The 55,572-nt window shown below is 59.8% G+C and carries 56 protein-coding genes and 1 riboswitch; of the genes, 27 read left to right on the top strand and 29 right to left on the bottom strand.

The annotated features are described in order from the left end of the window. Positions 1-567: 567 nt before the first annotated feature. A complete protein-coding gene (locus IE127_RS19630) occupies positions 568-1,488 on the bottom strand; it encodes a putative bifunctional diguanylate cyclase/phosphodiesterase (RefSeq protein WP_210310483.1) in 921 nt (306 codons plus the stop codon). 39 nt (positions 1,489-1,527) lie between these two features. Next, positions 1,528-2,505 carry a diguanylate cyclase domain-containing protein gene (locus IE127_RS19635; RefSeq protein WP_210310485.1) on the bottom strand — a complete coding sequence of 326 codons (978 nt, stop codon included), beginning with the start codon at positions 2,503-2,505 and terminating at the stop codon, positions 1,528-1,530. Positions 2,506-3,535: 1,030 nt separating this feature from the next. Here IE127_RS19635 and IE127_RS12410 point away from each other — a divergent pair. Continuing rightward, positions 3,536-3,742, top strand: coding sequence for a cold-shock protein (locus tag IE127_RS12410; RefSeq protein ID WP_189425965.1), 207 nt, complete (start codon positions 3,536-3,538; stop codon positions 3,740-3,742). Positions 3,743-3,791: 49 nt separating this feature from the next. Beyond that, a complete protein-coding gene (locus IE127_RS12415; protein ID WP_189425966.1) occupies positions 3,792-4,046 on the top strand; it encodes a hypothetical protein in 255 nt (84 codons plus the stop codon). A gap of 538 nt (positions 4,047-4,584) precedes the next feature. On the opposite strand, the gene IE127_RS12420 is transcribed toward IE127_RS12415, so the two are convergent. Continuing rightward, on the bottom strand, positions 4,585-5,304 hold the full coding sequence (locus IE127_RS12420; RefSeq protein ID WP_189425967.1) for a helix-turn-helix transcriptional regulator: 720 nt from the start codon (positions 5,302-5,304) through the stop codon (positions 4,585-4,587). Positions 5,305-5,438: 134 nt separating this feature from the next. Between IE127_RS12420 and IE127_RS12425 the strand changes: the two genes are divergently transcribed. The 3 genes from IE127_RS12425 (at position 5,439) to IE127_RS12435 (ending at position 9,185) form a co-directional block, all read left to right on the top strand. Further along, a complete protein-coding gene (locus tag IE127_RS12425) occupies positions 5,439-6,383 on the top strand; it encodes an alpha/beta fold hydrolase (protein ID WP_189425968.1) in 945 nt (314 codons plus the stop codon). 289 nt (positions 6,384-6,672) lie between these two features. After that, positions 6,673-7,773: a carboxynorspermidine decarboxylase gene (locus IE127_RS12430; protein ID WP_189425969.1), complete on the top strand. Its 1,101-nt coding sequence runs from the start codon at positions 6,673-6,675 to the stop codon at positions 7,771-7,773. 125 nt (positions 7,774-7,898) lie between these two features. Then, a complete protein-coding gene (locus IE127_RS12435) occupies positions 7,899-9,185 on the top strand; it encodes a saccharopine dehydrogenase family protein (RefSeq protein ID WP_189425970.1) in 1,287 nt (428 codons plus the stop codon). 42 nt (positions 9,186-9,227) lie between these two features. On the opposite strand, the gene IE127_RS12440 is transcribed toward IE127_RS12435, so the two are convergent. The 3 genes from IE127_RS12440 to IE127_RS12450 form a co-directional block, all read right to left on the bottom strand. Continuing rightward, entirely contained in the window at positions 9,228-9,509 is a 282-nt protein-coding gene (locus IE127_RS12440; RefSeq protein ID WP_189425971.1) for a hypothetical protein, read from the bottom strand. Positions 9,510-9,539: 30 nt separating this feature from the next. After that, the gene (locus IE127_RS12445) at positions 9,540-10,298 is read right to left on the bottom strand and encodes a DeoR/GlpR family DNA-binding transcription regulator (protein WP_189425972.1); all 759 of its coding nucleotides are present in this window, start codon (positions 10,296-10,298) and stop codon (positions 9,540-9,542) included. 70 nt (positions 10,299-10,368) lie between these two features. Further along, positions 10,369-10,671, bottom strand: coding sequence for a hypothetical protein (locus IE127_RS12450; protein WP_189425973.1), 303 nt, complete (start codon positions 10,669-10,671; stop codon positions 10,369-10,371). A gap of 36 nt (positions 10,672-10,707) precedes the next feature. Between IE127_RS12450 and IE127_RS12455 the strand changes: the two genes are divergently transcribed. After that, on the top strand, positions 10,708-11,280 hold the full coding sequence (locus IE127_RS12455) for a helix-turn-helix domain-containing protein (RefSeq protein WP_189425974.1): 573 nt from the start codon (positions 10,708-10,710) through the stop codon (positions 11,278-11,280). 3 nt (positions 11,281-11,283) lie between these two features. On the opposite strand, the gene IE127_RS12460 is transcribed toward IE127_RS12455, so the two are convergent. The 3 genes from IE127_RS12460 to IE127_RS12470 are packed head-to-tail and all read right to left on the bottom strand — an operon-like array spanning position 11,284 to position 14,575. Further along, complete coding sequence (locus tag IE127_RS12460; RefSeq protein ID WP_189425975.1) at positions 11,284-12,678, bottom strand: L-serine ammonia-lyase; 1,395 nt, start codon at positions 12,676-12,678, stop codon at positions 11,284-11,286. Between the two features lie 53 nt (positions 12,679-12,731). Further along, on the bottom strand, positions 12,732-13,007 hold the full coding sequence (locus tag IE127_RS12465; protein WP_189425976.1) for an acylphosphatase: 276 nt from the start codon (positions 13,005-13,007) through the stop codon (positions 12,732-12,734). A 17-nt stretch (positions 13,008-13,024) separates the two neighbouring features. Then, the gene (locus tag IE127_RS12470) at positions 13,025-14,575 is read right to left on the bottom strand and encodes a UxaA family hydrolase (protein WP_189426122.1); all 1,551 of its coding nucleotides are present in this window, start codon (positions 14,573-14,575) and stop codon (positions 13,025-13,027) included. Positions 14,576-14,690: 115 nt separating this feature from the next. Here IE127_RS12470 and IE127_RS12475 point away from each other — a divergent pair, with 115 nt between their 5' ends. The 4 genes from IE127_RS12475 to IE127_RS12490 all read left to right on the top strand — a co-directional run bounded on the left by IE127_RS12475 (position 14,691) and on the right by IE127_RS12490 (position 17,243). Continuing rightward, positions 14,691-15,446 carry a GntR family transcriptional regulator gene (locus IE127_RS12475; RefSeq protein WP_189425977.1) on the top strand — a complete coding sequence of 252 codons (756 nt, stop codon included), beginning with the start codon at positions 14,691-14,693 and terminating at the stop codon, positions 15,444-15,446. 23 nt (positions 15,447-15,469) lie between these two features. After that, positions 15,470-15,907, top strand: a complete 438-nt coding sequence (locus IE127_RS12480) for an RbsD/FucU family protein (RefSeq protein WP_189425978.1) — start codon at positions 15,470-15,472, stop codon at positions 15,905-15,907. Between the two features lie 103 nt (positions 15,908-16,010). Next, positions 16,011-16,865: a fumarylacetoacetate hydrolase family protein gene (locus IE127_RS12485; RefSeq protein WP_189425979.1), complete on the top strand. Its 855-nt coding sequence runs from the start codon at positions 16,011-16,013 to the stop codon at positions 16,863-16,865. A 78-nt stretch (positions 16,866-16,943) separates the two neighbouring features. Further along, positions 16,944-17,243 carry a GNAT family N-acetyltransferase gene (locus tag IE127_RS12490; protein WP_189425980.1) on the top strand — a complete coding sequence of 100 codons (300 nt, stop codon included), beginning with the start codon at positions 16,944-16,946 and terminating at the stop codon, positions 17,241-17,243. A 3-nt stretch (positions 17,244-17,246) separates the two neighbouring features. Here IE127_RS12490 and IE127_RS12495 read toward each other — a convergent pair whose 3' ends face one another. The 3 genes from IE127_RS12495 to IE127_RS12505 all read right to left on the bottom strand — a co-directional run bounded on the left by IE127_RS12495 (position 17,247) and on the right by IE127_RS12505 (position 20,126). Further along, a complete protein-coding gene (locus IE127_RS12495; protein ID WP_189425981.1) occupies positions 17,247-18,242 on the bottom strand; it encodes a DUF3298 domain-containing protein in 996 nt (331 codons plus the stop codon). Positions 18,243-18,337: 95 nt separating this feature from the next. After that, positions 18,338-19,357 carry a TerC family protein gene (locus tag IE127_RS12500; protein WP_189425982.1) on the bottom strand — a complete coding sequence of 340 codons (1,020 nt, stop codon included), beginning with the start codon at positions 19,355-19,357 and terminating at the stop codon, positions 18,338-18,340. A gap of 148 nt (positions 19,358-19,505) precedes the next feature. Continuing rightward, a complete protein-coding gene (locus tag IE127_RS12505) occupies positions 19,506-20,126 on the bottom strand; it encodes an alpha/beta hydrolase (RefSeq protein ID WP_189425983.1) in 621 nt (206 codons plus the stop codon). 120 nt (positions 20,127-20,246) lie between these two features. Between IE127_RS12505 and IE127_RS12510 the strand changes: the two genes are divergently transcribed. Next, positions 20,247-20,963, top strand: a complete 717-nt coding sequence (locus IE127_RS12510) for an SDR family NAD(P)-dependent oxidoreductase (RefSeq protein ID WP_189425984.1) — start codon at positions 20,247-20,249, stop codon at positions 20,961-20,963. A gap of 2 nt (positions 20,964-20,965) precedes the next feature. On the opposite strand, the gene IE127_RS12515 is transcribed toward IE127_RS12510, so the two are convergent. Beyond that, a complete protein-coding gene (locus IE127_RS12515) occupies positions 20,966-21,880 on the bottom strand; it encodes an SMP-30/gluconolactonase/LRE family protein (RefSeq protein WP_189425985.1) in 915 nt (304 codons plus the stop codon). Positions 21,881-22,017: 137 nt separating this feature from the next. Between IE127_RS12515 and IE127_RS12520 the strand changes: the two genes are divergently transcribed. Then, a complete protein-coding gene (locus IE127_RS12520; protein WP_189425986.1) occupies positions 22,018-23,232 on the top strand; it encodes an alpha-hydroxy acid oxidase in 1,215 nt (404 codons plus the stop codon). 2 nt (positions 23,233-23,234) lie between these two features. Here IE127_RS12520 and IE127_RS12525 read toward each other — a convergent pair whose 3' ends face one another. Beyond that, complete coding sequence (locus IE127_RS12525; protein WP_189425987.1) at positions 23,235-23,651, bottom strand: DUF4168 domain-containing protein; 417 nt, start codon at positions 23,649-23,651, stop codon at positions 23,235-23,237. Positions 23,652-23,946: 295 nt separating this feature from the next. Between IE127_RS12525 and IE127_RS12530 the strand changes: the two genes are divergently transcribed. Further along, complete coding sequence (locus tag IE127_RS12530; protein WP_189425988.1) at positions 23,947-24,717, top strand: outer membrane protein; 771 nt, start codon at positions 23,947-23,949, stop codon at positions 24,715-24,717. A 102-nt stretch (positions 24,718-24,819) separates the two neighbouring features. After that, positions 24,820-25,794: a D-erythronate dehydrogenase gene (gene denD / locus IE127_RS12535; protein ID WP_189425989.1), complete on the top strand. Its 975-nt coding sequence runs from the start codon at positions 24,820-24,822 to the stop codon at positions 25,792-25,794. Positions 25,795-25,798: 4 nt separating this feature from the next. On the opposite strand, the gene IE127_RS12540 is transcribed toward denD, so the two are convergent. The 3 genes from IE127_RS12540 to IE127_RS12550 all read right to left on the bottom strand — a co-directional run bounded on the left by IE127_RS12540 (position 25,799) and on the right by IE127_RS12550 (position 29,238). Then, a complete protein-coding gene (locus IE127_RS12540; protein WP_210310506.1) occupies positions 25,799-26,416 on the bottom strand; it encodes a flavin reductase family protein in 618 nt (205 codons plus the stop codon). Next, positions 26,413-27,366 (bottom strand): glycoside hydrolase family protein, encoded by a 954-nt coding sequence (locus tag IE127_RS12545; protein WP_189425991.1) that lies wholly within the window; start codon positions 27,364-27,366, stop codon positions 26,413-26,415. Before IE127_RS12545 ends, IE127_RS12540 begins: the two co-directional genes overlap by 4 nt. A 267-nt stretch (positions 27,367-27,633) precedes the next feature. Beyond that, a complete protein-coding gene (locus IE127_RS12550) occupies positions 27,634-29,238 on the bottom strand; it encodes a catalase (protein WP_189425992.1) in 1,605 nt (534 codons plus the stop codon). A gap of 167 nt (positions 29,239-29,405) precedes the next feature. On the opposite strand from IE127_RS12550, the gene IE127_RS12555 reads away from it, so the two are divergent. From IE127_RS12555 to serA, 4 genes are all read left to right on the top strand, one after another. Next, complete coding sequence (locus tag IE127_RS12555; RefSeq protein WP_189425993.1) at positions 29,406-30,401, top strand: phosphotransferase family protein; 996 nt, start codon at positions 29,406-29,408, stop codon at positions 30,399-30,401. Further along, entirely contained in the window at positions 30,402-30,764 is a 363-nt protein-coding gene (locus IE127_RS12560) for a hypothetical protein (RefSeq protein WP_189425994.1), read from the top strand. A gap of 244 nt (positions 30,765-31,008) precedes the next feature. Then, positions 31,009-32,193, top strand: coding sequence for a phosphoserine transaminase (locus IE127_RS12565; protein WP_189425995.1), 1,185 nt, complete (start codon positions 31,009-31,011; stop codon positions 32,191-32,193). 100 nt (positions 32,194-32,293) lie between these two features. Then, positions 32,294-33,883, top strand: a complete 1,590-nt coding sequence (gene serA, locus IE127_RS12570) for a phosphoglycerate dehydrogenase (RefSeq protein WP_189425996.1) — start codon at positions 32,294-32,296, stop codon at positions 33,881-33,883. A gap of 37 nt (positions 33,884-33,920) precedes the next feature. Here the strand turns inward: serA and IE127_RS12575 are convergent, their stop codons facing one another. Then, positions 33,921-34,874: a DMT family transporter gene (locus IE127_RS12575; protein WP_189425997.1), complete on the bottom strand. Its 954-nt coding sequence runs from the start codon at positions 34,872-34,874 to the stop codon at positions 33,921-33,923. A 146-nt stretch (positions 34,875-35,020) separates the two neighbouring features. Between IE127_RS12575 and IE127_RS12580 the strand changes: the two genes are divergently transcribed. Further along, entirely contained in the window at positions 35,021-36,310 is a 1,290-nt protein-coding gene (locus IE127_RS12580; protein WP_189425998.1) for an adenylosuccinate synthase, read from the top strand. A 46-nt stretch (positions 36,311-36,356) separates the two neighbouring features. Next, positions 36,357-38,612 (top strand): hypothetical protein, encoded by a 2,256-nt coding sequence (locus IE127_RS12585; RefSeq protein ID WP_189425999.1) that lies wholly within the window; start codon positions 36,357-36,359, stop codon positions 38,610-38,612. Here the strand turns inward: IE127_RS12585 and IE127_RS12590 are convergent. The 3 genes from IE127_RS12590 to thiB are packed head-to-tail and all read right to left on the bottom strand — an operon-like array spanning position 38,609 to position 41,905. After that, a complete protein-coding gene (locus tag IE127_RS12590) occupies positions 38,609-39,268 on the bottom strand; it encodes an ATP-binding cassette domain-containing protein (RefSeq protein ID WP_189426000.1) in 660 nt (219 codons plus the stop codon). The two genes, IE127_RS12585 and IE127_RS12590, sit on opposite strands and share 4 nt — an antisense overlap. Next, positions 39,255-40,874 carry an ABC transporter permease family protein gene (locus IE127_RS12595; protein WP_189426001.1) on the bottom strand — a complete coding sequence of 540 codons (1,620 nt, stop codon included), beginning with the start codon at positions 40,872-40,874 and terminating at the stop codon, positions 39,255-39,257. The genes IE127_RS12590 and IE127_RS12595 overlap by 14 nt, the downstream gene beginning before the upstream one ends. A gap of 29 nt (positions 40,875-40,903) precedes the next feature. Next, a complete protein-coding gene (gene thiB / locus IE127_RS12600) occupies positions 40,904-41,905 on the bottom strand; it encodes a thiamine ABC transporter substrate binding subunit (RefSeq protein WP_189426002.1) in 1,002 nt (333 codons plus the stop codon). 83 nt (positions 41,906-41,988) lie between these two features. Further along, a riboswitch (TPP riboswitch) is annotated at positions 41,989-42,086 on the bottom strand. Positions 42,087-42,097: 11 nt separating this feature from the next. Here thiB and IE127_RS12605 point away from each other — a divergent pair. After that, positions 42,098-42,817, top strand: a complete 720-nt coding sequence (locus tag IE127_RS12605; RefSeq protein WP_189426003.1) for a thiamine diphosphokinase — start codon at positions 42,098-42,100, stop codon at positions 42,815-42,817. A 58-nt stretch (positions 42,818-42,875) separates the two neighbouring features. On the opposite strand, the gene rpoH is transcribed toward IE127_RS12605, so the two are convergent. Continuing rightward, on the bottom strand, positions 42,876-43,760 hold the full coding sequence (gene rpoH, locus IE127_RS12610; RefSeq protein ID WP_189426004.1) for an RNA polymerase sigma factor RpoH: 885 nt from the start codon (positions 43,758-43,760) through the stop codon (positions 42,876-42,878). 151 nt (positions 43,761-43,911) lie between these two features. Continuing rightward, complete coding sequence (locus tag IE127_RS12615; protein WP_189426005.1) at positions 43,912-44,931, bottom strand: RluA family pseudouridine synthase; 1,020 nt, start codon at positions 44,929-44,931, stop codon at positions 43,912-43,914. On the opposite strand from IE127_RS12615, the gene IE127_RS12620 reads away from it, so the two are divergent. Next, positions 44,930-45,274 carry a hypothetical protein gene (locus IE127_RS12620; protein WP_189426006.1) on the top strand — a complete coding sequence of 115 codons (345 nt, stop codon included), beginning with the start codon at positions 44,930-44,932 and terminating at the stop codon, positions 45,272-45,274. The two genes, IE127_RS12615 and IE127_RS12620, sit on opposite strands and share 2 nt — an antisense overlap. On the opposite strand, the gene IE127_RS12625 is transcribed toward IE127_RS12620, so the two are convergent. Together IE127_RS12625 and IE127_RS12630 are read right to left on the bottom strand one after the other, a co-directional pair. Then, on the bottom strand, positions 45,271-46,332 hold the full coding sequence (locus tag IE127_RS12625; RefSeq protein WP_189426007.1) for a coiled-coil domain-containing protein: 1,062 nt from the start codon (positions 46,330-46,332) through the stop codon (positions 45,271-45,273). The two genes, IE127_RS12620 and IE127_RS12625, sit on opposite strands and share 4 nt — an antisense overlap. A 159-nt stretch (positions 46,333-46,491) precedes the next feature. Further along, the gene (locus IE127_RS12630) at positions 46,492-47,061 is read right to left on the bottom strand and encodes a DUF1134 domain-containing protein (protein ID WP_189426008.1); all 570 of its coding nucleotides are present in this window, start codon (positions 47,059-47,061) and stop codon (positions 46,492-46,494) included. A 177-nt stretch (positions 47,062-47,238) separates the two neighbouring features. Here IE127_RS12630 and IE127_RS12635 point away from each other — a divergent pair, with 177 nt between their 5' ends. The 3 genes from IE127_RS12635 to IE127_RS12645 all read left to right on the top strand — a co-directional run bounded on the left by IE127_RS12635 (position 47,239) and on the right by IE127_RS12645 (position 48,860). Beyond that, the gene (locus IE127_RS12635; RefSeq protein WP_189426009.1) at positions 47,239-47,655 is read left to right on the top strand and encodes a YHS domain-containing (seleno)protein; all 417 of its coding nucleotides are present in this window, start codon (positions 47,239-47,241) and stop codon (positions 47,653-47,655) included. Positions 47,656-47,723: 68 nt separating this feature from the next. Next, the gene (gene chpT, locus IE127_RS12640) at positions 47,724-48,398 is read left to right on the top strand and encodes a histidine phosphotransferase ChpT (RefSeq protein WP_189426010.1); all 675 of its coding nucleotides are present in this window, start codon (positions 47,724-47,726) and stop codon (positions 48,396-48,398) included. 102 nt (positions 48,399-48,500) lie between these two features. Beyond that, positions 48,501-48,860 (top strand): response regulator, encoded by a 360-nt coding sequence (locus IE127_RS12645; RefSeq protein WP_189426011.1) that lies wholly within the window; start codon positions 48,501-48,503, stop codon positions 48,858-48,860. A 6-nt stretch (positions 48,861-48,866) separates the two neighbouring features. Here IE127_RS12645 and IE127_RS12650 read toward each other — a convergent pair whose 3' ends face one another. Both IE127_RS12650 and ctrA read right to left on the bottom strand, forming a co-directional pair. Continuing rightward, on the bottom strand, positions 48,867-50,390 hold the full coding sequence (locus IE127_RS12650; RefSeq protein WP_189426012.1) for a coiled-coil domain-containing protein: 1,524 nt from the start codon (positions 50,388-50,390) through the stop codon (positions 48,867-48,869). Between the two features lie 214 nt (positions 50,391-50,604). Beyond that, complete coding sequence (ctrA, locus tag IE127_RS12655; RefSeq protein ID WP_189426013.1) at positions 50,605-51,306, bottom strand: response regulator transcription factor CtrA; 702 nt, start codon at positions 51,304-51,306, stop codon at positions 50,605-50,607. A 393-nt stretch (positions 51,307-51,699) separates the two neighbouring features. Between ctrA and fliI the strand changes: the two genes are divergently transcribed. Continuing rightward, positions 51,700-53,052 (top strand): flagellar protein export ATPase FliI, encoded by a 1,353-nt coding sequence (fliI, locus tag IE127_RS12660; protein ID WP_189426123.1) that lies wholly within the window; start codon positions 51,700-51,702, stop codon positions 53,050-53,052. 56 nt (positions 53,053-53,108) lie between these two features. After that, positions 53,109-53,519, top strand: a complete 411-nt coding sequence (fliJ, locus tag IE127_RS12665) for a flagellar export protein FliJ (RefSeq protein ID WP_189426014.1) — start codon at positions 53,109-53,111, stop codon at positions 53,517-53,519. Positions 53,520-53,525: 6 nt separating this feature from the next. Here fliJ and IE127_RS12670 read toward each other — a convergent pair whose 3' ends face one another. Further along, positions 53,526-54,452 (bottom strand): PRC-barrel domain-containing protein, encoded by a 927-nt coding sequence (locus tag IE127_RS12670; protein WP_189426015.1) that lies wholly within the window; start codon positions 54,450-54,452, stop codon positions 53,526-53,528. 80 nt (positions 54,453-54,532) lie between these two features. Beyond that, positions 54,533-55,450 (bottom strand): PRC-barrel domain-containing protein, encoded by a 918-nt coding sequence (locus IE127_RS12675; protein WP_189426016.1) that lies wholly within the window; start codon positions 55,448-55,450, stop codon positions 54,533-54,535. Positions 55,451-55,572 lie beyond the last annotated feature (122 nt).

Genomic DNA, 55,572 nt, shown 5'->3' on the forward strand with positions numbered 1-55,572 from the left:
AACGGAAACGGCGGCAACGGCAATGGCGGCGGCAACGGAAAGGGCTAGCGGCTAAGCCTCCGCTTGCTGGATGCGAGCTTTAGCGTATGCTCACTGGTTGCAGCCATGGGGTCGTCGGTGAGTGACGGGTCATCGAGACACTCAGTCCATAACGCCTGGCCCTATGCCCTCGATTGATAGGCTCGCCTTAGGCCTGCCAGTCTGAATCCAGCCCATGTTTAGCCGCACGCCCGAACGTCAGGCCGCGCCTATCCATGCAGGTCCTTGGTTGCTGTGCGCCCCCGCAACCAATCCTCAAAAAAACTCAACAAAATCAGTTTGTTAGCTTCCGGCGACATTCGCATCGTGCAATAAATTCAGCAAAATCAGATACTTAGCCAGGTGGGTTCAAATCTGCCGCAACCAATCTTCACGTAGCCGTCGTGCGCTCATTATGGCGTGCCACCGTGGCAGATCACGACCCCATTGCGGACGTTAAGTCCATTCTCACGAAGTACAAAAGCGGACGCTACTAGTCTCTTCAGAGGACCAGGAAACGTTTCACTAAGCACCCCACCTCGGTGATATTCATGATGAGGTTTTTGCAGATGCCTCCTCATGAGGCAAACCAACGCTATGCAATAGATCTGCAAGAGGGGCAGGCTGGCCATAGATGAAGCCTTGAACCTCCGCGCAGCCTTCCTGAGCGAGTATGGTCAATTGGTCGACTGTCTCCACACCCTCAACCAGCACACTTACCTGAAGGCTCTTTCCGAGCGCCAAAATCGTGCGAAGCATAGAGTGGCTTCGTGAATTCTCAGCTAGATTGGTAACGAAGCTGCGATCCACTTTAATTCGATCGAAGGAGAACGAATTCAACGTAGCCAACGACGAGTAGCCAGTACCGAAATCGTCGATCGCAATGGTGACGCCGAGGCCGTGCAGTTGCTGAAGGACCGGAAGGACCCGCTCCCTGTCGGATATGATAGCGGTCTCCGTCACTTCAAGCTCTAGCTGCGACGGATCGAGCCCCGACTTCTGCAATGCTTCTCGGACGTTGTCGACTAGGGTTGGATTGGTGAGTTGGAGCGGCGAAATATTGACGGCGATCTTCTGATGCACCTGCCAGGTTACAGCTTCTGCGCAGGCTTGCTGCAGGACCCATGCGCCGAGATCCAAGATTAGGCCGCTCTCTTCGGCAATCGGGATGAATACATCCGGGGGAACCAGCCCTTTCTGCGGATGTCGCCAACGCAGTAATGCCTCGTATCCAACAATGGCGTTGTTGCGCACTGCGTGCTGCTGCTGGAAATTCAGATAGAACTGCCCAGTCTCCAGAGCCCGCCGCATCTCATGGGCCAGAACACGCCGCTCTCTTGCAGCGTCATCCATGGATTGTTCGAAAAAGCTCGGGGTGACATCATTGGCGCCCTTGGCACGATACATCGCCAGGTCAGCGTTGCTGATCAACCGCTCGCTCGTCACGCCATCATCTGGAAAGATTGACACCCCGATACTCGTCTGCGGCAGGATCTCGATTTCATCAAGCTAGGCCCTGTCTGCCAGACGTTCGGTTAGGGCGGAAAGGTACTGCCTGAGCTCGTCAGCGTTCTCGAACTCGAAGAAGCCGACAAACTCATCGCCCCCAAAACGACCGAATCCACCGCCAACAGCGCAGGCTTGACGCAAGCGATCAGCCACGATCTGCAATAGCTTGTCGCCAACTGCGTGGCCATGCGTGTCGTTGATATCCTTGAAGCGATTGAGGTCGAGATTAATGACTGCCAGTCGTTGAGATTTCACATCCTGGCAAAGGTCGAGTGCTAGATTGAGCCGGTCTATAAGCAAGGTCCGATTTGGAAGACCCGTCAGCGGATCATGCCCGGCCAAATGTTGGATGCGGTCGGTCGCTGCCTTCTGCTCGGTTCGATCCCGCGTGATCTTCGCGTACCCCACGTGTTCTCCGCGGTGGCCGAAGACCGGCTCGATCAATACCTGAGCCCAGAATCGTGTTCCGTCCTTCCGATAACGCCATCCTTCTGTCTCGAACCTGCGGTTCGCCAGCGCTGTGGTGAGGGCAGCTTGTGCAGAGCCGGTGGTCGCAGCGTCGGCTCCCAGAAAGATGGAGAAGTGCTGACCAACAACCTCGTCCGCGCAATACCCCTTCAGGCGCGCGGCGCCGGCGTTCCATGTGCGAATATTTCCCATAACATCGAGCATGTAGATGGCGTGGTCGGTGACACCTTCCACTATGAGCCGATACTCATGGTCACGAGCGTGGCTTTGTTCGGCGGCAAGAACGCTGCGATCGCGTTCCGCGCCAAGAACAGCAAAAACCCCGCCAAGGACTATCGGAGCGAGCAGAATTACGAAATGGAGGGGGTTGTTGGAAATCAGCCAGCCCGGCTCGAATTTTTCCATGCCCAGCGACCAATGGTCGATGAGGAGAGCTATCGCGGGAAAACATGCGCCGAACAGCACTCCTGCTATCCCATACTTCTCGATGCTTTGAGTTGGTGATCGCATGCACACGTCCGTCTTCAAGCGAGTACATCTAACGATGAGACGTAAACGGCTGCCTAACCTATCGATCCTTGGGCAGTTGAACTTCGACGATCGCCTGAAAGCTAACGCGGCAAATGGGCTTTTGCCCGTACCGACAGCCCTATTGTGCAGTCAGTTCGTGTGAGCGGCGATCTTAAGCGTGAAGCAAACCGGTCTTGGTTCGATCGAGCTGAACAGCCGGTGCGGTCAGTGCCTTATCGGCATAGCTTATCATCGGCAGCGGGTCAGCTAGGCCCAAGCCGAGGATAAAATCAGACTTGCAGGAAGCCACCTCATGGCGACCGCACGCCGACATGTCATGCCGCGCCTATCCATGTAGGTCCTTGGTTGCTGTGCGCCCCCGCAACCAATTCTTGGAAAAATGCAGCGAAATCGTTGCGCGCTGATAATTGCGTGGCAGTTCGCGGCCCCGCTTCGGTCATTTCGATTCCCCACAGACTTACCAACGAGCAGACATTTATACGTCGCTCTCTCCTGCAAGGGCCTGTCCGGCAATGGTCCTTCTCTGGCGCGTTAACGGGTATATGAGGCAACCGGTTCTCGTACGACTGCCGCAAAGCCGAATACGGCTTGCTGAAGAAGCGCTCTCCGAATGGTGTTACGGCCACTTGCACCTCGAGATGTCCCGAGGTCACAATGATCCTGATCGGTGGTCACCTATCTCGCACGGCGGCCGCCAGCTTGAAGCCCCATGGATCCAGTCATATCTACATCGGCGAACAATACCTGAATATCCTGCCTCGCATCCAGCAATGTCGTGGCTTTAGGCTAAGGATAAACATCGGTTGGCGTAACGCGCCTTAAATCCAACGCAATTGTGGTAGAACGTTGTAATACGTTTACTGCCTCTGTTGGCTGAACTCATCCAGCCGGTATTTCCGGTGCTTGGCTTTTTCCTGCAATTTGCAAACGTCTTAGGCCTCCGCAGCATTCTGCTGGGAGGAAACATGCTCGTTTGCCTTGCTTCGAGCGAATATGGAAGGGCGCCAGGATGAATACCGGCACCGTCAAATTTTACAATTCAACCAAAGGCTTCGGCTTCATTACGCCCGACGAGGGCGGTCGCGACGCGTTTGTCCATGTGACCGCACTGGAGCGCGCTGGCATAGCTGGTCTGGGGGATGGCCAAAAGGTCAGCTACGATCTCGAGAACGGTCGCGACGGCCGCGAGTCTGCCATCAATCTGCAGCTGGCCTGAACCATAAAGAGAGCGCTCTCTGCGCTCTCTTCCAAACAAGGAGCCGAGCATGCAGCATCGTTTCAAAGCCGGCCAAATTCTGGCCCTACGTTCCGCGTCACGACAAAGCAATAGGCCCTCCGGGCCATGCGAGGTCATTTTCTGCCTTCCCCACGACAAGGGACCCATCCTCTATCGCGTGCGCTCAAGTAGCGAGACCGTCGAGCGCGTTGTTGAGGAGGTCGACCTGTCCCCGACCGATGTTATGAAGTCTCATGTTTTTGAGGCGGAGGCCGCCTTCAAGATCGCCGTCGTCAAGCGATGAGCACGATGGACTGGTCGACACCGGCGGACCTGTATTCCAGCGCTGAACTCAGACCCCGCGGAAGTCGGTACAAACGGTTTCCATCCACTGCTGAAGCGGTCCGCTTCGCAGTCGAAGAACTGTCGTCAATTGCGTTGCGTTCGACATCCATCGAAAACGACTACATAAGACATGAGGGGGAAGCGATCCGGGCTTTATATTATTCTGCGGACTATCCTTTAAGGCGGCAGTCGCGCTGAATAGGGCAACCTTTGAACTTGCCCCGGAAGAATGCCACACGCCATGCCGTGCATATCCATGTAGGTCCTCGGTTGCTACGCGCCCCGCAACCAATCGTTGGCTGCTAGCGATGGCCAAGAAGATGCCCGCCCGTGAGCCAAAGGCTTGCGGGTTTTTTTGTTTCCCGATCCTATCGGGTGGTCTGCACTATTCAACGGCGCAGCATCAGATCGGCTAGTGAAACGCCGACTCTTGGCGAAGAGCTATGCACCAGTCTGACTTTGTGCAGGCACAAGCATCCCCACGAAGAAGAGTTTGGTCAGCGCGATAGATCGTGGATCGAGGAGACGTCATCGGCGAATGGCACATTCCGACGGCGAAAGGATGCGCCCTCAACACATTTCGGTTCGCTGATACGGTCCATCCGAAAATGGCGGAAGTCTTCACGCGCCGGATCCCATGCCACCAGGTACCAAACCGGTGGCAGTATGAGCATGGCTTGGGGCTCGACTGTCCTGCTTGTCAACGCGCCTTTTCTGTCGCGGTAGAGAAAGTTCAGGCAGAACTGCTTGAGAAACGCTGTTTCAAACGCTGGCAGCAGCGCAGCCTCCACAGGCTTCATGTCCGATATGTCCACAAGCGGGGATAATTGCCCGACAAAGAGACAATCGAGAACTTTGCGCAGATCCCGCACCCGATCGGGCGGCAGAGCTTTTTCGAGCTTGGCAAGGCCAGAATTTGCAAGCTCGGCGAAGGGCAGGGTGCCCACGGCTCGCATTGACGCGACGCTGATCAGCAGGGCGAAGATCTCGGCGACCGAGAGTCGCGCTGTCGTCTGGACCGAGCGTGGATCCAATTGAAGCCCACCCCCGCGCCCCGGCTCGGAGTGAATAACGAAGCCTTGGTCGCGCAGAGCGCTGATATCGCGCAACAGCGTGCGTCGCGAGGCGCCGACGTCTTGTGCGAGCTGTGCAATTGTCGCGCTGCCGGTGCGGCGCAGGATACGCACTATGGCTTCATGTCGAAGGCGGATGTTCATCTCACACCCTATCGCGGAACAGTGCCAGTTTTTGGCACCATTACTCCTTAGTCAAGGCTTTGCCCCGATAGGCGGGACAGTGCAATGCCAATGACAAGCGCTTTGCTCTCTCCGCAAAGAGACAAGGAAAGACAATGAAGACCCCGACCGATTTCCCCGAGCCCACCCTCATCGCCGTCAACGGCGTAAACCTCGAGGTGTTTGAAGCAGGCCGCGAGAATGCAGGAAACCCGATCGTGCTCTGCCATGGCTGGCCCGAACTGGCGTATTCCTGGCGGCATCAGATTCCCGCGCTGGTCGATGCTGGATATCACGTCATCGCGCCCAATCAACGCGGCTACGGAAACTCGTCCAGTCCTACTGAGGTAGCCCAATATGACATCGAGCACCTCGCCGGTGATCTCGTCGCACTGCTTGACCACTATGGATATCGAGACGCGGCTTTCGTTGGCCATGATTGGGGCGCGATGGTCGTCTGGGGCCTGACGCTTTTACATCCCGAACGGGTCGCCAAGATCGTCAATTTGAGCCTGCCCTATCAGGAGCGGGGCGAGACTCCGTGGATCGAACTCCTCGAGATGCTGCTGGGCGGTGACTATTACTTCGTTCACTTCAATCGGCAGCCGGGGGTTGCGGAGGCAGTGCTGGACGAGAACGTATTTCGCTTTTTGCGCAACCTTTACCGGAAGAACCTGCCGCCTCAGCCGCCCGAGCCCGGCATGGCGATGATTAATCTGGCTCGGGCGAAAGAGCCGCTAGGGGAGCCGGTGATGCCTGACAGCGAGCTTGCCGTCTTCGTTTCCGCATTCGAGAAGACCGGCTTCACGGCAAGCATCAACTGGTACAGAAACCTCGACCGCAACTGGCACAGGCTGGCCGCGGCCGATCCGATCATTCGCCATCCCGCGCTCATGATCTATGGCGACCGCGATGTCATCCCGAAGTTTGAAAAGCTCGCAGACTTCGTGCCCAACGCCGATATTGTCAGCCTCGATTGCGGTCACTGGATACAGGAAGAAATGCCGCACGAAACGAACCGCGTCATCCTGACCTGGTTGGCGCAGGAGACTTCCGGCTGATCTCACTGCTGCCCTTCACGAGAATCTGGCGGACGCTGACGGGCGAGGACTTTCTGTGACGCGGTCTGCCGGGGCCCCACACTTCCGCGGGCCAACCAGTCCGTGATGCACTCTTACTGTTCCATTCCCGCTTGATGCGACAGTGCTGCGGCAAAAAATCTTGGCCTATCCCTTGAGAATGACATTCGTCGCCTATATGTCTGCGGGCTCCGCGCCTGTTCGGTCAAAAAGCTGACGGCGCCATTTGCTATGCGACACGGGTTGTCCCACGGAGGTTCGAGCGCAAAGATTGACGCTAGCTACGCCCTATTATCTTGTCGACAAGTCGATACTCCTCAAGAATCTCGAGAAAATATCGTATTTGCGTCAACGCTCGGGCGTGAAATGCCTGCTGGCCCTCAAATGCTTTGCGACCTGGAGTGTGTTCGACCTGATGGCCGAACACATGGATGGTACGACCTCTTCCTCACTTTTCGAAGTCAGGCTTGGCCGCGAGAAATTCGCGGGTGAGACGCACGCCTATTCCGTGGCCTATGCCGATGATGAGATCGATGAGGTTCTGGCCAATTCCGACAAGATCATCTTCAACTCCATCGGGCAGTTGACGCGGTTCGCGGACAAGAGCGCCACCCATGTGCGCGGACTGCGGGTCAATCCGCAGATCAGCTATTCCAGCTTCATCATAGCCGATCCGGCGCGGCCCTATAGCCGGCTGGGCGAGTGGGATGTCGAGCGCATCGATACGGTGATCGACCAGATCAGTGGCTTCATGTTCCACTGCAATTGCGAGAACGCCGATTTCGACAGCTTCTCAGACATCCTCGATACGATCGAGGAGCGGTTCGGGCACCTGATGGAGCGGCTTGACTGGATCAGCCTTGGCGGCGGCATTCACTTCACCGGCGAGGGCTATCCGCTCGACGCGCTGGCCGATCGGCTCAGGGCGTTCGGCGAGCGCTATGGCGTGACGGTCTATCTCGAGCCCGGCGAGGCTGCGGTAACCAAGTCGACGACGCTCGAGGTCACTGTCCTCGATACGCTCAACAACGGCAAGGATCTGGCGATCGTCGACTCCTCGATCGAGGCGCATATGCTCGATCTGCTGATTTATCGCGAAAGCGCGAAGCTGCATCCGAACGCTGGCGCGCACGAATACATGGTCTGCGGCAAGTCCTGTCTTGCCGGAGACATTTTTGGAGAATTCCGGTTCGAGACCGAACTGAAGCCCGGCGATCGCATTTCCATTGCAGATGCCGCTGGCTACACGATGGTGAAAAAGAACTGGTTCAACGGAGTCCGCATGCCGTCAATCGCCGTACGGCAGCTGGATGGTCGGGTGGAACTGATGAGACAGTTTACATTCGACGACTACGTCGCGAGCCTCTCCTGATGGAGGCGGCGTAGACGCAACCGCTGCTGGAGCCGCTCAGGCGCCAGTTCCGATTGTCGCGCGATCAGAAGGCAAGGTTGGAACCCGACTTGTCGATCGTGCTGTTAAAAGGTGTTTCGTGCGAAGTGAAAAAAAATGTCCTGATTATCGGGGCCGGGGGTGTCGCGCAGGTCGTCGCCCATAAGGCCGCAATGAGCAACGATGCGCTGGGTGATATCCATATTGCCTCGCGCACCGTCGATAAGTGCCACCAGATCGTTCAGAGCGTGCTCGAAAAACGGTCGCTGAAGATGCCTGGCGTGCTGCAAGCACACCAGCTCGACGCGCTCGATATCGCAGCCACCAAGGCCCTGATCGAGAAGACGCGGGCGCAGATCGTCATCAATGTCGGTTCGGCTTTCATCAACATGTCGGTCCTTGAGGCCTGCATGCAGACCGGCGCTGCCTATATTGACACCGCGATCCATGAAGATCCGAAAAAGATCTGCGAAACGCCGCCCTGGTACGGCAATTATGAGTGGAAGCGGGCCGAGCTTTGCGAGAAACGCGGGATCACCGCCATTCTCGGTGCCGGTTTTGATCCGGGCGTCGTCAACTCCTATGCCGCGCTTGCGGCAGAGCAGTATTTCGACACGATCGAGTCGATTGACATCATCGATGTCAATGCGGGCAGCCACGGCAAGTACTTCGCGACGAACTTCGACCCGGAGATCAACTTCCGCGAGTTCACGGGGCGTGTCTGGAGCTGGCAGGACCGGCAATGGACGCAGAACCAGATGTTCGAGGTCAAGCGCACCGACGACCTTCCGGTCGTTGGCGAGCAGACCACCTACATGACCGGCCACGACGAGATTCATTCGCTTTCGAAAAATCTCGACGTGCCCAATATCCGGTTCTGGATGGGCTTCGGCGAGCGCTACATCAACGTCTTTACGGTGCTGAAAAATCTCGGTCTTCTGTCCGAGCAGCCGATCACGACTGCCGAGGGCCAGGAAGTTGTGCCACTCAAGGTCGTGAAGGCCGTGCTTCCTGATCCATCATCGCTGGCTCCGGACTATTCCGGCAAGACCTGCATCGGTGATCTGGTGAAGGGCACTAAGGACGGCGTTGAGCGTGAAGTGTTCATCTACAACGTCGCCGATCACGAAGAATCCTACGGTGAAGTCGGCAGTCAGGCGATTTCCTACACCGCAGGTGTCCCACCAGTGGCGGCGGCACTGCTCATCGCCAACGGCAAGTGGGACGTCAAGCGTATGGCGAACATCGAGGAACTGACGCCGCAGCCATTCATCGAGTTACTGGACGGCATGGGCCTGCCGACCCGCATTCGTGACGAAAACGGTGATCGTGCGCTCACGATCGAAACGCCCGAGCCAGCCGCCGCCAAGGCGAAGCTTGCAATGGCGCACTGACCTGATGGGCCCGGCCAAGCGCCGGGCCCATCTTTTTGGTCGCTAGCGCGAGACGTAGCTGGGGAACTGCTGCTCGAAATCTGGGAAGTAGCGTGAGATATCGCTGATGTCGAAGCGCTCGAGAATTGCCCCAGGCGGCTCCCGGTCCAGTAAAAAGCGGAACGCGGCCTCAACGCAATCGACCGGCGCCGCCTTGCCAGCACCGAGCCGTTCAGCATCGGCTCTCGACAGTGTCACCCGGTGATGCGTCTGGGTGGATTCTCCGTCGAGTGTAACGCTAAAGACCATCGGGTCGGCCCCTTCGGACTGGGTTATCTCGATCATCGCGTTCTGGCTCCCGAAACTTGCGATCGTTTAAACACTGGTCTCGATCAGGCGTACGTCGTGTTCACTGCATAACTGGGCAATCTGAGCAGGGCATCTGTCGGTCACGAACGTATTGATCTGCTCCATGCGAGCAATGCGCACTGGCGCGCTGCGTTCGAATTTGCTCGAATCCGCAACAAGGATCACATGGCGCGCATTGGCGATGATGGCCTGCGCGACCTTCACCTCTCTGAAATCGTAATCGAGCAGCGCGCCTTCCGTGTCGAGTGCAGAGGCGCCGATGATGGCGTAATCGGCCTTGAACTGCCTGAAAAAATCGACGGCTGCCTCTCCCACGATGCCGCCATCAGATGCGCGCACAACGCCCCCCGCGATGACGACCTCCATGCCGGACTGGATGCGCATGCGGTTCGCCACATTGATGTTGTTGGTGATCACCATCAGCGTCTTGTGTTCGCTCAGAGCCTGACTGACCGCTTCGGTCGTCGTGCCGATATTGACGAAAACCGACGCGCCCTCCGGGATCAACGCCGCCGCCGCCTTGCCGATTTCGGTCTTCTGCTCCGCCGCGAGCTGCCGGCGTGCCTCGTATTCGAGGTTTTCGACGCTCGAAGGATATACGGCCCCACCGTGAACGCGCCGCAACTGGCCGGTCTCACACAAATCCGCAAGATCCTTGCGGATTGTTTGAACGCTGACGCCGAACTTGCGCGATAATGCATCGACTTCCACCTGGCCCTGATGGCGAGCAAGCAACAGGATTTCAGCTTGGCGATTGATGGACATCTGACGCTTTGGGTTGAGGCTCCCAAACTCTAGCGGTGTCAGGTGCGCGTGGAAAGTGCAGAAGGCTCAGCTAGTAGCGGATCGGACGTCTGGCCTTGATCTCAAGGATTCGCGAAATGTCCGATGCCTGCAGGTGCCGCCCGCGTTCGAGCAATTCAAGGACGTATTCGTCATAGCTCAATCCGAGGCTGTCGGCCTTGCGCGCATATCGTATAGCTATATCTGCAGGGAATTTCCGGGCGGCTATACGTGTGGCTTTCCACTCGAAATAGGTGCCGACAGGTCCATTGCCCCATTCGTGGGCAGGCTCGTCGAGCGGCGGGCCGCCATTATGGCCAAGCCCTGCACGTATATCTGGCGTGAAGCGTGTCATTGTATGCCCAAGCGTTCGTCTGCTATAATGGTACATATGGACACTATAGAAGACAACCAAGATGCTCGGCTAGGAGAGCGCATTCGCATCGAGCGGCATGCCCGGGGCTGGTCGCTTGCCGAACTCGCTGCGCGCTCAGGGGTCTCGAAGGCGATGATTCACAAGATCGAGCGGGGCGACAGCAGCCCGACAGCCGCGCTGCTCATGAAGCTGTCCGGCGCCTTCTCACTGAGCATGTCGCGCCTGATCGCGCGCGCAGAATTGGCGCCGTCCGGATTGTTGTTGCGCGAAACGGATCAGCCCCGCTGGCGGGACCCACAATCCGGATATGTGCGTCGGCAGGTATCACCAATCTCGGACATGCCGGTCGATCTTGTGCGGGTCGAGCTTCCGGCGGGCGCCACTGTCAGTGCGCCAGCCGCTTCCTACGCCTTCATACGCCAGCTGATCTGGGTGCTGCAGGGCCAGCTCGTATTCTGCGAAGGCGAGACCCGTCACGTCTTGGACAGTGGCGACTGTCTCGAGCTCGGGCCACCGCAGGATTGTGTCTTTCGCAATGAGAGTGATGCGCCGTGCACTTATGCAGTGGTGGTGCTGCAGACGAAATAGCGCTCAGCAATCCGGAAAGTTGACGGCCAGTCCGCCGCGGCTGGTCTCTTTGTAGCGGTCCGACATGTCGAGACCTGTCTGGCGCATCGCCTCGATACAGTTGTCGAGCGGCATGGCATGGGTGCCATCGCCTTTGAGTGCGAGGGACGCGGCTGTGACGGCCTTCACCGCGCCAAAAGCGTTGCGCTCGATGCATGGTATCTGGACAAGGCCGGCCACAGGATCGCAGGTCATCCCCATATGGTGTTCGAGGGCGATCTCCGCCGCATTCTCGATCTGTGCCGGGGTGCCACCCATCACCGCACACAGCCCGGCGGCCGCCATTGCAGACGCCGATCCGACCTCTCCCTGGCATCCCACTTCTGCGCCCGAGATCGAGGCACGATGCTTGATGATCCCGCCAATCGCGGCGGCCGTCAGCAGAAAGTTGCGGGTATCGGCCGCGCCGGCGCCGGATGTGAATTTCAGATAATACTTGATGACTGCGGGAATGACGCCGGCGGCGCCGTTGGTCGGGGCGGTAACGACGCGGCTACCAGCGGCGTTCTCTTCGTTCACCGCCATCGCGAAGACGCTCAGCCAGTCATTGGCCATCAGCGGGTCGACATCGTTGCGCTGCCATTTTTCGAGGAGACTCTCGTGAATGGCCTTAGCCCGGCGCCTGACGTTGAGGCCGCCCGGCATGATGCCATCGCGCTCGAGACCCCGCTCGATGCAGGAGTCCATGGCCTCCCAGATCTCATCGATGCGCCTGTCAAATCCGGCACTGCTCAAGGCAGCATCCTCGTTGGCTCGCTTCATCGCGGCGATCGAGAGACCGGACTGGTGCGCCATGTCGAGCATGCTGGCGGCATCGGCGAACGGGTAGGGGACATCGGCATCGGCAGGAGAGGCAGTCTTGAACGCCTCGAGCTCTGCTTCGGAAACAACGAAGCCGCCGCCGACAGAATAATAGACGCGGCGCAGCAGCAGCTGGCCGTCGGCATCGAAGGCACTGAACTGCAGCCCATTGGGGTGGCCGGGCAGAGGGTGCTGCTTGTCGAAGACCAAATCGCGCACCGGGCGAAACCGATAGCTAGGATGGCCGGGCGGCGACACTGTGCCACTCGCCTCGACCTGTGCGACGCGCGCGTCCATCGTATCGGGATCTATGGTGTCGGGCGCTTCACCACAAAGGCCGAGGATGACCGCGCGGCCGGTGCCGTGCCCTACGCCTGTAAACGCCAGCGAGCCGTGCAGGCTGGCCGTAAGCGCGGTGGGGCGTGCGTTGCGGGCGCGAGGATAGTCACCGCTCTTGAGTTCGTCGAGAAACCGGTTCGCGGCACTCATCGGTCCCATCGTGTGGGAGCTCGAAGGGCCGATACCAATTTTGAAGATGTCGAAGACCGACAGGAACATGCGTAACCTTGGACCGTGGCGCGTTCAACTGCAAGCTGAAGCGCGCAAAACGCTCATGCGGTAGGACGCACCGAGAACCCCGTGGGGATGTCTCCGGACCAGCACTGGTTGACGACGCCACTCACGCCCGCTGCGTGCGGACCGATCCGGCAGTCATCCACCATGGTTTCTACCTTCTCGCGGTCGCCGTGAAACATCGCCTCTACGCGTCCGTCCGCAAGGTTGCGAACCCAGCCATCGAGTCCACGCGAGAGTGCTTCCTCGTTGATCCAGGCGCGATAGCCAACACCTTGGACCCGGCCGGAGATGAAGACATGTGCTGTGAGCATTGAGAGCTCCTCATGGCTTACATGGTCGCGCCAACCTGCCAGGGGACGAATTCATTGTCGCCATAGCCCAGCAGCTCGGATTTGGTCTTCTCACCGGAAGCGACCCGCAGCAGTAGCTCGAATATCTCCCGGCCCTTGTCCTCTATGCTAACGCCTTCGACGATGTCGCCGCAATTCACATCCATGTCTTCGCTCATGCGCGCGTACATGTCCGAATTGGTTGCGAGCTTTATCGAGGGCACGGGCTTGCAGCCATAGGCCGATCCGCGGCCGGTGCTGAAGGTCAGAAGGTTTGCACCGCCTGCAACCTGCCCGGTGGCTGATACGGGGTCGAAGCCGGGTGTATCCATGAATACGAAACCCTTTTCGGTGACCTGCTCGGCATATTCATAAACAGCCGTCAGCGGCGTGCTGCCGCCCTTGGCAGCGGCGCCGAGCGACTTTTCGAGGATTGTCGTCAGCCCGCCGAGCTTGTTGCCTGGGGATGGATTGTTGTTCATTTCCCCCTTGTTGCGCTCGGTATAGTCCTCCCACCAGTGAATCCGCTCGATCAGCTTTTCACCGACTTCGCGTGAGATGGCACGCCGGGTCAACAGATGCTCCGCGCCATAGATCTCTGGCGTTTCAGAGAGAATTGCCGTGCCGCCATTGCGCACGAGAATATCTGCCGCAATCCCGAGTGCCGGGTTTGCGGTAATGCCGGAATACCCGTCAGATCCGCCGCACTGCAAAGCCAGTGTGAGTTCGCTGGCCGAGACGGTTTCGCGGCGAGCGCGCTGGGCGACATGCAGCATCTCGCGGACGCGCTCGAGACCCTTTTCGATGCTCTTTCGGGTGCCCCCGGATTCCTGGATGGTCATCGTCTGGAAGGTTTCGGAATCGGTGATGTTGTAGATCTCTTTCATCCGGCCGATCTGGAAGACTTCACAGCCGAGCCCGACAAGCAGCACCGCGCCGACATTCGGGTTGGTGGCATAGCCCCACTGGGTCCGCTTGAGGATGTCGAAACCCTCACCCTTGCTTTCCATCCCGCACCCTGTGCCGTGGACGAAAGGCACCACACCGTCGACGCCGGGAAACTCGTCAAGCATGCCCGAGCGGTTGACGGCGTCTGCGATGAATTTAGCGACGGTCGCCGAGCAGTTCACGGATGTCAGGATGCCGACATAGTTGCGGGTACCAACCTTGCCGTTGCTGCGCCGAAACCCTTCGAATGTCGGGCGCTCGGTCTCCGGAACCATTTGTGGCGCAATGGCTGCGGCGCCGAAGTCATAATCGCGGGCGAAGGCACCGTTCTCGATGCCCATCCCACAATTGTGCTCATGCACCCACTCGCCGGCCGGAATGTCGGTGGTGGCAAACCCGATGATCTGACCGAACTTGATCACCGGCTTTCCGGTCTCGATGGCGCGGGTCGCAAACTTGTGGCCCTTCGGGACGCGCTTGCTGGTTGTCACCCCCTCGGGCGTCTCGGTGCCAACATCAAGATTGGCAAGCGCCACTGCGACGTTGTCTTCGGCGCTCAGCACCAGGGTGCGCGGCTGTGGGCGGGTCATGGTTTCGGACATGGTGTAATAGCTTTCGCTGTGTCTCAACTCGATTGACGCTTCGCACACCTGCCATCATCCTCGGCGGGCGGCGGCGCAGCTTGTCAATCATCACGGCTCTAACTAACATGTTAGCATGAATTCGGAAGCCGGTCCTTATGAATTTCTTGTGCGTCCCGCCTCCATGGCGCGAGGCAATGTCACCAATGACGTGACGGCGACACTGCGTCAGGCGATCGTACAACTGACGCTTGCGCCCGGCGAGGTCATCGACAAGAACGCGATCTGCACCCAGCTCGCTGTATCCCGGTTCCCGGTCAGCGAGGCTCTCGCACGGCTGTCCGCAGAGGGCCTCGTCGATATCCTGCCGCAGCGCGGGTCGCGCGTATCGCTGGTACGGATTGCCGATGCGCGCGAATACATGCTGATCCGCAAGGCGCTCGAGAGCGAGGCGCTGCGGGTCCTCATCGGCACCCATCAGCCGGATCTGGTGGCGGCGCTTCAGCGCAACATCGCCGATCAGCGCGAGGCTGCCCGGCACGACGATGCGGGTACCTTCCATTATCTCGATGTCGACTTTCACGACATCATGTTTCGAACCATGCATTTCTCGAAGATCCGAACGATCATCGACTCGGCGCGCGCCAATCTCGACAGGGCGCGGCGGCTGATCATCACGCCCCGGCGCCTCGCGGTGACCATTTCCGAACATCAGGCAATCTTCGATGCCATTCTCGCGGGAGATGCCGCGGCCGCCTCGAAGGCGGTGCGCGCGCATATCGATGCGGTGATGGTCGAGTTGTTTGCTTTCGCGCGCCAGCAACCACAGCTCTTCGCCGATGGCGACACACTGGCTGCAACTGCTGAGCAGGACATATTTCCCTTCGGCTGATCGAGGGACACGAGGAGACACTTATGCTCAAAGGCATTCCGCCAATTCTTTCGCCCGATCTGCTGAAAATCCTGAGGGCCATGGGGCATGGCGACGAGATTGCCATCGTCGATGCGAACTACCCGGCCGAGAGCGCAGGACCCCGGCTTGTGCGCCTTGACGGACAATCTGCAACCGATGTCCTCGATGCCATTCTCGGCCTGATGCCGCTCGACAGCTATGTCGAGCACGCCGCCTTTTGCATGCAGGTGGTCGGTGAACCCGATCGCGTCGAGCCAATCATGGAAGAGTTCTCGTCGATCATCTCGCACCATGAGACTGGTTTCGATCTCGGATCGATTGAGCGGTTCGCCTTCTATGATCGCGTCAGATCGGCCTACGCCATTGTCCAGACTGGCGAAACACGACTTTACGGAAACGTTTTGCTGAAAAAGGGCGTGATTTCGCCTGACGACAAATGATGCCGCATGGCTGAAATGGTGGACGCTTGTGCCGAAGCCTGCCTTTTATCAAAGCGACTGCCGGGTCTATAGCACCAACTAACATGTTAGAGGAGATGGACGAATGAAGCTGCTGCGCGTCGGAGCCAAGGGTGCCGAAAAGCCTGCGATACTGGACAATAATGGCACGATCCGCGATCTGAGCGGCGTAGTCGATGATATCGCCGGAGAGGTGCTGACGCCCGATGGGCTGTCGCGTATCTCTGGCGCGGATTTGTCGAGCCTGCCGGAACTCGATGCAGGCCAGCGGATCGGTCCGTGCGTCGGCTCTGTCGGCAAGTTCATCTGCATCGGTCTCAACTATGCAGACCACGCTGCTGAAACCGGAGCGGATATTCCCAAGGAGCCGATCCTGTTCATGAAGGCCACCAGCGCAATCTGCGGCCCTAATGATGAAGTGATGATCCCGAAAAATTCGATCAAACCGGATTGGGAAGTCGAACTCGGCATCGTCATCGGCAAGGAAGCGCGCAATGTCGAGGAAGCCGATGCAATGGAGCATGTGGCCGGCTATTGCGTCGTCAACGATCTGTCCGAGCGGCACTTTCAGATCGAACGCGGTGGCCAGTGGGTCAAGGGCAAGTCGGCGGACACGTTCGGTCCGATCGGGCCCTGGATGGTGACGCGCGATGAGGTCGCGGATCCACAGAATCTCAAGATGTGGCTCGAGGTCGATGGCCATCGCTACCAGGACGGCTCGACACAAACGATGATCTTTGGGGTTCAGCACCTCGTTCACTACATCAGTCAGTTCATGAGCTTGCAGCCGGGTGACATCATTACCACCGGCACACCTCCAGGGGTCGGCATGGGGATCAAGCCGGAGCCGGTGTGGCTGAAGCCCGGCAACGTGATGCGCCTCGGGGTCGAGGGGCTCGGCGAGCAGCAGCAGACCGTCGTGGCATACGCCGCAAAATAGGCGTCTAGTCGAAGGTCGCGTGGGAACACATAGGCTGTTCCCACGCTAACGTCCCGTTAACGTCTCGCTGAGGGTGTCATGAGCAAACTTGATGTCACTGTCGAACACACACGCGAAGAAGCTGGCGGACGCTATTGGGCGACGCTCGACCCTGATCATGAAGCGGAGATGACCTATCGCTGGGTCTCGGAAGGCGTGATGTCGATCGACCACACGCTGACCCCGCCGAAATACGAGGGCCGGGGGGTTGCCTTGCAGCTTGTTGAAGCCTCGATAAAGGATGCGCGGGAGCAGGGGTTCACGATCATTCCCCGCTGTCCCTATGTCGCCGTACAATTTCGCCGTCATCCCGAATGGGGCGACCTGCTGGCACGCTAGAGCTTACCAGCGTATATCGTCGGCGCCCTCTGCGAGCATCGGTTCGAGCATGGTCCAGGCAATCTCTGCTTTCGGCGCTCCATAAGCGTAGGCGGAGACTTCGTAGGGATTAAACTGGACGCTGAGAGCATAATCGCCAAAATTCCAGCGGGCCGGATCGACAGCGATCTCGGCGATGTCCTGCTCGAAATCATCCCAAAGAGCGTCACCATGCTGGTCGCGCAAGGCCTGTGCAGTCAATTTGACCAGCCGTTGCTCCCATCCCTCGCCAGCGAACAGATCCGATGCCCGCATCTCGCGCTTCTCGTCGATCAGGTAGTGGATATAGGTGCCGAGGTAGTTTCCGTGTGCGGCGCCATGCCCATACCAGAACAAATTGTCCGACAGGGTGATGCGGTTGGCGGTGACCGTCTCAACGGTAATGCTGACATCGACATCCTCTGAGGATGAAGCGCTTTCGTCGCTACCTGCCCAGCTTTGCGCACGGTGTGCCATCATCACGTCGTTGAACGAGCCAGACAATTCGCTTCCATCTATGAGCGGCATCGAGAAGACGTGGCTGGCGATACGCCAGTACGAAATCGGCTCGGCGTCAGGGTCGATCTCGGCGGAATAGTCGGACTGCAGGTAGAAGCGATGGCCCCCGATCATGCGACTGGTCTCAAGGACCTCGATGCGGTCGCGATAGGCGCCGAGCAAGCAGTCGGGCGTCGTCACCGGGCTTTGTGGCGAAGGCAAAGCGATGCAGCTGCGTTCGGCGTAGGACAGCCAGTCGCGCTGATCAGCCTGCATGCTCGCGCGCGCTTCATCGCTCAAGCCGCCGAGCGCGGTGGCGTAGGCCTTGGCCAGCGTTTCATCGGCTCTCGAGAGGTCTGGCGTTTCACACACTGCCTGTTCGAACTGCGTTTGTGCAGCCGAACAGTCAAAGCTCGCCGATTGGGCAGGCAACGCTGGAATGAAAAAGGCCGCGAGACAGAAAGGCAGGATGAGGGCACGCATCGAAAGGTCTCCCGTTTGCCGGCAGAATAGCATGGTTCGAAGCGGGCGCCAGAGCATGGAAGGCAGGGTGGGCTGATCAGCCCACCCTGCAATCATCAGGGTTCGAGGTGGCCCTGGCCGGGATCTTGACGCGCGCTGATATCGGGCTCGTTGCGGGTCTTCCACAGGGAGTAGAGAACCCCTGCCGCCAGAATGCCAATCGTCACGCCCAGAGACAGCAGCGTGTCGATATGGATACCGACCGGCACAAGGAAAATCTTGATGCCAATGAGTACGAGAATGATCGCCAGCGAAACCTGCAGATAGCGGAACCGGTTCATCGCCGCCGCCAGCGCGAAGTAGAGCGCACGCAATCCGAGAATAGCGAAGATGTTCGAGGTGTAGACAATGAAGGTGTCCTGCGTCACTGCGAACACGGCAGGAACGGAGTCGACGGCGAATATGACGTCGACGATCTCAACCATGATCAGCGCCACCGCCAGAGGCGTCAGGAACAGCGCCATCTTTCCGGTCTTGGGGTCTTCCTGGCGCACCGTGAAGGCGCGGCCATGCAGCTGATTGGTGATCGGCAGGTGGCGGCGCAGGAAGTTGAGGATCGGATTGTTTTCCATATCCCCCTCATCTTCTTCGTGCACGAACATGCGGATGCCCGTGAAGACGAGGAAAGCGCCGAATATGAACAGGATCCAATCGAAAGAATGGACCAGCGCTGCCCCAACCCCAATCAGCACCGCGCGGAACAGGATGACGCCGAGAATGCCCCAGAACAGCACTCGGTGCTGGTAGAGCCGCGGAATGCCGAGAAAGCCGAAAATCGTCGCGATGACAAACATGTTGTCCATCGCAAGGCTCTGTTCGATCAAATAGCCGGTGTAAAATTCCAGCCCGGCCTGCGAGCCTCTCGAGACCCACACCCAAACGCCGAAAGCCAGCGCGACCAGCACATAGAACCCGTAAAGGGTCAGGCTCTCCTTGGCTGAGATTTCGTGTTCATCCCGGTGCAGAATCCCGAGGTCGAACACCAGAATGATCAGGACGATAGCGATAAAGGCGACCCAGAAATAAACTGGTGTGCCGAGCAGATCGCCCATAAGGGCGCCAAAAAGCGGTTCCATACCGGACCATCTCCACAAAAGAATTGGGAGCAGCTCCGACATCACGAGGCGATCTCTCGATCACGCTCGCCAGAGGGGCCCGGCGCCGCACACCTTCCTTACGCGCGTCCGGGCGAATTTCAAAGGGGGGCGTTGAAACTTGTGAAGCTCAGGCCTTCTGGATTGAGAATGGCTGCAGGGCCTGCTGCACCCGCAAAAGTTCTTCCTGCCGGATTTCGTGTCCGCCCTCGTGCCAGAAGAGATCGACCTGCGCTTGCTGTTCGCGAAAATACCCTGCCAGCCCCTCTGTCGCCTCTGCAGGTGCGATGGGATCGCGGCGGCCGGCTGTAATGAGGACAGACTTTCCGGCGAGGTCTGGCTGTGATGGCGGTGCGAAGGGGATCAGCGGATGCATCAGCATCGTTGCGTCAAAAAGCTTCGGATGACTGAACTGCACCGACGCTAGAATATTGGCGCCGTTTGAGTAACCGAGGCCGATTACGGACGATGGAGCACGCTCGGCAAGCTGCGCCTTAACGAAGTCGGCCATTGTTTCCGTGCGAGCCTTGAGGTCCTCCATGTCGTAGACTCCTTCGCCGGTCCGACGGAAGTAGCGCAACGCGCCACCTTCGGACACGTCACCGCGCGGTGCGATGATTGCTGCGCCTGGCAGAAGCTGCCCGGCAAGCTCGAAGAACTGATCCTCATCTCCGCCCGTACCGTGAAAGACGAAGAACATCGGCGCAGTGTGATCTGCGCCTTCCGACCTGCGAAACTGATAGCTGGACATATCTCTGATCCTTCTCTTGCAGCACAGGCCAATGTCGTGGCGCGAGACAGATGACGAAAGGCCAAGTTGTGTGACTGTGTGTTGCCAGCGATCGAACGACGCGTATCGAAGGAGCGTGCGATGACTATGACACTGTCGTCTTTCCCCCAAGGCGGTGCAGCCATCATTATCGGTAGCAGCGGGGGCATTGGCTCGGCGCTTCTCGAAGCGTTGCATGCATCGGCGCGTTTCGACGCTGTTATTGGCCTTTCCCGCACTTCGGAACCATCGATCGACCTAGCTGAGGAATCGACTATCGCCGCTGCAGCCGAGCATGTTGCAGGGCTGCAAGTGCCGGTGCGGCTCGTCGTCGTTGCGAGCGGGATTTTGCAAGGGCAGGGGATTGCGCCGGAGAAGACCTGGCGCCACCTCGATGCTGCAGCAATGCAGCGCAGCTTTCTGGTCAATGCGATCGGGCCGGCGCTGGTCGCCAAGCATTTCCTGCCGTTGCTGCCGCGCGAGGGCAAGGCCGTGTTCGCGGCCATTTCCGCAAAGGTCGGCAGCATCGGCGATAACCGGCTCGGTGGCTGGTACAGCTACCGGGCATCGAAGGCGGCGCTTAACCAGTTGCTGCGCACCGCCGCGATCGAATTGAGCCGCACCCGCCCAGACGCAATCTGCGCAACGCTTCATCCCGGTACGGTTGCGACGCCGCTGTCGCAGCCGTTCCGGGGTTCTGCACCATCAGTTGTCGACCCCGATGAGGCGGCGGTTCGGCTGCTTCATGTCATCGACAGACTGACGCCGGAGCAAACTGGACGGCTCGTTGATCATTCGGGAGAAATCCTGCCCTATTGAGTTCAGGGCCGCTGGGCGCCGGTCGCGCCGACGAACACCGAATAGACGGCCTGCGTCGAGGTAATGAACAACCTGTTCCGGCGTTCACCGCCAAACGTCAGGTTGGAGACCGATTGCGGAAGGTTGATGCGGCCCAGGAGCGTGCCGGCCGGATCATAGCAATTGATTCCGGCCCCGGCGCTCGTCCACAGATTGCCGTTCGTATCGAAACGAAAGCCGTCCGGAATACCAGTCTCGAGTTCGCAGAAAACCCGGCCATTGCTTAATGTCTTGCCGTCGGTATCGTAGCAGCGGATCACCGAGGCGCAGTCCGGATCATGGCTCTTGCCGCTGTCTGCGATGAAGAGTTGCGTTTCATCGATGGAGAAGGCCAGCCCGTTCGGCTTGGTGAAATCCTTGGTCACCACATCGAGCGTGTCGGTCTGCGGATCGTAGCGATAAACGAAGCACCCGTCCTGTTCCGGATCGGCCTTATAGCCTTCGTAGTCAGAGATGATTCCGTATGTCGGGTCGGTAAACCAGATCGTGCCGTCCGAACGCACCACGACATCGTTCGGTGAGTTCAGGCGCTTGCCCTGATGATGGCTTACGAGCGTCGTGATCGTACCGTCGGGCTCGGTGCGCAGCACGGCACGCGCTCCGTGAGAACACGAAACCATCCGCCCCTCAAGGTCACGGGTATTGCCGTTGACGTAGTTCGAGGGCTGTCGATACACCGTGACGCCGCTCTCTGGCACCCAGCGCAGCATTCGGTTGTTTGGAATATCGGACCAGATCAAATAGCCGCCATCATTGAACCAGACCGGTCCCTCTGACCATCGGCAGCCATCATATATGGTTTCGATCGCGGCAATCGGCACCGTCAGATCGTAAAACGCCTTCTCGTGAAATTCATACGTGTCGCCGGCGATCGCCATGCTTGTGCCCTCCGCTTTTGGCGCACATTGGCCAAGCCTGAGCAGGCTGGCAAGCACGATAAGAGGCTCTGGCGGCGCGGATTGACGGCTAACATGTCAGTGTCTAGAGCAATTGCCAGCTTCAGGGAGGACGCGGCATGCCACGGCTCGACAAGGTTTTGACGGTCGACGAGATGATGGCGCTCGCCAAGCGCCGGGTGCCCAAACAGTTCTTTCAATATGCCGACTCAGGATCGTGGACGGAGGGCACCTATCGCGCCAACAGCGCAGATTTCTCGAAGATTCTGCTGCGCCAGCGGGTCGCCGTAAACATCGACAACCGCGTTCATGAGACGCAGATGCTAGGAACAAGCGTCGCGATGCCTGTTGCGCTGGCGCCGACCGGGCTGACGGGCATGCAGTCGGCCGACGGTGAAATCAAGGCGGCGCGGGCTGCGGAAGCCTTTGGTGTGCCATTTACGCTATCCACCATGTCCATCTGTTCAATCGAGGATGTGGCCGAACACACAAGCGAGCCGTTCTGGTTCCAGCTCTACGTAATGCGCGATCGCGCCTTTATCGAGCGTCTTATCGATCGGGCACGGGCGGCAAAGTGTTCGGCGCTGGTGCTGACAGTCGATCTGCAGATTTCAGGACAACGCCACAAGGATTTGCGCAACGGGATGACGGCGCCTCCGAAAATGACGCCGAGATTTGTTGCGGAAATGGCGCTCAAGCCGCGCTGGGCGCTCGAAATGCTGCAAACGCGCCGGCATACATTCCGAAACGTTGTCGGACATGTCGACAGCGTCGGCGACCTGTCGGGGCTCGCGGCGTGGACGAACCGGCAGTTTGATCCGACGCTGCATTGGGGGGACATCAAGTGGATCAAGCAGCGCTTTGGCGGCCCGGTGATCGTCAAGGGCATTCTTGATGCCGAGGACGCGCGACAGGCGGTGGGGCATGGCGCGGACGCGATTATCGTCTCCAACCATGGCGGACGCCAACTCGACGGTGCGGCAAGCACGATCAGGGCGCTGCCTGAGATTGTCGATGCGGTCGGCAAGACCACGGAAGTTTATCTCGATGGCGGTGTCCGCTCGGGACAGGATATCATCAAGGCACTGGCCCTCGGAGCGCGCTCAACCTTTATCGGGCGGGCATTCTTGTGGGGGCTGGGCGCAGGGGGTGAGGCGGGGGTGACCCGCGTGCTCGAGATCATCCGCCGTGAGCTCGATATCACCATGGCGCTTTGCGGAGAGCGGGACGTTCGCGAGATCGGCCGGCACAATCTTTATTCGATTGATCTGCCGCCACGCACACTCCCCGGCCAGAGCGGGACCGCTCAGAAGACGGTCCCGCCCACCGGGTGATGTTACTGGCTCATTGCGGGCTGAAGGTCGGCAAGTGCCGCGTTGATCCGCTCGATCAGTGCATCGTCTGCCTGGGCAACCTGAAGAATCTCGTTGTATTCGTCGACGGCAATCCCGGGCGTTCCTTCGACTGCAGTTTCGATTTCCTCGTTGGCGGCCTGCATGATGGCCTGCTGATCTTCGGCTGATTGCGCGCCTTGCAGCTCTTCCTGCATGCCCTGGCCGATCTGGACCACCTCGATATAAGCGGCTGCGAAGGCCGAAATCGTCTCGTCGCTGAAATCGGCGGACTGTGCAGTGGTGGTGGCAGGAGCCTGCTCAACCATGCCTTGCGCAAGGGCCGGGGCGGCGACGCTGCCCAACATCGCAACGCTGAGCGCAGTAACGATCGCAGATTTTACAGTCTTGTTGGCCTGCATGATTATGAACCTTCTTCAGCTTTAAATAAGTTGTACCGCTTCTCGTCCCTTGCGTAAGCAAAGGGCGAGATCGTGTCTGACGCCAAAGAGCTAGCTGTCGAATTTGCTCACAACGTGTGCCGGAGAAGGCCATATTTTGACGCTCTTGGAGCATGCGATCACGGTTGAAACGCCGCAGGAGAGGTGAGGGCAAGCAAAAGTTAGGGTTAAGCCGCGCAGTTAATCCAGACTTAAGACTATTGGCGGATATTGGGCTAAGTTCGATGGCCAATTCTGCCAAACCCGAGGTATTCACATGCGCAAGTCTGTTGCGGCAATCATGGTGGCCGGCGCCGCCGTTTTCGCAGGCCCGGCATTCGCCGCCGACCTGCCATCGTATCCGCCTATCATCGAAGTTCCCGAACTGCCGCCCGTCGACAAGGATCTTGGCGGCGCTTTCTACCTGCGCGGCAGCGCTGCGTGGAACATCCACTGGACCAAGGACGTCGATGCCTATGACTGCGTCTGCGACGAAGTAAGCTTCCCGGTCGAGGATTGGGGATATGGCTACAGCTTCGGTGGTGGTTTCGGTTACGAGACCGGTACCGGCCTGCGCTTCGACGCCACTGTCGATTATCTGCAGAACGAGGGCAGCTCGATCACCAAGACCGGCTTCGGTGCTGGGGTTGATGGCGATTACAGCCTGAAGCTGCGCAGCACTATCGCGCTGGCCAACGTGTACTATGATTTCTCGCTGGGCGACGGCTTTGGCGGCTACGGCCACCACAAGGGCTACTCCGCCGGCGGCGGCGCGTTCGCCTATGTCGGTGCGGGCGCTGGTGTGGCGTTCAACAAGGTTTCGGTCGATGGCCCTGCCGGCAACCCGATCCCTGGCGGCGACAATGTCAGCCTGGCTGCGGCGGGCATGGTCGGTGTCGGCTACGATTTCGGCGCCTTCACCACGGATGTCGGCTATCGCGGCCTTTATATCTCCGAGGTCACCAACGATCAGCCGGCTCCGGCGGGCTTTTCCTCGGACAACAATTTCGTGCACGAAGTGCGCGGCACGGTGCGTTACAAGTTCTAGCACCCGCACACATCGCAGTTTTTGGAGCGGCGCCAATCGGCGCCGTTTCTCTTTTGTGGCGCGTGCCGCTAGAGTGCAGGCGATTCATGAAGGGGAAGAGGCATGAAGGCACTGATCATTGGCGCTGCGGGCATGGTGGGACGCAAGCTGACCGAGCGTCTCGCAAACCAGCCTGTGCTCGCCGGGCAAGCGCTCGATGCGCTGATGCTCGTCGATGTGATCGAGCCGCAGGCGCCGCAAGGTGCCGATTTCGCGGTCGAGACCCGCGCGCTAGACCTGTCGGAACCCGAGGCGGCGACAGCGCTGCTCGAGGAGCGGCCGGACATCATCTTTCACCTGGCGGCAATTGTGTCGGGCGAGTCGGAAGCGGATTTCGAGAAAGGCTACCGCATCAATCTCGATGGTACCCGCTATCTGTTCGAGGCGATCCGGCAGGCGCATGGTGCGGACGGCTACTGCCCGCGCGTTGTCTTCACCTCCTCGATTGCGGTGTTTGGCACACCGTTCCCCGAAGCCATAGGCGATGAGTTTCTCAACGCGCCGCTTACCAGTTACGGCACGCAAAAGGCGATCGGCGAGCTGTTGCTGGCCGATTATTCGCGCCGTGGTTTTTTCGATGGTATTGGCATCAGGCTGCCGACCATTGCGATCAGGCCCGGTGCGCCAAACAAGGCGGCATCCGGCTTCTTTTCAAGCATCATCCGCGAGCCGCTGGCCGGGCAGGAGGCAATCCTGCCAGTCGAGGAGAGCGTGCGGCACTGGTTTGCCAGCCCGCGCGCTGCAGTTGGCTTTTTGCTGCACGCGGCCGAGGTCGATACCACAAGCCTCGGCGCACGCCGCAGCCTCAGCATGCCGGGCGTTTCCGTGACCATTGCCGAAGAAATCGAGGCGCTGCGCCGCGCAGCCGGTGATAAAGCCGTTGCCCTGATCCGGCGCGAGCCTGATCCAACCATCATGAAGATCGTCGCTGGCTGGCCGCAGAACTTCGACCCACAGCGTGCGATTGGCCTCGGGTTTACGGCCGACCGGGATTTTGACGAGATCGTGCGCATCCATATCGAGGATGAGCTGTCCTGATCCGTCAGCCGATGGACGGACGCAGCATTTCGAAGGTCTCGGTCACCTCCGCGTAGTCGCCGCGATAGCCACAGCGGGCGATGGTGCCGGCTTTTGCGATGTCGAAGCGCCCGTCTATCAGCGCCGTTTCGGCGATATGGACGTAAACCACCTGGCCGAGCACCAGATGGGCCTCGAGGCCGTTGCCATCGAGATCGCTCAGGCGGTGAATGGCGGTAACCTTGCATTCGAGCGCGGCGAGCGCATTGGCAACGCGCGGCGCCGGAATGGCGCTGCAAGGCGTCTTTTCGAGTCCGGCCGCCTCGAACTCATCAACTTCGGCCGGATAGGCGCCGGATGTCTGGTTGACGGCCTCGGCCATGGCGCGCGTTGCGAGATTGAAGCAGAACACGCCAGTCGCCTCGATATTGGCGAGGCTGTGCTTTCGCCCCTCGCTCGAAAAGCCGATGATCGGCGGGCTGCTGACGAAGGCGTTGAAAAAGCTGTAGGGCGCCAGATTGGCCACGCCCTCGCTGTCCGTTGACGAGATCCAGCCGATCGGGCGCGGGGCGACGATGGCCTTGAACGGATCATGCGGCAGGCCGTGCCCCTCTGCCGGGTCGTAGCTGTGAAATTGCATCAGATCTGTTCGTATCCAGTCTCGAGGGCCGGGGCGTCGATATCGCGTTCGGCAACGAGATTGTCGTCGACCACAGTCAATCGCGCGACATGAATGCTTGTGGCCCGCGCCTCGGGCGTTTCCGGCGCCTTGTCTTCGGCCTCGTTCCAGCGCGGATGCGTGAAATAGTAGAGCGCCGCCCAGTCCCCCTGGGTCACTACATCGGCGTGACGCGCAAATCGCAGATCGTCTTCATGGGCGCCGGGCGCGCCGAGAATGACGCCCTGGCGCGTCCAGTTCTGTGCATCGCTGGACCGGTAGACCGCCTGGCCGTGCCATTCGTCGGTGATCATCCAGATCCAGCCGCCGAGCTTGAAAACGTTCGGTCCTTCATGCGGCGGCGCATCGGGGCTTCCCGCAATCACCATGCCTTCAGCCTGCCAATCATAGAGATTTTCGCTAGTGGCCGAATAGGTGCCGGAGCCGCGTGTCTCATCCTTGTACCACAGCCTGTAAAGGCCATCCGGACACAGAGCCACGGCAGCATCGATGGCGTTCGTTGTCGGTAGCGGAAGGGCACTGCGCCGTGTCCAGCTCGTCAGGTCAGGGCTGGTGAAATGGACGATATCGCGCGCGACCCCGGTGAAGCCGGTGGGCGTGCCCGGCATATAGGTCAGATACATATGGTATTCGCCGCGCCCCCAGATGACTTCCGGCGCCCAATGCGTGTTGAGGCCCTTATCCGCCGGCGCATCGAGCCCCTCGACCGTTCCGCGATAGTCAAAGCTCTGCCCGCCATCCACGGAGACCGCCAGCCCGATCGGGCTGCCATGGATCCATGACTGGTCTGCGTCGGCCAGATGCGCCCGGCGATTGGTGTAGAACATCCACCATTCATCGGTGCCATTGCGGTTGATGACTGTCGGATCCGCGGCGCCGTCAAATTCCGGGTCGCGATAAATCGGTGCGGACATGTCCGTTCCTTGTCGAGCGTTTTGGTCGACTGACATGTTAGCGCGGGAGCGTGAGCAAACAAGAGCGCCGTTGGAGCGCAAGCCGGTTGAGCAGCTTTCAGTCTGCTATTCAAACTGCGCAGACGAGCCGATATCGCACACCGAGTGCTTTGCTTTCCTGACCGATTGTTTCCAGCAATCGGTCAGGAAAAGCAGGTCGTCGGCAGTCGATAATTTGCATTATGGCGCGCCGCGTGCGCGCCATAAAAGAACTTGAACAGGCTTCAGCTATTTGCCGGGCGGGACGTCTCGCTCGTCCTCGATGGCATTCTTTTGGCCTTCACCCTTGGCGATTGCCGCCGTAGCGGGAATGCCATGGTAGCCGGAAATAGACTCGGCGCTCGCCATACCCGGAGCCTTGGATTCGCCACCGAGCATCTCGCGGGTGGCCTTCTCGATGCGATCGCCGATGGCTTTGTCGACATTGCGCCAATAGGCAAACGCGCGCTTGAGGATCGGCTCGCTCACCCCTTTGGCAAGGTGCCCGGCGACGTTGTCCACGAAACGGTCACGCTGAGCATCGTCCATGACCTCACGCACCAGCGCGCCGGGCTGGCTCCAGTCGTCGTCGTTTTCACGCAATGTATAGGCCGAGCGGACCATTTCGCCATCGGCCATCCAGGTGGCTTCGCCACCGACTTCCGGCTGTGCGCCTGGGCCGCCATAGGAATTGGGGGCATAGACCGGATCGACAGCGTTGACTGTCCGGCCCTGTCCCGCGCGCGAATAGGAATGCACTTCCGCGGCCTTGGCCTGATTGACGGGGATCTGCTTGTAGTTGACGCCGAGACGGGCGCGGTGGGCGTCCGCATAGGAAAAGCCGCGCGCCAGAAGCATCTTGTCAGGGCTAAGGCCGATTCCCGGCACCATATTGTTAGGCTCGAATGCCAGCTGCTCGATCTGTGTGTCCCAATCCATCGGATTGGTATCGAGCGTCAGCTTGCCGACCTCGATCAACGGATAATCCTCATGCGGCCAGGTCTTGGTGAGGTCGAACGGGTTGATCCGATAGGTCTTGGCATCTTCGAACGGCATCACCTGGAACTTCAGCGTCCAGGTCGGGAATTCGCCTTTGGCGATGTGATCAAACAGATCGCGACGGTGATAATCACCGTCCTGCCCGGCCATGTTGTCTGCCTGCTCTTGTGTCAGGTGCGCGTTGCCGTCACCGAGATCGCTGTGGAAGTGCCACTTCACCCAGAACTTCTCGCCCGCCTCGTTGATGAGCATGTAGGTGTGGCTGCCATAGCCGTTCATTTCGCGCCAGTTCTTGGGCACGCCGCGATCGCCCATCAGATAAGTAACCTGGTGCGCGCTTTCGGGGCTGAGAGTCCAGAAGTCCCACTGCATGTCATGGTCGCGCAGGCCATTATCGGCGCGGCGTTTCTGACTGCGGATGAAGTGCTGGAACTTCATCGGATCACGGATGAAGAAGATCGGCGTGTTGTTGCCGACCATGTCGAAATTGCCATCTTCCGTATAGAACTTCACCGAAAACCCGCGTGGATCCCGCCAGGTGTCGGGGCTGCCGCGCTCGCCCGCAACAGTGGAGAAGCGTACGGCCGTTTCCACTTTCGATCCGGGTTGCAGGAAATTCGCCTTGGTATACTTGCTGACGTCCGCAGTGACCTCAAACCGGCCGAATGCTCCGCTTCCCTTGGCGTGCGGCTGCCTTTCGGGAATCCGTTCACGATTGAAGTTCGCCATCTGCTCGATCAGGTAATGATCGTTGAGCACGATGGGACCATTTGGCCCTATGGACAGTGAATGCTCGTCGCTTTGGGCCGGAATGCCTGCATCGGTGGTGGTTCTGGGGAAAGTCTTGTCAGCCATTGGGGTGCCCTTGTAATGCGCGCTTGAGGGAGAGCATGGCAAACGGAAGGCGAAGCGGCAAGTTCCGTTCCGATGACTTCCGTCGGCCATTGATCGGTGCCATCGCGGTTGATGACTGTAGGATCAGCTGGGTCGTCCGAACTGGGGTGGATACGGAATAGCCGCTCATGTTGCCTCGTGGCGCAGAAGCAAACCCCAGCGGCCTGCGAGGCAAAACCGCTCGGAGGGAAGTTATTTTGGATGCATTAACTGCCAACCGAGCCATCGCACCACTTGAGTTGGGCAAAATCTCAGCAGTCATACCGCTGGCTGGCGGCAGTGCGGACGTGTTCAGGCTCGACCTCGATACAGACATTGCGCTCGTCTTGAAAGTTTACCAAGACGACGAAACCAAGATCGTCGGCAGCGACAGTTACGCCACTGCGCGTGCACATGCCATCGGTCTCCCCGTGACCCGATACCTGCTGGTCGACTATTCCCGGACCCGTCTGCCATTTCGGTATGTGATCACCAACTTCCTGCCTGGCCAAGCCGCCGGAAGCCTGCGAAACCATCGCGACATCGCCAGCCTTTATAAGCAAATGGGAAACCTACTGAGGTCTGTGCACACCATAGGCATGCCGGCCTACGGTCGTTTCGACGCAGACGGAATTGCTGACCCGGTCAGCACCAACGCTGTATTCGTTCGCAATCGGCTCGATAGCGCGTTGAGCCGATTTATGGACTATGGCGCGGATCCAGAGCTTGCATCGCGTCTGCGCGACATTGCCGAATCCGATTTCGATGCCGTCGTTCCGCATAGCCGCGGCGCAGTCCTGGCACACGATGACCTGCATCCCAACAACGTCCTGGTCACCGAGACCGATGGTCTGCTCCACCTCAGCGGCCTGATTGACTTCGGCAATGCTCACGCAGCCGATGCCATATCCGACTTAGCCAAATGCCTGTTCTGTTCGGAGCACGACGCTCCCGGCAGCGCACCATATATCTTGGAGGGCTACGGCCCGATGGATCACCCCACCCCCTCGCGCGCCTTGGCCCTCTACACTTTGCTGCATCGCCTCACGATGTGGTCCTGGCTGCGCCGCGTCGGTGTGCTCCCGACGCCGGACGCGCCCATCGACATTATGGACGACCTCAAACGCACAGCCAGAGCGGGCTAAATGACACCTGACATCGCAATGACATACGACACAACACTTGGTGCTGTGATCGTCCGCTTTCCGGACACGGTGACGGAAGAGCAAATGCGCCGGTGGGTAGCGGCGCTCCCGGGTGATCTAGCGGTATTAGAAGGAAATTCTTCAAGCATTCTTCTCGACACAAACCGCCACCAATTTGAAAACATGGAATGTCTCAGGCTCCTGCGCTGCGCGCTTGAGAGCGATCAGGTTCGAAAGGCGATAAGAAGGGTGGCGTTTGTCCAGCCCGAGTCGTTCAGGCTTCCCGCTGTGGTCAGCGCTGAGGAAGCCTACTTCTCTACCTTTCAAGACGCATATACTGCTCTCAAAAACGATGAATGGTAATTCGCGGCTCAAACCCGCGAGCAGGACCTTGCCGGGCGGCACCGAGTGGATACGCGAGCGACAAGAGCAGGAAGCCGCAGAGCGCTAATCTGCTGCGGTGGGTACCGGCCCCAAGGCGCCTATGCATGCGGCGCAGCGCTTCACCACAACTCTACTCGCCTATTGCGCTTTTGAAGTGCCTCGGATACACCCGCCGGCAGGACACCTCTCCCTAACGAGAGGCATCGACCTGGGAGGGTCGCACATGACAGAGATCTACGCTGCGCCGGCAGAATTTCCGGCCAATCCCAATTTTTCGTCGGGCCCCTGTGCCAAGCGTCCGGGCTGGACGGTTGAGGCGCTGGCCAATGCGCTTGTCGGGCGGTCGCACCGTTCGAAGCCGGCCAAGGAGCGGATCCAGCGGGCGCTGGACCTGACGCGCGAACTGCTCGCCGTCCCCGAAGATTACCTCATCGGCATTGTTCCCGCGTCCGATACCGGCGCGGTCGAGATGTTCCTGTGGTCGGCTCTTGGCGCGCGTGGCGTCGATATGCTGGCCTGGGAAAGCTTCGGCGAAGGCTGGGTGACGGATGTCGAAAAGCAGCTCAAGCTCGAAGATGTGCGCGTTCTCAAGGCGCCTTACGGCGAACTGCCCAATCTGGCAGAGGTCGATTTCTCGCGCGATGTGGTCTTTACCTGGAACGGCACCACATCGGGTGTGCGCGTGCCGAATGCCGACTGGATTCCGGCTGACCGCGAGGGGCTGACGATCTGCGATGCGACCTCCGCCGCATTCGCTCAGAAGCTCGATTTCCCCAAGCTCGATGTCGTGACCTTCTCCTGGCAGAAGGCGCTGGGCGGCGAGGCTGCGCACGGCGTGCTGATCCTGTCGCCGCGTGCCGTCGAGCGGCTCGAAAGCTTCAAGCCTGACCGGCCATTGCCGAAGATCTTCCGCATGACCAAGGGCGGCAAGCTCAACACGACGATTTTCGAAGGCGCCACCATCAACACGGTTTCGATGCTGTGCATCGAAGACGCGATCGATGCAATGGAGTGGGGCCAGGAGATCGGCGGGCTCGAAGCCATGCAGGCGCGTGCCGATGCCAACTACAAGGTTGTGGCGGACTGGGTGGAGAAGACCGATTGGGTCGATTTTCTCGCGAAGGATCCGGCGACGCGCTCGAACACATCGGTCTGCCTCGTCATCTCCGATCCGCAGATTACCGCGCTCGATGAGAAGAAGCAGGGCGAGGTGGCCAAGGCGATCGTCCGCCGGCTCGATAATGCCGGGGTCGCCTATGACATCGGCGCTTATCGCGATGCCCCCTCGGGGCTGCGCATCTGGTGCGGTTCGACGGTCGAAGCGTCGGATCTCTCAGCGCTGATGCCGTGGCTGGACCATGCCTTTGCAGTCGAGAAGTCGGCGATACTCGATACCCCTTCAGAATAGACCCAGTTGAGTGCGGTTCTTGCCCGGCCAGAGCTTCGGCTCGCCGGCGGCCGCGTGATGACGCGCGTCCCAGCGCAGGCAAATTCCCAGGAAAATTCCCATGCCCAAGGTTCTCGTTTCCGACAAGCTTTCCCCCACCGCCGTCCAGGTGTTCAAGGACAATGGCGTCGAGGTCGACTATCAGCCCGATCTCGGCAAGGACAAGGACAAGCTGCTTGAAGTCATCGGCCAGTACGATGGTCTCGCGATCCGTTCCGCTACCAAGGTGACCGAAAAGGTCATTGCAGCCGCCACCAACCTCAAGGTGATCGGCCGCGCCGGTATCGGTGTCGACAATGTCGATATTCCGCTGGCGACGAAGAAGGGCATCATTGTGATGAACACGCCCTTCGGCAATTCCATTACCACGGCAGAGCATGCCATCTCGATGATGCTGTCGCTTGCACGCCAGATTCCGGAAGCGGATGCCTCGACGCGCGCTGGCAAGTGGGAAAAGAACCGCTTCATGGGTGTCGAGGTCACTAACAAGACGTTGGGCATCATCGGTTGTGGCAATATCGGCACCATCGTCGCCGACCGCGCCCAAGGCCTCAAGATGCGCGTTCTGGCGTTCGATCCGTTCCTCACGGCGGACCGTGCGGTCGAGATTGGCGTTGAAAAGGTCGAGCTCGACGACCTCCTCGCTCGCGCCGATTTCATTACCCTTCATACGCCGCTGACCGACCAGACCCGCAACGTGCTGTCGGCGGAGGCAATCGGCAAGGCCAAGAAGGGCGTCAGGATCATCAACTGCGCCCGTGGCGGGCTCGTTGACGAGGCGGCGCTGGCCGAGGCGCTCAAATCCGGCCATGTGGCCGGTGCTGCGCTCGACGTATTCCTCGAGGAACCGGCCACCGCCAATCCGCTGTTCGATTTGCCGAACGTCATCTGCACGCCGCACCTTGGTGCGTCGACCAGTGAAGCGCAGGAGAATGTCGCGGTGCAGGTTGCCGAGCAGATCTCGGCCTATCTGATGACCGGCGAGATCACCAACGCCCTGAACTTCCCCTCGATCTCGGCAGAAGAAGCGCCGCGGATCACGCCGTTCGTCAAGCTCGCCGAGGCATTGGGCTCTTTTGCCGGGCAACTGACCGAAACCTCGATCACCGGGGTTCGGATCGAGTTCGAGGGTGACGTCGCCGACCTCAACACCCGCCCGATGGTCGCTGCTGCTCTCACCGGTGCGCTCAAGCCGCTGCTGGCGGATGTCAACATGGTCTCGGCGCCGCAGATCGCCAAGGATCGCGGCATGCAGGTCGAGACGATCACCCGCGAACAGCAGGGCGCCTATGACAGCTATATCCGCTTCACGGTGATCACCGAGCGCCAGGAGCGCAGCGTTGCCGGAACGCTGTTCGCCAGCGGCAAGCCGCGCATCATCCAGGTCAAGGGCATCAACATGGAGGCGGAAGTCACCCCCTACATGCTCTACGTCACCAACCTCGACAAGCCCGGACATATCGGGCGTCTCGGTACGCTGCTCGGCGAACTCGGCATCAACATCGCCAACTTCAATCTCGGCCGCACGGAGCAGGGCGGCGATGCCATCGCGCTGGTTTCGATTGATGGCACTTTGACTGACGACCAGTTGAGCCGGATCTCCGCGCTCGAGGACGTCAAGCAGGCCAAGGCGCTGAAGTTCAACCTATAGGACACTCTTGCGTTGGCGGCTGGATGAGCCGCCAACGCTACCGACCGACCGATCGGCGCGCGGCCCATTCGGCCAGAACGATGCCGATGGCGATCAACGCTCCGGCGATCAGGTGGAAACCTTCGAGCTGTTCGCCGAGCACCAGCACTGCACCGAGCGTTCCGAATAGCGGGATCAGGTTGATGAAGAGGCTCGCGCGGTTGGGGCCGATGAGCTCAACGCCTCTGACGTAGAGCAACTGCGAGAAGATCGACGGGAAGATCAGAACGTAAACAACGATCATCCATCCCGTCGGTGTCGCGGCCAGGATGCCGGACCACAACCCGCCAAGCCCGCCTCCGAGTAAAAATTGATAGACAAAAGCGCCGAGAAGCGCGCCGGAGAAGGTCGCGACCAGAAAGCTCAGCCAGCCGACAGCCGGCCGGAACCGCAGGGTCAGCGAATAGCTGGCATAAACAAGGCATGCGAGCAGCACGATGCCGTCGCCAATATTGATGTCGAGTTCCAGAAGCCTTGTCGGATCGCCGTGCGTCGCGGTGATCGCAACGCCGATAATGGTGAGAACCACGCCGACAATCTGCAGGAAGCGCACGCGCACGCGGAACAGCACGAAATTGCCGAGCATGACGATGATGTTCACCATCACCTGCTCGATCGCGATATTCACCCCTGAGGTGTAGTACGCCGACAAATAGATCAGAATGTTGAAGGTCGCGTAGCCGATCGCGCCGTAAAACAGCAGCAGCGGCCATTTCTCGCGGATACGGGGGAAATCCGTCCGCATCTGGCGCTGCGCGAACGGCAGAACGCATAGCAGGGCACCCGCCCAGCGCAGGACTGTTAGCGTATACGGGTCAATTTCGCCGACAGCGATCTTGCCCGCCACGGTGTTGCCGCCCCAGAACGCCGCCGTCATACACAGAATCAACACCGGCTGATCGAACAGGCGGGCAAAAATGCCCTTGGGCTGGCTGGACGTCGGCTTTGTCATGAGGAAACTTGTGATGTAAGGAACGTCGCACTTAACAGCAATTCGGCGCGTGGCAAACCGCGACGGGGGTTACGGAATCAAGTACGGAGGCGGCTGGGGGCATTCTTGCCGCCACACAGGTTGCGCCTTGAGGCAGGGAATTTGCAATGGCAAATGTTGTAGTCGTCGGCTCCCAATGGGGTGACGAGGGCAAGGGTAAGATTGTCGACTGGCTATCCGAGCGGGCCGACGTGGTGGTGCGCTATCAGGGTGGCCACAATGCCGGGCACACGCTGGTCATCGATGGGGTGAGTTACAAGCTGTCCCTTCTGCCATCGGGCGTCGTGCGCGGCAAATTGTCGGTCATCGGCAATGGCGTGGTGGTGGACCCGCACCATTTCGTCGAAGAGGTGAAAAAGCTCGCCGATCAAGGCATCACCATTTCTCCCGAAGTGCTGCGCATTGCGGAAAACGCGCCGCTAATCCTGTCATTGCACCGGGAACTCGATGGCATTCGCGAGAACGCCAATTCCGGGCTCAAGATCGGCACCACTCGTCGTGGCATTGGTCCGGCTTATGAAGACAAGGTCGGACGGCGGGCTATCCGGGTGATGGATCTGGCCGAGCCCGACACGCTGATGTCGAAGATCGAGCGTTTGTTGACCCACCATAATGCGCTCAGGCGCGGCATGGGGATTGATGAGCTTTCCGCCGATGCACTGCATGACGAACTGATGCAGGTGGCCGACAAGATTCTGCCCTATATCGACCGTGTCTGGTACCAGCTCGACCAGCAGCGCCGCGCTGGCGCGCGCATCCTTTTCGAAGGCGCGCAGGGTGCTTTGCTCGATAACGACCACGGCACCTATCCCTTCGTCACCTCTTCGAACACAGTCGCCGGGCAGGCTGCCGCCGGCTCGGGGCTTGGTCCGACCGCCATCGACTATGTGCTCGGCATCACCAAGGCCTATACGACCCGCGTCGGCGAGGGACCTTTCCCGACGGAAGATCATGGCGAGATCGGCAACTTTCTCGGCACGCGCGGACACGAGTTCGGCGTCGTTACCGGGCGCAAGCGCCGCTGCGGCTGGTTCGATGCGGTTCTGGTGCGCCAGACGGTGAAGACCTCGGGCATTACCGGCATTGCGCTGACAAAGCTCGATGTGCTCGATGGGCTGGACGAGATCAAGGTTTGCGTCGGCTATGAGCTCGATGGCGAGCGAATTGACTACCTGCCTGCCTCAATGGGAGCACAAGAGCGGGTTACCCCGATCTATGAAACGCTTCAGGGCTGGTCGGAGACGACTGCCGGCGCGCGCAGTTGGGCGGAGTTGCCGGCACAGGCGGTCAAGTATGTCCGCTATATCGAGGAGTTGATCGGTGCGCCCGTGGCGATGCTATCAACAAGCCCGGAGCGATTGGACACGATCCTGGTCCATGACCCGTTCCAAGATTGAGTTTTTTTGTTACAACTTGGCGGCGAGCGTGAGTATCAAGTAGCGAATGGCAGACTACAAAGAGCTTTTACGCAAGGCCATTACGGCCCTGCCGGAGAATAACGGGGCTGCCAGGCGAGCCGTGTACGAGAGAGCGCGGTCGGCTCTCGTCGGCCAGTTGCGCAATCTTGATCCGCCACTGCCTGCGCGTGATATCACGCAGCATAGGCTTCAGCTCGAGGACTGCATCCGCCAGGTCGAGCAGGAAGCCAGCGAGGCCGCACTCGGTTATGGACGCGATGACCGCTCCGCCCGTCCGTCCCGCGCGCCGCGTTCCGAGCCAGAGCGCGCGCCGCCAATGCCACCACCTCCGCCTCAGCAGCAGGCTGAGCCGGACTATGAGGAGGTTGCCGAGGCCGAGCCAGAATATAGCTTGCCGGATCAACGCGATACCACGCCCGAGGAGCCTGCGGCCGTCGATGAGATGATCGTCGCGGACCCTGAGACAACGCCCGAACAGGACGCCACGGCCTACTATGAAGAGGACGAAGAGCCTCTTGAGGACGATCAACACGATTACGCGGACGATGAGCCCTACGAGGACGACCTCGATTATGAGGACGACTCTGACTCCGATCCGCTGGAGTCGATAGAATCGATCATCGCTGCCGCTGAATCCGCGTCGGACTCGGATGGCCGCCGGAAACGCCGGGGCGAACTCGCGCCGGATGAGGCCGAAAGCGAGAACGAACAGGGGACGTCGAGCGAGCCGCCGCCAGTCGTTGAAGCGCAGACTATTGAGCCACAGCCCCAAAAGCAGGGGTTCAGGTTGTTCCCATCGCTTGCAGCGCGCGGTTCGAAAGCTCGTGGGGCGACACCTGTTGTGGCGCCGAATGGCGCAGACACACACGGCAGCGCTACACCTCGGGCGGGAATAGCGAATGGCAGCGAGGCCATTGTCGCGACTGAAGGCGCGCAGGTGCAGCCCGCGCTTTCGAGCGTCCGGGAAGTCGAGCCTGAAGCCAGCTACGATCCACTGGACGCGGAAGGCGCGATCGAACGCGCGATCCAGACTCTTGATCGTGAAGCCCGTGGCGAGCCGGCACCGCAAGCCCAGCAGCCTGCCGGCAAGGCAGCGGTGGCCGAAGATGTGCGCCCGGATGCCGAATATGCGCCAGCACCTGCCGGGGCAGGAGAGGCGCTTTCTTCCCTGCGTGCGCATGACGAAACACGTGGTGCGAACGACATCGGCACTCCCGATACGCAGGTGACCGAAGATGAAGGACGCGGCGGTGGCGGTGGCCTGACGATCTTTTTGATTGTGTTTGCCCTGCTACTGGCTGGCGCTGGTGGTGCAGGCTACTGGGCGTGGCGCGAAGGCTATGTCGATCTCGACCAGATGTTCGGCCGCGTGTCGACCGACGATCCGGCTACGCCCCAGGAGACGGTCGATACCACCCAGATTCCGACGCTCGACGCGCCGCCGGCACAGCAGCCCGCGGAGGAGCCGACGCAATCGCCGGTTGTTGACCAGACGGGGCCAGGAAATACTACCAGCGAACCGGTTTCGCCGGAGCCCACTGCCGCGCTCGAGGGACTTGAGCCGGATGAAGACGCAGATCGACTGCAGCCCTCGACTGACACGCTCGATCCGATCCCGGAGCCGGTTGACCCATCGGACGGCGCGAACGTTCTTAACGACGACCGGCTGCCGAGCGCTGATGACGCAGACACTTCTGCGCCCAATCCTGCCGCATCGGTCGACCCTGTCGACCTCGCCGGCAGCCAGTCGCTGTTGCTGGAGGCATCCTCTGACGGGCGCACGGGGGCTGTACCGTTCTCAGGCACCGTTGAATGGACGCAAGGCACCGATGAACTCGGCCTGCCGACCATCGAGGCCGAGGCGAGCATTCCTGCGCGCAATCTCGACGTTTCGGTAGTGCTGCGGCGCAATTCCGACCCAAGCCTGCCGGCAAGCCATCTGATGGAAGTGACGTTCGACGTGCCGGATTCGTTCATTGGCGGCTCGATCTCTTCGCTTCCGGGCGTCTTGCTGAAAAACGAGGAACTGGTGCAGGGCACGCCGCTCGAAGGCGCTTCCGCACGCGTGGTGGGCAACTCGTTCCTGTTTGCGCTCAGCCAGTCTGAAGAAGATCTTCAGACCAATCGCGATCTTCTCGGTAGCCGCAAGTGGATGGACCTGGCGGTGATCTACGCTACCGGCCAGCGCGCGATCATCACGCTTGAAAAGGACACCGACGCGGAAGCCCTGTTCGATGAGGTGCTTGAGGAATGGCAGGCCGCCGGCAACGGCGACGGCTAGGACGAGCGGGCGATGGGCTCGACTGGGATCTGTTCGAGCCGCTTGTCGCGAATGACATAGTGCCGGTCCGCCAGTGCGCGGACATCATCAGCATTGTGGCTGACAAGGATGGTTATCCAGTTCTGCTGCCGCGTCAGGCTGCGAACCAGTTGACGTGTAGCGGCGCGTGTTTCCTCATCGAGGGCGGAGAACGGTTCGTCGAGAAGCAGCAGACGCTTGTCGCGCAGCAGGGTGCGCGCAAGCGCGACACGCTGCTTCTGGCCGCCTGACAAGGCTGCGGCGCGTCTATCCTCGAGGCCCTCGAGCCCGACCTGTTCAAGTGCCTCTCCGATTTGCTGCTTTGCCTTGCGGTCCGCGTTTGGCAGTCCGAGCGCGACGTTTCGGGCGACCGTCAGGTGTTCGAACAGGCTCTCCGACTGCAGGAGCAAAGAAAGCGGCCGCCCTTCAGGCGGCAATGGCAGCAGGTCTTCGCCATCAAGGCTGAGACTGCCATCCGATGCCACGGCAAAGCCGCCAATCAAATCGAGCAGGGTGGATTTCCCCGAGCCGCTGGTTCCGGAGATCGCGGTGATCTCGCTAGCGCGCGCCTCCATCGTGAATGCGTAGCTTTCCACCTGCTCCGGATAAGCGAACCTCAGGTCTTCAAGAACGAGCATCGAGCAATCTCTCGAACAGGCGTGGCAAGGCGATGAAGGCAAGGATTGTCGCGACAAGCAGCAGCGCCGCGATGACCGCTGCGTCGTCGGAGCGGTAGGAGCCAAGGGCGCGATACATCATCAGGGGAAGAGTTTGGAAATCCTGCGTGCCGAACAGGGCAATGACGCCGAGATCGCCGAACGAGAAACAAAAGGCCAGGGCAAGCACCACACCGACTTCGCGTCGCAGTAGCGGCAATTCAATGTACCGCAGTTGTTGCCAACTGTTGAGCCCGAGGCTGCGGATCAGCTTCGCCTTATTCTGCACCAAGCCCTCGAGCGGTGGACCGAGCGTGGCGGAGGCGAAGGGTAGCGCCAGAAGTGCATTTGCAATGATGACGACGATCGGCGCTGCCTCTGCCGGCGCGATACCGAGATTGCGCACGCTGAGGAAGAAGCCGAGGGACAAGACCACCGCTGGCACCGCAAGATAGGCGAAGACCGGAAGGCCGAGTCCGAGTCTGAGTGTGCGCCGGGCTGATGCGGCGCGGCCGAGCCCAAGTCCAAGAGCGAGGATTAGCGTCAGTGCCGCTGAAGAGAGGCCGATGACAACGCTGGTTGTGGCAGCGCGCCAGAAGGTAGGACGCGTCAACACATCGGCAAGATCAGCAACGACGCCATCGAAGATCACAGCCAGCAGCGGAAGCAGGAATCCAGCGATGCCAAGGCCAAGTACACCCCATTGCAGGAGCCGCGCCGGGCCCCTGTCGTGCCAGTTCTGGCCTGTCGAAACGCCGGTGCTGATGGGCACGGGAGGACGTGCTGCAGCCGCGAGGATAACGAGGGAACATACAAGGATCTGAACCAAGGCCAGATGCACTGCGCCCAGGAGATCGAACTGCTGGCGCACGGCGGCGAAAATCGCGACTTCCAGCGTCTGGTTTGCTGGCCCGCCGCCCAGCAGCAGGACAATGGGAAAGCTTGTGAACGCGAGGAGGAAGATGACCGCGGCAAGTCCGGGAACGCTGCCGCGAATGGCCGGCCAGTCGATGATCGTGAAGCGTTGCCACGGACTGAGTCCAAGGCTTTGACCGATCTTCAGCCGCGCTGCCGGGATGGCATCAAGCCGCTCAAGCAGTATACGCGCGGCGAACGTTGCATCGAGGATAAGGTGCGCAAAGATGATGCCCCATAGCCCGAACGCGAGGTTGCCGATGCTCTCACCGAACAGATAAGTCGTCGCAGAGTTGATCCAGCCGCTTCGCCCCCAGATGCTCAGCATGCCGAAAGCAACGACAATGCCTGGTGTGACGATGGCAGCCGCGAATACACCGATCACCAGATCGCGCCCGAAAAAGCGCAGCCTGTTCAACGCCCAGGCCAAGGCAATGCCTATTGCGATAGACAATACAGTTGTAAGCCCCGCCTGAATGCTGGTCATGCGCACCAGATGCCAGATATCGGTGCGAAGCGTACCGCCGGTGGTGCTGGCGGCGGTGACGAGGATGTTGGCAAACAGCCCTGCGATCAGCAAGGCGATCAATACGGCCAGCGTCGAGGCGATAATGACGCGCTTCGGACGGTGCGGCAGGTGACTGGCGCGCGCCGAATGGCGGCTCTCAAACATGGGAGGTGCCACGGCGCGCGCCTGTTCTATCAGTTCAGTGCATTCAGCATTTCGTCGATCCAGGCATCGCGATTTGCGGTGATCTCCTCACCCGCGATGCTCAAGGTCGATGATGGCTGCTGGAGATCCGAAAACGACGGATCGAGCTCGCTTTCGAGATCGACCACGGGGAACATCCAGTTGGTCGTCGGGATTACAGCCTGTGCCCCAGGCGATGCAAGGTAATCGAGAAACTCGCGAGCAAGCGCCTTGTTGGGGGAGGATTCCAAAACGCCGGCAACTTCGATCTGGGCCAAGTGCCCCTCTTCGAACATTGCGGCATGGATGCTGTGATCGTCTTCATCAAAGACGTGATATGCCGGAGACGTCGTGTAGGACAGAACCATATCGGCTTCCCCATCGAGGAACAGCGCATAGCTTTCCGACCAGTCGCTGGTTACCGTCAGTACGTGCGGGGCGAGCCCTTCCCAGATCTCGGCTGCGTCATCGCCATAGGCAGCCTTGATCCACAAGACAAGGCCAAGCCCCGGCGTTGCAGACCGGGGGTCCTGGATGGCGATCTTGAAGGACTCCGGCCTATCTATCAGTTCCTCGAAGGACTGTGGCGGCTCGCTGACCACATCCTCGTCATAGACAAACGCGAAGTGCGAATAGTCAAACGGCACGAAGGTCGGATCGGTCCACGTTTCGGGCAGCGATAGCCCGTCGAGATCGAGCTGATGCTCGGCGAAAAGACCGGTCTGGCGTGCCTCACCGGCAATTGCCGTGTCGAGGCCGACGATCAGGTCGGCATCGGTGGTATCGCCTTCGAGCTGCACCCGGCGAAGCGCGCCAATCGAGGAATCGGCGGCGATGAACTCGACGATGCAATCGCACTGCGCCTCAAAGCCCTCTTTCAGCTGCGGGCCGGGCCCCCAATCTGCGGCGAACGCATCATATGTGTAGATCGTCAGGTTCGGCGTTTCCTGCGCGGTGGCTGCAGTCGCAGCTCCGGCAAGGACCGCAAGCGCCAATGGAATGGATTTGATCATGGGATCATCCCTTTCACGCGGACCGTCTGGTCCGGGGTTGCGGTCATGAAAACGGGGATGCAAGCCAGTGGTCAGGGCAGGTGCCCTTGCCATCTCGAACTTCCTCCGCCAGCATGACCTGGTTCAGGTTCAATGGGTAAATCTCAGCTCCGGCAAGGCCGGAACACCCCAGCGAGATAGCGAAGACATAGTGTGAGCGTGCCGATCGTGCAAGATGGATCGATGGTTGAGCATGGCGATCCGCCCTTGGTCTATGAGCGGCCGATAGCAATTGTCGGGGGCGGGACGGTCGAGCCCGACATGCTGCGTCAGCTCGATCAGCAAGGCATCGCATTGATCGGGGCGGATGGCGGTGGCGATGTTATCGCGGATGCAGGACTGGTTCCGGCAGCGATCGTCGGGGATTTCGACTCGCTCAGAGACCCCTCGGCCTGGTCATCACAAACCCGTCTCGTCCATCTGAAAGAGCAGATGACTTCAGATTTCGAGAAAGCCGTCTACAGCACATCCGCGCCGGTGACGCTGGCACTCGGGATGATCGGGCGGCGCTTCGATCACACAATGGCGGGGCTGCACGTCGTTCACCGTTATGCGAAAGAGCGCAGGATCATCCTTGTTGACGAGGTCGATATCGTCATGGGGGTTTCAGGGTCCTTCGATTTCACCGCCGAGCCGGGAGAGCGCGTCTCCATCCATCCACTGGACCCAGTGTGCTTTCGCGCGTCGAGCGGTCTACTCTTTTCGCTAGACGGGTTGGCGCTTGCCTCCGGCGTCAGAACCGGCACCTCGAACTCCGCGACGCAGACTACCTTTTCGGTTGAAACAAGCGAGATCGGCATCTGGTTGTTGATCCTCGGCAAGGCGCGTCTTGCCGATCTCATACAGCATCTTGTGACCAGAGATCGCCCCTAACGGAAAACGCCGCCCATAGGCGGCGCTTGGTGCATGTGGCAGTAAATCCGGGATCCCGTCAGGCGGGCTCGCCTGCCTGCTGGCGGGCGGCGTCCTTTACGGCATCCTGAACCTTTTCAAAGGCCCGGACCTCGATCTGACGGATGCGCTCACGGCTGACGCTGTATTCCTGCGCAAGCTCCTCGAGGGTAGAGGGGCTTTCCTGCAGCCGACGCGCCTGGAAGATCGCGCGTTCACGATCGTTGAGCACGTCCATAGCATTGGTCAGCAGACCCATGCGTTCGTCGCGCTCCTGGGTCTCGCCCAAAGTGGTTTCCTGGTCGGGGGTTTCGTCCACCAGCCAGTCTTGCCACTCGGAACTGCCTTCATCGGCACGCATCGGCGAGTTCAATGAGGCATCACCCGAGAGCCGCGAGTTCATCGAGACCACGTCGTCTTCCGACACGTTCAGCGATGTGGCGATCTGCTTGATCTGCTCCGGATGCAATGCACCGTCCTCAAGAGCGGCAATCTGTCCCTTCACCTTGCGTAGGTTGAAGAACAGGCGCTTCTGGGCGGCTGTGGTGCCGATCTTCACAAGCGACCATGAACGCAACACGTATTCTTGAATCGCGGCTCGGATCCACCACATGGCGTATGTGGCAAGGCGGAAACCCTTGTCAGGCTCGAAGCGCTTAACAGCGTGCATGAGACCGACATTGCCTTCCGAGATGACCTCAGAGATCGGCAGGCCGTAACCGCGATAGCCCATGGCAATCTTGGCCACGAGGCGCAAATGCGATGTAATCAGTTTTTGAGCGGCACCGGGATCGGTATGCTCCTTGTACCGCTTGGCCAGCATGAACTCCTCATCCGGCTCCAGCATGGGGAATTTCCGGATTTCCTGGAGATAGCGGCTCAGACCTCCATCGGAGGTCAGGACAGGTAGATTGGATTGGGCCATTAGCGCACCCCTTTCATACTCCCCCGCTTTGCGGGCAGATTATCCGCATCCATCCTTTGCGGCACAGACGCAGACGTAACGCTCAATATAAGCACTCGCTGCGCGATTGTAAGACCGACCAATGCACTACGTTTGAGCGGGTTGCGCTGGTTCACACCGGTTTCGCGCGATTATATCGGGCCATTGCGGCTGCAAGACGTTCGAGATCACTGGGCAGATCTGCGGTGAACGACATCAATTCGCCCGAGCGCGGATGCGCAAAGCCAAGCTCGCTGGCGTGAAGCGCCTGTCTTTTCAGCGCGTTTATTGGGGTTGCGGCGTCTTCGGGGAGACGATTGATCTTTGTGGCATAACCGGAGGCATAGACTGGATCGGCGACCAGGGGATGGCCGATATGCGCCATATGCACGCGGATCTGATGGGTGCGGCCCGTTTCGAGCCGGCATGACAATTGCGTGACATCCCAGCCTTCCGCTCCGAAACGGCCGGTGACGGAATAATGCGTTATCGCCTCGCGGCCATCGCGCCGGACCGCCTGCTTCAGCCTGTTCTGCGCGTCCCGTCCAAGCGGAGCATCTACGGTGCCGCCAGCCGCCTGCGTCGCGCCCCAGGCGAAGGCCGTATAGATCCGGTGCAGATTGCCCTTGCGGCCGTGGTCGGCGAACTGAGCCGAAAGGTGCTTATGGGCGCGCTCGGTTTTCGCCGCCACCATGACGCCGGACGTTTCTTTATCGAGACGGTGTACGATGCCGGGCCTTTTTACCCCGCCAATGCCCTTGAGCGTATCTCCGCAGTGGTAGATGAGCGCATTGACAAGCGTCCCGGATGGCGAACCGGGTGCCGGGTGCACCACCATGCCGGCGGGCTTGTCGATGACAATCAGATGATCGTCCTCAAACAGTATCGAGAGGGGGATGTCCTCCGGTTGCGGCTCCGGATCCTCTGGCGGTGGGGCAACAAGGACAATTGTCTCATCGACTCGGACGCGGTATTTGGGCTCGACGACACTACGGCTGTCGATGCTGACTGCGCCTTCAAGGATCAGATCCTTGAGGCGGGATCGGCTGAGGGCAGGGTAGGCAGCAGCCAACACGGCGTCGAGCCGTCCACCTTCGGCGTCGGAATCGACAACGAAGCGGAATTCCTCCGCCGCATCGGAAATATCCTGCATGAATGACACATCCCGGTCTGATGAGAATGGCCCCGAAGAGCTTACGCCCGAAGCCCGCCAGGTCTTGCAGCGGGCTCGCCGGTCATTCGGCTTTTCGGTCGGCATATTGTTGCTGGGCTTTATCGCAATCGGTTTCGCGCTTGTCTATCGCGCTGTACGCGACGCGCCTCCGCCCGAAATAGCGGAGGCCGTTACCCTTGCGGGCGATGCGGAAATTTTGAGCGCTATCGTTTCCGAAGGGCGCATCAACATCACATACGTGTCCGAGGGCACGACCCGCCTCGCGTTGTTTGATGCAGCTACGGGCGAGCTGTTGAACGAAATCGCTATCGAGGCAGACTAGCGCGAGCGGATTTCACGGGCCGCTGCATCGCGGTCAGACTGCCCGTTCGGCGAACCTTCACCATCGTCCGGTTCGGCAAAACGCTGTATTCTCTCAAAGAGACTTTCCGGCTCGTTTTCCGGACTGTTCGTTTGTGGCGCCGGTCCACGAACCACGTCTCCGACCGTCTCGGCAATGTCGAGCAACCGCCGCCGCATTTCCGGCGCGTTCTGTCTGACAGCATGCGGATCGTCGGCAATATCCGCCTCGAACGCTGCGATCTGTCGTTGCAGATTATCCTCGATATCTTCGCGGCCCAGGCGTTCCGCAAGCAATTCATCGCGGTTGCGGTCTCCGGCTGACGGTGCTTCTGCTTCGATGAAAGAGTCCAGCCGATCGGCTGCAGCGGACAGGTCCGATCCGGCCGTTTCAGCATCGTGCGTCTGAGAGTCGGCAATTGGAGGCTGCCGGGTGCCGGGGTTATCCGTCTCCATCTCCGCTGAAGCGATGTAACGTCGCAGCGCCGACAACTCGTTGAGAAGGCGGCTGACATCATGTTCATAGTCGCCGCTGAGCGAGCGCTCTATGCCTTCAGGGGGTATGTCGGCTTCGAGAATCTGGTGCAGCTGCGCAAGTTCCTCGGATCGTTCCGCATCGACTTGAGCGCGTTGTTCGAGATCCTGCAGCAATTCGGCGATCTCGCTCTCGCGCACGCTCAGTTGCTGTTGTGTGTCCTCAAGCCGGCTTTCCAGCGCTTCTATGATTTCTGCGCTGTCTCTGTGCTCGGTGCGAAGGCTAGTGAGGTCCGTGCGCTTGCGGTCTGCCTCACCCATCTCCTCGGCCAGGCGCTCGCGCAGATGTTCGTTTTGCTGCTCTAGCCGGCGGACAGTCAGGGCGAATTCCGAACGCAGCTGATCCTTGTCGGCACGAAACTCAGCAAGCGTCATTGGTGTCGCCGCTTCGATGCGACGGCGGGTGAGCCGGACCGCGCGGCGCCAGACCGCAGGCATGATGATCAGCGCCATCAGTGCCGAAGCCAGCGCCCCGAGCGCGAAATACATGATGTTCTCGATCGGCATTGACTGCTCCGCCTTTCGCAAGCCCAGCTCCTGGCCAGCGACATGGGTATTCAACTAACGCGCATCCGCCGTTCCTGGTCGCGCGTCAAGTCTACCTCTTAGCGTGTTGTGTGCCATCGCACCAACAAGCGGCGTTCCAGCGGAGAAGGCGAACCCTGATCAGAAGGGATTCCAGGTCGGCTGCTGGGTAAAGTTCAAATACCCGAGATTGACGCCGAGCCGGGCACCCACACCCGAGCGGATCGGCACCATGACGACAGTTTCACCGCGCAGAACTGTCATGCCAAAGCCCCCAACTACGTAGGCGGAACCGGCGATGCCGCCGAAGCGGCCATAGACGTCCTGGATGGAACTGAGATTGTAGACCAGAACCATCACCCGGGAGCCGTCACCGCCGACATCGAAGCCGACGCTCGGCCCTTGCCAGAAAAGCGGCACCTGACCGGCATTGCGTGTGTAAAGCATGCCTTCGCCGTATCGTGCGCCCGCGAACAGAGCGCCACCGGCTTCTTCTCCAAGGATGTAGCCGTTCGGCAGGCCGAACTGAGAGACGGCGCGCTCGACGACAGAGGCGAGGCCCTGAGAAATGGAGCCGAAAAACGCACTGCCGCGCTGGACGAGTTCATCGCTCGAATAGCTGTCGCTGACCGAGCCCTGAGCCATTGCAGGCGCGAGGCTGCCGAACACAAGCGTGAACAGGATGAGCAGGCGGACGAGTGCAATGCGCATGCGGCGGCTCCTTGTTTATCGCGGCAGGCTTTACGAAGCGCTCAAGTTTCGGCTCTAGAATGGCCGATACCTCTGTTGGCAGCCTGCATGTCGATTGGTGCGATGATGCCTCAAATCTCTAAACAAATCTTAACCATGGTGCTGATTGGCTGGGCTTTGTACATGCCAGGCGTCAGCATGGGGCAGACGAAGTTTCCTCCGGTCGATACCAACCCACTAACGGGGGTTGCGCTCGATGGGTACGACCCCGTTTCGTATTTCACCGAGGCCGAGCCGCTATTGGGCAGCGAGGAGTTCGAGTTGATGTGGGCTGGTGTGCCATGGCACTTTGCCAATGGTGCCAACATGGCGATTTTCGAGCGGGCACCGGAGGTTTACGCACCGCAATATGGCGGGCACGGCGCAATGGGAATGGCGCGCGGTTTTCTGGCGCAGGGGGATCCGCGCTATTACGCAGTGTTCAAGCAGCGATTGTTCATTTTCTATTCTGCTGCCAACCGCGAGGCCTTTCTGCTGGCGCCGGACGCCGCCGCCCTTGAAGGGCAGGTGAAATGGCGCGACCTGACCGGTGCCGAGATTGCTGCAGAGCGTTGATTGCCCCGTAACCCTATGTGGCTAATCTTGGTCCACTGATTCTATTTCATGAGCTTGCGGAGAGCAGAATGGCTGAAATCATCACGCTGGGGGAAACGGATCTGGCGGCCATGCTGTGCTCCAGGGTGTGCCATGACCTGATCAATCCGATTGGCGCGATCGGGAATGGGCTGGAAGTTCTCAGCGACCCCGAACAGCAAGAGATGGCGGACAGTGCGCGTGACCTTATTGCCAGCGCCGCACGTCAGTCGCGGGCCAAGCTCGAATTTGCCCGTCTGGCCTACGGCGCTTCTTCTACCGCGGGCACCGATATTGATACGCGCGAGTGCGAGCGCGTGGCGCGCATCCTGTTCGACATCGAAAAGGCGGAACTCGACTGGCAGGTGCCGCTAATCCTGCTGCCGAAGCATAAGGCGAAGCTGTTCATGAATATGCTGCTGATCACCTCGGCCTCCGTGCCGCGCGGCGGTGACGTCACGGCCGTGATCGAGGGTGCAGAAGGGCAGGAGACCTTCAAGTTCACGGCTACCAGCAATCCTGAGAAACGTCAGCGCACCGTGATCCCGTCAACCGTTCCGGAACTGCTCGCCGGTTCGCCGCCCGAGGGCGTCGACGCGCGAGGCATCCAGCCCTTCTACACCGGGCTGTTGGCACGCATGACCGGTATGGAGCTCGATATTGGTATCGAAGACGGCCGTTTTCACTTCACCGCATCGCCGAAGGCGACAGAAGGCGGCGAATGAGGGTGCGTTAGCCTGATGCTAACCATTCGGTAGCGACATTGCCTCATTGTGAGGCAATGGCGTCTATCAAGGTCCAGGGGCCAGCGTCCAAGGGGGCAACTCATGAAATCTTGTCTCATCGTCGATGACTCGAGCGTCGTGCGTAAAGTCGCGCGCCGCATTCTCGAAGAGATGGATTTCGTAATCGACGAAGCCGAGGACGGTCAGGAGGCGATGGATAAATGTCGCCGCGAAATGCCGGACTGTATCCTGCTCGACTTCAATATGCCGATCATGAGCGGGCTGGAATTCTTGAAGCTGTTGCGCGCCTATGAGGGCGGGACTAAACCACGCGTCGTCTACTGCACGATCGAACATGATATCGGCCAGATCGCCCTGGCGCTGAAGGCGGGGGCGAACGACTACATGATGAAGCCGTTCGACCGCGCTATTCTGGAATCAAAGTTCGAGGTAGGCGCCTAGGCCCTTTTACTGCTGGGCCTCGGCGTTCGCTTCGTCTTCAGCGGGCGCGCGGACAAATACGCTGCCAGCGAGAATGCAGTTGTCACCTTCCGAAAGCGTGAACCGGCCATCGTCGCCAAGCTCGATCAGGCAGACCATCGGGAACACCGCGTCACCAATGTCTCCGCTGACGTCGGTCAGACTCAACTGATCCTCGGCGACCAGATAGTTCCCGGTTACCTCGTCACCGGACTGATCCTCAAGCATCGTGAACGTGCCGTCTTCCGTAAACGTCGCGCTCAGCCCGTTGCTCTCGAGAAGGTAATCTCCGGCAAACTGATTGCCCTGGACCTGCGGTTCAACAGCTTCGCCTGACTCATTGGCAGCCTGCTCCTCAGCAGGCTGCTCTTCCTGATTTACGGCCTGATCGGCAGAACCCTGCTGCTCGTCTGCATTATTGCCATTTTCCTGCTGACCAGCCTCGGTAGCGTCTTCGCCCGAGTCATTAGGCGCGAGAGCCGCCGGCTGTTCAGCCTCCTGCTGTTCACTGGAAGCTGCTTCGTCTTCCTCGACAGCGGCCGCCTCATCGGTCTCGACAGCCTGTTCATCTGATGGCTGCTGCTGCTCACCCTGTGTACGCTGCGCTTCGCCCTCAGAGGTCTGCTGGTCCTCATTGGTGGTGGCAGTGATTTCCTGCTCGACCTGTTCCAGCTGCTGACTGCGCATTGCGAGATTCTCGGCGAGATCGTTGACCTGCTCCTGAAGCTGGTCACGCTGCTGGCGGTACTCCGATACTTCGCTCTCAAGACCGGCACGCTCAGCCTGGAGGTCTGCGACCGCCGCATCCAGCTGATCACGCTCAGCTGCCAGTTGGTCACGCGTAGCCTGCGCTTCGTTAAGAGCAGAGCGTGCCTGTTCCTCAGCCTGCTGCGCTTCCTGCATGCTCGTCTGCATCTGCGCGAGGCGCTCGGAATTGGTGGCCGCCTCCTCATTCAGTTGCGCAACCGTCTGCCGGATCTGTGCTTCCTCATTGCGAAGAGTTTCCAGCCGTTCGCCCACTGCCGACAGCTGATCGCGAGATTGGGCAAGTGTTGCCTGTGCATCTTCGGCTTCTGTAACGGCCTGGGTGCGGCGCTCTTCAGCGCTTTCCATGTCCTGGCGCGCCTGAGCCAGTTCTTCCTGGCGCGCCGTCAGAGTGTCAGTGACCTGAGCCAGTTCAGTATTCGCGCTCTCGAGCTCGGTCATTGCCTCGTCGCGCTGAGCGCTGACATCATCCAACTCGGTCTGGGCTGTCTCAAGCTGCGTCTGAAGTTCTTCGTAATTGGTGCCGGCGTTTTCCATCTCGGTCAGCTGGGTCTGCAACTCGTCTCGTTCGCCTTCCGCCGATGTCAGAGCGGATTGTGCGTCCGCCAACTCGGTCTGGACCGCGCTTTGCTGCGACGCCGAGCTGCCCCAGAAGATTAGAAAAACCAGCCAGCCGACAACGGCGGCAACGGCCAGCCCTAGAACCAGTGGATCGCGAAAGCGCTGCGAGGTTGAGTTTTCAGCCATAGGAATCCTGCCCCAATTTTGTCACTATTATGCAACGCCCGGTTTCGGGCCTTGGTTCCGAGCAAAGCAGAAAACCGGGGCGTGGTCCATCAGCCTCGCACAACTGGTTTGTCAGGGCGATGACAGCGGGGCGTTTGAGGCGCGTTTGGTGCAAAAGCAAAAGCGCCGTGCCTGAGGCACAGCGCTTGCAAAGTTCAGCGATTTCGGAACGCCCTCAGGCGCTTTCAGAATACTCGTTCTCATCGGGTTCGCGCAGCACATAGCCGCGTCCCCAGACAGTCTCGATGTAATTCTTCCCGCCTGTCGCCACTGAAAGCTTCTTGCGCAGCTTGCAGATGAACACGTCGATAATCTTCAGTTCCGGCTCGTCCATGCCACCATAGAGATGGTTGAGAAACATCTCCTTGGTAAGCGTCGTGCCCTTGCGCAGGCTCAACAGCTCCAGCATCTGGTATTCCTTGCCGGTCAGGTGAACGCGCTGACCCATGACCTCGACAGTCTTCGTATCAAGGTTAACGTTCAGGTCGCCGGTCTGGATGACAGACTGTGCGTGACCTTTCGAACGTCGGACGATCGCATGGATGCGTGCCACAAGCTCGTCCTTGTGGAACGGCTTGGTCATATAGTCGTCTGCACCGAACCCAAGGCCACGAACCTTGTCTTCGATCCCCGCAAGACCGGAGAGAATAAGGATCGGCGTCTGGACCTTCGCAACCCGCAGCGTGCGCAGAACCTCATAGCCGCTCATGTCCGGCAGGTTCAGATCGAGCAGGATGATGTCATAATCATACAGCTTGCCGAGATCCACACCCTCCTCGCCGAGATCGGTGGTGTAGACGTTGAAGCTTTCCGACTTGAGCATGAGTTCGATGCTCTGCGCGGTTGCGCTGTCGTCCTCTATCAGGAGTACCCGCATAATATTCCCCTTGCCAATCGTTCCCTGCTGGAACCGGTGAGGCCGCTTCCGCCGAGACAGCCTCGCAACCCGTACTGGGCATGGACACAATCTAGGCCCTAATAGTTAACAAAGTTTAATTCTGATCCGCAATACGCGAAAACGGGTAACCTTGATTAAATGTAACTTACTGAAAGTATTAATAAAAATGGCCAATTAATTTTTAAGAAATTGGTTTAAGAAGCCCTTTTAAGCGACTCTCGGGACTCTGCCATTCGGGCTCACGTGGGGGAGTGGGGCGGTTGAAGCGTCTCGCGCAGACAAATGGCCCCAAATGTGCCATTAGCCAAAAATGCTTAACGCCGCGTTACCAAGTGATTCGTTGGCTGATCTGGCAAAGGGGGCAAGGTGACGATGTCAGTCGGCTCGGGTCCTTTGGATATTCGCCCGCTTATCGCCAGCGTCGATGCTATCGATGAGGTGACTGTCTATGGGCGCGTTAAATCGGTGCAGGGCCTTCTGGTTGAAATCGTCGGGCCGGTGCGCGAGCTCAAGGTGGGCGGCCGGGTGGTGATCGAGACCAGTGGCGGCGAGAACCTCAAGTGCGAGATTATCGGCTTTCGCGATGGCCATGCGCTGTGTCTGCCGTTCGGGCAGCTCGATGGGGTCAGGCTCGGCTGCAGGGCGGTGTTCCAGCGGCACGCGGGTGAAATCTACCCGTCGCACAACTGGCTGGGTCGGGTGGTGAATGCCGAGGGCCTGCCGATCGACCAGAAAGGTGCGTTGCCATCAGGTGCGGCGCCCTATCCACTAAGAGCGGATCCTTTGCCCGCCCATGAGCGCGTGCGTGTGGGCGACCCGATCGACCTCGGGGTGCGCTCCCTCAATACCTTTACGACGATGTGCGATGGCCAACGCATGGGGATTTTTGCCGGCTCGGGCGTCGGCAAGTCTGTGCTTATGTCCATGCTCGCACGGAACACCGAAGTCGACGTCGCGGTCATCGGACTGATCGGCGAGCGGGGCAGGGAAGTTCACGAGTTTATTCAGGAATACCTCGGTGAAGCCGGACTCTCCCGTGCCGTCGTGGTTGTCGCCACTTCGGATGAGGCGGCGCTGATGCGCCGTCAGGCAGCGCTGATGACGATGACCATCGCGGAATATTTCCGCGACCAGGGCGAGCGCGTGCTTTGCATGATGGACAGTCTCACCCGCTTTGCCATGGCACAGCGCGAAGTGGGCTTGTCGATCGGGGAGCCGCCGACGGCAAAAGGATATCCACCGACAGTTTTTACCGAGTTGCCGCGGCTGCTGGAACGTGCCGGACCAGGGCGGCAGAACTCCGGTTCCATTACCGGCTTATTTACCGTTTTGGTGGAAGGTGATGACCACAACGAGCCGATCGCGGATGCCGTACGCGGTATTCTCGACGGGCATATCGTGATGGAGCGCGGTATAGCCGAGCGGGGACGCTACCCGGCGGTGAACGTGCTCCGGTCCATTTCGCGGACCATGCCGGGATGCGTGCCGAAAGACTTTCGGCCCGTCCTGTCTCGCGCCCGCGAATTCATGTCGGTGTATGCCGATATGGAGGAACTGATCCGTCTCGGGGCGTACCGGAAGGGGTCGGATCCGAAGGTGGATCAGGCGATTGCATTGACGCCGGATCTGGAGGCCTTTTTGAGCCAGGATCCGGACGATCAGACCTCGCTGGCGGAAGGCTATCGCCGCTTGGCGGCAATCGTGGGGGCGGAAGGCTCTGGCTAAGACTATTCGGTGGGTGCCAGCCCGCCGGGGACCTTGGGGTGTAAGGAGTACAGGTCGTGAAATCGCGTAGCGAGAGCCTCATTCGGCTCAAGAAATTTCAGGTCGATGAGAAGCGTCGGCAACTGACGCAGATTGAAATGATGGTCGCCGACTTCGAGCGCATGGCGACCGAGCTCGATCAGCAAATCGAGATCGAGCATCAAAAGACCGGTATCTCCGACGTCGCGCATTTTGCGTATTCAACCTTTGCCAAGGCCGCTGCCCAACGTCGCGACAATCTCCTCGCGTCGGCGAACGACATGCGTCACAAGCTCGAAGCAGCTCAGGACGCGCTTGCCGAGGCTGTCGAGGACCTCAAGAAGGTCGAACTGCTGGATCAGCGCGAAACCCAGCGCGAAAGCGATGAACGGGCGCGCGAGGAACAAGCCGGCTACGACGAAATTGCCCGCCTGCGCCAGTTCAAGTAGCTCCGATTAAGGCTGAATCAACATCCGTTGCGTTGCCCGCTCCTGTGGGTATGTCTGCGGATTGTAGGTCGGCTGTGCCTCGAGAGCCTGGCGCGACGTATTGAGGTAAAGGTATCGGTCGCCGGTAATGTCGGCACCGAAGCTCAGGTTTTCATAGGCAACCGCCACCGGCTTTGCCCCAAGGCCGAGAAATCCACCGACGTCGATGACCAGCGCGTCGATCTGACCGTTCGGGTCAGCCAACACTTCATTGATGGTACCGATTGGTTCGTCATTGACCCCGTATACCCCCATACCGCGCAACTCTTCGGGCTGCGGGTCGACCGCTGCGCCGCTTTCCTCCAGGCCAGGAGCAGCGTTTTCCGCTTGATCGGTGGTCATCGTGGGGTCGATGGTCTGGCCCGTCTGCTCTTCCTCACCAACCATCTGCTGCTGCTCCTCGGCGGGTGTATCGGGAACCTGCGGAGAAGCGTCTGAGGTTTGCGGCCATTGGAATTCGGGCGCGCCTGCGAGTGAATCGCGCGTGGTCTCCAGTACCCATCGTGTCGTGCCGTCCGACACCGGCGTGCGTGAGAGATCCTGAAAATCGATTGCGACAAATTTGCTAGAGACCCCAAGATAGGCGCCGACATCGACGATTGCCGCGCTGACATCACCCAGGGGGCCGATCACCAGATCTTCAACGGTGCCGATGAGTTCGGCCTGTGCGTTTGTGCTGTCATGAATCTGCTGGCCAAAGATGACGCTGGCGAGGGTTTCCTCTGAAGTGACCTGATGTCCCTCCGACATCACCGTGGGCGGGGTCAGGCCCACTTGCTCAAGCTGGCTCGAGGACCGTGTGTCACCGGGCAGATCAACCTCCGGCACCTGCGCAACTGAGATCGATGTCGCAGCAGCCAATAGTCCTAGGGTGATTGGAATATTGCGGATCATGTTCACGGCCTCGTTTACCTGGAATGAGAAAGGCCGGCCCGCGGACGGGCCGACCCAAGAACTCAATAGTAGCGCGTAGCTTACTGTGCGGGCTGCTCGGCAGGAGCCATGTCGCCTTCAGCCGGCGCCATTGCACCGCCATCGGCAGGGGCCATTGCACCCCCTTCAGCCGGAGCCATTGCGCCATCAGCGGGGGCCATTGCACCAGCCGGATCTGCGGGGGCCATTGCACCACCGTCAGCCGGGGCCATTGCGCCAGCTGGGTCAACTGGCTGGTCTTCCGCCCAGACGAACTCCGGAGCACCCTCAAGGGCTTCGGCATTGGTCTCAAGGACCCAACGCTCGGTGTTATCCGCAGCGATGGTGAAGTTCAGCAGCTCGAAATCGGCCGCAACCTGCTTCTCACCAATCCCGAGGAAACCGCCTACGCCGATGACAACTGCCTCGAGCTGGCCGTCTGCAGTGAAGACGAGATCATTGATGTCACCAATATTCTCGGCATCGTCAGCTGCCGACGAATAGACCGGCATGCCCAGCATTTCGCTGATCAGATTGTCGGAATCCGCCGCAGTGTAACCCTGCGAGACGTCCCACGGCTCATCGACCATTTCGTCCTCAGGGGCGTCGGTGTTGAGCTCCTGATCTTCGCTCAGGATTTCTTCGCCTTCAACGGCCATGGCGTCATCGCCTTCGGCAGGAGCCATGGCATCGCCCTCAGCAGGGGCCATTGCATCGTCGCCTTCGGCAGGGGCCATGGCGTCATCGCCTTCGGCCGGTGCCATGGCACCGCCTTCAGTGGTCAGCTCGCCATCGGCCGGAGCCATGGCATCTTCGCCTTCTTCAGGGGCGGCAGCATCATCCATTGGCTCCATGCCTTCGGCCGGCGCTTCCATCTCGTTCATGGGAGCTTCGGTGTCTACGGCAGGCGCATCTTGGGCGATTGCGGCCGAACCCAGAAGAGCTGCAATGGCAGTGGTGGTCAAAAGGGTGCGGATCATAGTAATCTCCAGCTGTTCATTGTTTTGAACAGGGTCGTGCGACATCTAACTTCCCGGTGAGCTGTCGCGCGGCCCATTATGCTGGAATGAACGCCAAAGCAGATCACTCGTTCCCGCAGTTT

The organism is Devosia pacifica (assembly GCF_014652635.1).
GTDB classification, from domain to species: domain Bacteria; phylum Pseudomonadota; class Alphaproteobacteria; order Rhizobiales; family Devosiaceae; genus Devosia; species Devosia pacifica.

Bases quoted from the DNA above. Each gene is read 5' to 3' on its own strand.
- IE127_RS19635 (WP_210310485.1), bottom strand. From the start codon at position 2,505: ATGCGATCACCAACTCAAAGCATCGAGAAGTATGGGATAGCAGGAGTG.
- IE127_RS12410 (WP_189425965.1), top strand. From the start codon at position 3,536: ATGAATACCGGCACCGTCAAATTTTACAATTCAACCAAAGGCTTCGGC.
- IE127_RS12415 (WP_189425966.1), top strand. From the start codon at position 3,792: ATGCAGCATCGTTTCAAAGCCGGCCAAATTCTGGCCCTACGTTCCGCG.
- IE127_RS12420 (WP_189425967.1), bottom strand. From the start codon at position 5,304: ATGAACATCCGCCTTCGACATGAAGCCATAGTGCGTATCCTGCGCCGC.
- IE127_RS12425 (WP_189425968.1), top strand. From the start codon at position 5,439: ATGAAGACCCCGACCGATTTCCCCGAGCCCACCCTCATCGCCGTCAAC.
- IE127_RS12440 (WP_189425971.1), bottom strand. From the start codon at position 9,509: ATGATCGAGATAACCCAGTCCGAAGGGGCCGACCCGATGGTCTTTAGC.
- IE127_RS12445 (WP_189425972.1), bottom strand. From the start codon at position 10,298: ATGTCCATCAATCGCCAAGCTGAAATCCTGTTGCTTGCTCGCCATCAG.
- IE127_RS12450 (WP_189425973.1), bottom strand. From the start codon at position 10,671: ATGACACGCTTCACGCCAGATATACGTGCAGGGCTTGGCCATAATGGC.
- IE127_RS12455 (WP_189425974.1), top strand. From the start codon at position 10,708: ATGGACACTATAGAAGACAACCAAGATGCTCGGCTAGGAGAGCGCATT.
- IE127_RS12460 (WP_189425975.1), bottom strand. From the start codon at position 12,678: ATGTTCCTGTCGGTCTTCGACATCTTCAAAATTGGTATCGGCCCTTCG.
- IE127_RS12465 (WP_189425976.1), bottom strand. From the start codon at position 13,007: ATGCTCACAGCACATGTCTTCATCTCCGGCCGGGTCCAAGGTGTTGGC.
- IE127_RS12470 (WP_189426122.1), bottom strand. From the start codon at position 14,575: ATGTCCGAAACCATGACCCGCCCACAGCCGCGCACCCTGGTGCTGAGC.
- IE127_RS12475 (WP_189425977.1), top strand. From the start codon at position 14,691: ATGAATTCGGAAGCCGGTCCTTATGAATTTCTTGTGCGTCCCGCCTCC.
- IE127_RS12480 (WP_189425978.1), top strand. From the start codon at position 15,470: ATGCTCAAAGGCATTCCGCCAATTCTTTCGCCCGATCTGCTGAAAATC.
- IE127_RS12485 (WP_189425979.1), top strand. From the start codon at position 16,011: ATGAAGCTGCTGCGCGTCGGAGCCAAGGGTGCCGAAAAGCCTGCGATA.
- IE127_RS12490 (WP_189425980.1), top strand. From the start codon at position 16,944: ATGAGCAAACTTGATGTCACTGTCGAACACACACGCGAAGAAGCTGGC.
- IE127_RS12495 (WP_189425981.1), bottom strand. From the start codon at position 18,242: ATGCGTGCCCTCATCCTGCCTTTCTGTCTCGCGGCCTTTTTCATTCCA.
- IE127_RS12500 (WP_189425982.1), bottom strand. From the start codon at position 19,357: ATGGAACCGCTTTTTGGCGCCCTTATGGGCGATCTGCTCGGCACACCA.
- IE127_RS12505 (WP_189425983.1), bottom strand. From the start codon at position 20,126: ATGTCCAGCTATCAGTTTCGCAGGTCGGAAGGCGCAGATCACACTGCG.
- IE127_RS12510 (WP_189425984.1), top strand. From the start codon at position 20,247: ATGACTATGACACTGTCGTCTTTCCCCCAAGGCGGTGCAGCCATCATT.
- IE127_RS12515 (WP_189425985.1), bottom strand. From the start codon at position 21,880: ATGGCGATCGCCGGCGACACGTATGAATTTCACGAGAAGGCGTTTTAC.
- IE127_RS12520 (WP_189425986.1), top strand. From the start codon at position 22,018: ATGCCACGGCTCGACAAGGTTTTGACGGTCGACGAGATGATGGCGCTC.
- IE127_RS12525 (WP_189425987.1), bottom strand. From the start codon at position 23,651: ATGCAGGCCAACAAGACTGTAAAATCTGCGATCGTTACTGCGCTCAGC.
- IE127_RS12530 (WP_189425988.1), top strand. From the start codon at position 23,947: ATGCGCAAGTCTGTTGCGGCAATCATGGTGGCCGGCGCCGCCGTTTTC.
- denD (WP_189425989.1), top strand. From the start codon at position 24,820: ATGAAGGCACTGATCATTGGCGCTGCGGGCATGGTGGGACGCAAGCTG.
- IE127_RS12545 (WP_189425991.1), bottom strand. From the start codon at position 27,366: ATGTCCGCACCGATTTATCGCGACCCGGAATTTGACGGCGCCGCGGAT.
- IE127_RS12550 (WP_189425992.1), bottom strand. From the start codon at position 29,238: ATGGCTGACAAGACTTTCCCCAGAACCACCACCGATGCAGGCATTCCG.
- IE127_RS12555 (WP_189425993.1), top strand. From the start codon at position 29,406: ATGTTGCCTCGTGGCGCAGAAGCAAACCCCAGCGGCCTGCGAGGCAAA.
- IE127_RS12560 (WP_189425994.1), top strand. From the start codon at position 30,402: ATGACACCTGACATCGCAATGACATACGACACAACACTTGGTGCTGTG.
- IE127_RS12565 (WP_189425995.1), top strand. From the start codon at position 31,009: ATGACAGAGATCTACGCTGCGCCGGCAGAATTTCCGGCCAATCCCAAT.
- serA (WP_189425996.1), top strand. From the start codon at position 32,294: ATGCCCAAGGTTCTCGTTTCCGACAAGCTTTCCCCCACCGCCGTCCAG.
- IE127_RS12575 (WP_189425997.1), bottom strand. From the start codon at position 34,874: ATGACAAAGCCGACGTCCAGCCAGCCCAAGGGCATTTTTGCCCGCCTG.
- IE127_RS12580 (WP_189425998.1), top strand. From the start codon at position 35,021: ATGGCAAATGTTGTAGTCGTCGGCTCCCAATGGGGTGACGAGGGCAAG.
- IE127_RS12585 (WP_189425999.1), top strand. From the start codon at position 36,357: ATGGCAGACTACAAAGAGCTTTTACGCAAGGCCATTACGGCCCTGCCG.
- IE127_RS12590 (WP_189426000.1), bottom strand. From the start codon at position 39,268: ATGCTCGTTCTTGAAGACCTGAGGTTCGCTTATCCGGAGCAGGTGGAA.
- IE127_RS12595 (WP_189426001.1), bottom strand. From the start codon at position 40,874: ATGTTTGAGAGCCGCCATTCGGCGCGCGCCAGTCACCTGCCGCACCGT.
- thiB (WP_189426002.1), bottom strand. From the start codon at position 41,905: ATGATCAAATCCATTCCATTGGCGCTTGCGGTCCTTGCCGGAGCTGCG.
- rpoH (WP_189426004.1), bottom strand. From the start codon at position 43,760: ATGGCCCAATCCAATCTACCTGTCCTGACCTCCGATGGAGGTCTGAGC.
- IE127_RS12620 (WP_189426006.1), top strand. From the start codon at position 44,930: ATGAATGACACATCCCGGTCTGATGAGAATGGCCCCGAAGAGCTTACG.
- IE127_RS12615 (WP_189426005.1), bottom strand. From the start codon at position 44,931: ATGCAGGATATTTCCGATGCGGCGGAGGAATTCCGCTTCGTTGTCGAT.
- IE127_RS12625 (WP_189426007.1), bottom strand. From the start codon at position 46,332: ATGCCGATCGAGAACATCATGTATTTCGCGCTCGGGGCGCTGGCTTCG.
- IE127_RS12630 (WP_189426008.1), bottom strand. From the start codon at position 47,061: ATGCGCATTGCACTCGTCCGCCTGCTCATCCTGTTCACGCTTGTGTTC.
- IE127_RS12635 (WP_189426009.1), top strand. From the start codon at position 47,239: ATGGGGCAGACGAAGTTTCCTCCGGTCGATACCAACCCACTAACGGGG.
- chpT (WP_189426010.1), top strand. From the start codon at position 47,724: ATGGCTGAAATCATCACGCTGGGGGAAACGGATCTGGCGGCCATGCTG.
- IE127_RS12645 (WP_189426011.1), top strand. From the start codon at position 48,501: ATGAAATCTTGTCTCATCGTCGATGACTCGAGCGTCGTGCGTAAAGTC.
- IE127_RS12650 (WP_189426012.1), bottom strand. From the start codon at position 50,390: ATGGCTGAAAACTCAACCTCGCAGCGCTTTCGCGATCCACTGGTTCTA.
- ctrA (WP_189426013.1), bottom strand. From the start codon at position 51,306: ATGCGGGTACTCCTGATAGAGGACGACAGCGCAACCGCGCAGAGCATC.
- fliI (WP_189426123.1), top strand. From the start codon at position 51,700: ATGTCAGTCGGCTCGGGTCCTTTGGATATTCGCCCGCTTATCGCCAGC.
- IE127_RS12670 (WP_189426015.1), bottom strand. From the start codon at position 54,452: ATGATCCGCAATATTCCAATCACCCTAGGACTATTGGCTGCTGCGACA.
- IE127_RS12675 (WP_189426016.1), bottom strand. From the start codon at position 55,450: ATGATCCGCACCCTTTTGACCACCACTGCCATTGCAGCTCTTCTGGGT.